We start from the raw sequence: 57453 nt of genomic DNA, 5'->3' as shown, positions 1-57453 counted from the left end.
GGGTCGATCAGCGGATGGTCGGCCGGGTCGCCGCTCTTCAGCCGCACCGTGCCGCGCGAGCGCGGCCGCAGGAACGCCGAATTCAAGGTGACGCCCGGATTATTCAACTTCTCCACGCCGGCTTCGATGCCGGAACCGAGGCCGAGATGGAACTGGATGTCGGGCGAGGCAGCTGTCGGGTCGGCGTACCAGAAGCCGCCGGTCTCGAACAGGCTGGAGGCGACCGGCCCCTTTTTCAGCAGCAGATACTGCAGGCCAGCCCACGCCGTGCGGTGCAGCTTGGCGTAGTTGTCGTAGGTGTGGTCGCCAGTGCATTCGGCGATGACGAACAGGTCGAGATGGTCCTGCATGTTGGAGCCGACGCCGGGCAGATCGTGCACCGGCGTCACGCCGACAGACTTCAGATGATCGGCCGGGCCGATGCCGGACTGCATCAGGAGCTTCGGCGAGCCGATGGCGCCGGACGAGACGATCACCTCGCGCTCGGCGCGCAGGATCGACTTCTGGCCGCCCGGTCTGTCGACGATTTCGACGCCGATGGCGCGTCCTTTCTCGACGACGACGCGGGTCACCAGCATATCGGTCCTGACGGTCAGGTTCTTGCGCGCACGGACCGGCTTGAGATAGGCGACGGAGGCGGATGACCGCCTCGCGTCCTTCTGGGTCAGTTGATAGTAGCCGACGCCTTCCTGGCTGGCGCCGTTGAAATCCGGATTGAAGGGAATGCCCATTTCCTGGCCGGCGCGGAAATAGGCCTCGCAGATCGGCAGCGGCGAAATCGGGTTGGACACGCCGAGCGGCCCCTGGTCGCCATGAAAATCGTTGGCGTAGCGCTGGTTGTTCTCGGCGCGCTTGAAATAGGGCAGCACGTCGCGGTAGCCCCAGCCGGCGAGACCTTCTTCCTTCTCCCAGGCGTCGTAGTCACGGGCATTGCCGCGCGTGTAGATCTGGGCGTTGATCGAGGAGCCGCCGCCGATCACCTTGGCCTGCGTGTACCAGAAGACGCGGTCCTTCATGTGCTTCTGCGGCACGGTCGACCAGCCCCAGGAAGCGATGCCCTTGGTCATCTTGGCGAAGCCGGCCGGCATGTGGATATAGGGATGCCAGTCCTTGCCGCCGGCCTCCAGAAGAAGGACCGAATTCGCCGGATCCTCGCTCAGCCGGTTGGCCAGAACACAACCGGCCGGGCCGGCGCCCACGATGATATAGTCGGTCATGACACTATCCACTTACAGTCGCGGCACGGAGAGCGCGCCGTCGACATTGATGATCGAGCCGGTCGAGAAGCCGAGCTTGCCGCCAGCCAGGGTCGCCACCACGGCGCCGATGTCGGCGGCCACGCCCCAGCGCTTTGCCGGCACCAGTCCACCGTCGATCAATGCGTCGTATTTGGCGGCCACGCCTGCCGTCATTTCGGTGCGGATGATGCCCGGCCGCAGTTCGAAGACGCCGATATTCTCGGCGGCTAGCCTGAGAGCCAGGTTCTTCACCCACATCGAAAGGCCAGCCTTCGAGATGCAGTAGTCCGATCGTTCCGGCGAGGCCATTTCGGCGCTGACCGAGGTGATGGTGATGATCGATCTCGGCGAGTCGGCAGGTGCCGCCAGCATGGCATTGGCCACCGCCTGGCTGAGGAAGATGGTGCCGCGCAGGTTGATACTGATTGCGCGATCGAAATTCTCAGGCTTGAGCTCCAGCAGGTCGCCACGCACGACGGCGCCGACGCCGGCATTGTTGACCAGGCAGTCGATGCGGCCGAAGGCGCGCATCGCCGCGTCGATAAGTGTGGCGTGAGCGGAGAGATCGGCGATGTCACACCGATGGTAGGCGAATGCCGCGCCGCGCGCGGTGATGATGGCGGCGAGTTCATCGGCAGCTCTTTCAGCAAGGTCGGCAACGAGAATGTCGAAGCCGGCATCGGCGAGTGCTTCGGCGCAGGCAAGGCCAATGCCACGCGCGCCGCCGGTGACAATTGCTGCAGGGCGGCTCATGCCGTCAGCTCCGTCTTGCGGATGTGGTCGGCGACGCGCAGCGCTTGCGCGGCGATCGACAGTGCCGGATTGACGGCTGCCGAGTTCGGCAGGAAGCCGCCGTCGACGACGAACAGGTTCTGGTGATCGAACGAGCGGCAGAAGGGATCAAGCGGCGCGGTGGCGGGATCGTCGCCCATCCTCACCGTGCCGCACTGGTGGGAAGGGGTGCGCTTGTCGAAGGGGCGCGACAGCACGATGGGATAACCGCAGGCGCGAAAATTCTCGCGCATCACCTTGGTCAGGCCGTCGAGCGACTGCATGTTGGAGCGCCGCCATTGCATGACGATGTCCTTGCCATCGACCATGATGCGGCTTTCGGGATCGGGCAGGTCCTCGCACATCAGGTACCAGTCGATGGCGTGGCCGGCCATGAAGTCGAGCGCGAATTTCGGCGCGAATTTCACATTGGCCCTGAGCATGTTGCCGTCGATCTTGCCGAGCAGCTGGACGTTGCCGAGCGGCTTGCCGCCCTTGCCGTCGGACAGATAATAGTCATTCAGCATCAGCGTCTTCTGGTAGACGGCATCGTTCCGGCGGCGCGGATCGATCGCCAGCATGGCGCTCGAATTGTGATTCATGAAATTGCGGCCGACCTGGTCGGAGCGGTTGGCAAGACCACCTGCCTTGCTGTTGCCGGGCGAGGGCGAACGCAGCAGGATTACGGCGGAATTGACCGCGCCGGCAGAGAGGATGACCAGCTTCGGTGTCACCTTTTTCAACTCGCCATTCTGGCGATAGTGGATGGCTGATATGGTTTTGCCGTCAGGCGACGCCTCGAGATATTCGACATAGGCGCCGGTCTCGAGCTTGATGTTCTGGTCGTTCAGTGCCGTCGTCAGCGGCCCCGTTTGCGCATCGACCTTGCCCTGGCCTGTGTTCGGGAAAGCGTCCCAGCCGGTCTTGCCCTCCTTCAGCCAGGTGTCGATGTCGACGCCGAGCGGCAGTGAGGCTGGGTGCAGGCCGAGTCCCCTAAGCTCGGCGCGGGCGCGCGCGATCGGCGCTTCGTCGGGCACTGGCTTGAACGCGTAAGGGATCGAGTGGAATGGCTCGGTCGGATCCTCGCCCAGCGTGCCGCGCACGCGAAACAGTTGCTCGGCCTTCGAATACCAGGGCTCGAACGTGTCATAGGAAAAGGGCCAGGCTGGCGAGACGCCGCCGAAATGCTCCATGGAAGAGAAATCTTCCTTGCGGTAGCGGATCAGCACCGCGCCGTAGAATTTCGAATTGCCGCCGACATAGTAATAGTTGCCGGGATTGAAGGCGGCACCACCACCGGCTTCGCGCCACATCTCCTTCGGCCGGTAATGGCCGTCGACGAAGATGGAACGCGTGTCACGCGCATGCGGCGTTGCCGGCAACGGCTCACCGCGTTCCAGCATCAGGATCGAAGCGCCGCTGCCGGCAAGTCCGGAGGCGATCGTGGCGCCGCCGATGCCGGAGCCGATGATGACGATGTCCGGATGTGTCATAGCCGTCAGCGAATGCGGTTCTCGGTCGCCGGATCGAAGAACACCGCCTTGGTCAGGTTGAAAGCGAGCGGCGTGTTGGTGCCCGGCTGGATGTTGGCATCGGCGCGCAGCCGCGCCACCACGCCCTTGCCGCCGAGATTGGTGACGGCGAAGGTGTCGGAGCCGGCCGGCTCCACCACTTCGATATGGCAGTCGGCGGTGGCGATGTTGGAGGCGTTGCGCTCGGCGCCTTCCGGATCGGTCAGGGCTTCCGGGCGAACGCCGAAGATGATGGGCTTGCCCTGGAAAGCCGACAGGCCCGCCGGTGCATTTGCCATCGGCAGCGAGATCGGCTCGCGCGCCTCGCGCTGCAGCACGACGGACAGCGCATTGCCGTTGGTGCCGATTGTCGCCGGGATGAGGTTCATCGCCGGCGAGCCCATGAAGTCGGCGACGAAGAGATTGGTGGGGTTGTTGTAGATTTCGGCCGGCGTGCCGAACTGCTGCACCTCGCCATCGCGCATCACGGCGATCTTGGTCGCCAGCGTCATCGCCTCGATCTGGTCGTGGGTGACGTAGACGATGGTCGTGCCGGTGGTGGCATGCAGGCGCTTGATCTCGATGCGCATGTCGACGCGCAGCTTGGCGTCGAGGTTGGACAGAGGCTCGTCGAACAGGAACAGTTTGGGGTCGCGCACCAGCGCCCGGCCCATGGCGACGCGCTGGCGCTGGCCGCCCGAAAGCTGGCTCGGCTTGCGCTGCAGGAGATGGCCGATCTGCAGCACCTTGGCCACCTTGTCGATCGCCTTCTGCCGCTCTGCCGCCGGCACGCCGCGCATCTCCATGCCGAAGGAGATGTTTCCGGCCACCGTCATGTTCGGGTAGAGGGCGTAGCTCTGGAACACCATGGCGATGTCGCGCTTCGACGGATGCAGATCGTTGATCGTGCGGCCGTCGACACGGATTTCGCCGGAGGTGATCGTCTCCAGTCCGGCAATGGTGTTGAGCAGCGTGGACTTGCCGCAGCCGGACGGGCCGACCAGCACCAGGAAGCCGCCCTTCTCCAGATCGAGGTCGATCCCCTTGAGGATCTCGACCTGGCCGAAGCGCTTCCTCAGACCATCAATTTCAAGAAAAGCCATCGGGTTATCCTTTGACGGCGCCGGCCATGAGACCGCGCACGAAGTAGCGGCCGGCGAGCACATAAACGAGAAGGGTGGGGAGTGCGGCGATCATCGCGGCGGCCATGTTGACGTTGTATTCGACGACACCGGTCGAGGTGTTGACGACGTTGTTGAGCGCCACCGTCATCGGCATCGCGTCGCCGGTGCCGGCGTAAGCCGAGGCGAACAGGAAGTCGTTCCAGATGTTGGTGAACTGGTAGATCACGGTGACGACGAAGATCGGCATCGAATTCGGCAGCATGATGCGCCGAAAAATTTGGAAGAAGGAGGCGCCGTCGACCTGAGCCGCCTTGACCAGTTCGGTCGGGAACGCCTCGTAATAATTGCGGAAGAACAAAGTCGTGAAGCCGATGCCGTAGACGACGTGAACGAAGACAAGATTGACCGTCGAATTGCCGAGGCCGAAGCTCGTTCCGATCGAGTTCTGCAGCGTCACGCCGAAGCGGCCGACGCTGCCGAGGATGGTCGCCATCGGCAACAGCACCGACTGGAACGGGATGAAGCAGGCGAACAGCATCAGCCCGAACACCAGCGTTGCGCCACGGAAGCGCCATTTGGTCAGCACGTAGCCGTTGAGGGCGCCGAGCATGGTCGAGATCAGCACGGCCGGAACCACCATCTTGATGGAGTTCCAGAAATAGCCCTTGATGCCGGCGCAGGTGAGGCCGACGCAGGTTTCGCCCCAGGCCTTCAGCCACGGGTCGAAGGTCGGCGCCCTGGGCAATGCCAGCATGTTGCCGTTCTGGATCTCGTCCATGGTCTTGAACGAGGTCACCAGCATGACGAACAGCGGCATCAGGTAGAACACCGCAAACAACGCCAGCAGCCCGTAGATGACGATGCGGTTGACCGTCTTGACGTTGACGCCGCCAGAGGCCTGACGGGCGGGAGTGGTGACAGCGCTCATCGCGGCTTCTCCCTCAGTTCGGAATAGAGATAGGGCACGATGATGGCGACGATGGTCATCAGCATGATCACGGCGCTGGCCGAGCCGACGGCCATTTCGTTGCGCTTGAAGGTGTACTCATACATGAAGTTGGACGGCAGCCAGGCCGAGCCACCCGGCCCGCCGCTGGTCAGCGCCACGACAAGGTCGTAGGACTTGATGGCGAGGTGCGCGAGCACGATGAAGGCCGACAGGAAGATCGGCCGCAGCAGCGGGATGACGATGCGGCGATAGAGCTGGAAGGTGGTGGCGCCATCGATCTGCGCCGCCTTCATGATCTCGCCGTCGATGCCACGCAGGCCGGCCAGGAACATCGCCATGATGAAGCCGGAGGCCTGCCAGACGCCGGCGATGACCACCGTGTAGATGACGAAATCCTTGTTCTTGATCCAGTCGAAATGGAAGCTCGTCCAGCCCCACTGATGCAGGGTCTGCTCGAGGCCAAGACCGGGGTCGAGGAACCATTTCCAGGCGACGCCGGTGACGATGAAAGACAGCGCCATTGGGTAGAGATAGATCGGCCGCAGCATCCCTTCGCCGCGGATCTTCTGGTCGAGCAGGATGGCCAGGAACAGGCCGAGCGCCAGGCAGATCAGGATATAGAGAAAGCCGAAAATGCCCATGTTGGTGATCGACGTGTACCAGCTCGATGGCGGGTCGGTGTCGAAGGTCCAGCCCCACAGCCGCTGATAGGCGCGCGAGCCGGTGATGACATAGGACGGGAAGGTCTTGGAATTGGTGAAGGACAGGTAGATCGTCCACAGGATGAAGCCGTAGACGAAGACGATGGTGATGGCGAAGCTCGGCGCCAGCACGATCTTCGGCAGGGCGTCCTGCAGGCGCGAGCGCACCGAGGCGCGTGGCCGGGCGTGCTCCGGCGTCAGCTTGATCTGGCTTGTCGCTACCGTACTCATGAGGCTCCTCCCGTTGCGGGTCGTCCGTCCCTTGCCGTCATGTGGCAAGCCGGCCCCCGTGCAGGCGGGGTCTGGCCGGCATGTTGTCGAGCATCGGATTTCCCGATGCTCAAAGCCAACCAACTGCGAGGCGGAACCTTCCCCGCCGGAGCGGGGAAGGTCTTTCATGCGTTGCGCTTACTTGGCGTCGTCGATCGCCTTGACCAGCTCGGTCACGGCCTCGTCCGAGGTCTTGATCTGACCATGGACGAACTTCGAGACGACATCCTTGTAGGCATTGGCGACCGCCGGAGGCGCGCCATAACCCTGGGCCAGCGAGCCGAACAGCGTGCCGCCATCATTGGCTGCCTTCAGGTCGGCGATGCCCTTCTTGCCGCAAGCGTCGAAGTCGGTGTCCGGAACGTCGGTACGGGCCGGAACCGAACCCTTGACGACGTTAAAGGCCGACTGGAAGCTCTTCGACAGGGTGGCGGTGGCAAGTGCGACCTGGGCGGCCTTGCGGTCGTCCGGAACGTTGAACATGCCGAACATGTCGGAGTTGTAGATCACCGAGCCGTCCGTGCCCGGGAAGCGATAGCACAGGAAGTCCGTGCCCGGGGTTTTCTTGGCGGCGTGGAACTCACCCTTGGCCCAGTCGCCCATGACCTGCACCAGGGCATCGCCCTTGATGACCATGGCAGTGGCAAGGTTCCAGTCGCGGCCCGAGAAGTTCGGGTCGACATAGGTGACGAGCTTGGCGAGGTTGTCGAACGACTTCTTCATCGTGTCGGACTTGAGCGAAGCATCGTCGAGATCGTTGAAGGCCTTCTTGTAGAACTCAGGTCCGCCGGTCGACAGCACGACCGAGTCGAACATGGTGGCTTCCTGCCAGTTCTGGCCGCCGAGAGCGAGCGGGATCACGCCTGCCGCCTTGGCCTTGTCGAGCAGGGCAATGAAGTCGTCGAAGGTCTTCGGCTCGGTGCCGCCGATCTTGTCCATGACGGCCTTGTTGATCCACAGCCAGTTGACCGAGTGGACGTTGACCGGAGCCGCGACCCACTTGCCTTCATAGACCGAGAACTTCTGCAGGGCTGCCGGAACCGACTTGTCCCAGCCTTCCTTCTTGGCCGTCTCGGTCAGGTCCCCCATGACGCCGGCCGCTGCATAGTCGAGCACGGTGTAGCCGAGCATCTGCGAGGCGGTCGGGTAGTTGCCGGCCGCGACCATCGCCTTCAGCGCGGTCATGGCAGCGTCGCCGCCACCGCCGGCCACCGGCACGTCCTTCCAGGCATAGCCTTCCTTGGCCAGGTCGCCCTTGAGGACGTTGAGAGCAGCCGCTTCGCCGCCCGACGTCCACCAATGCAGCATCTGCACTTCCTTGACGTCCGCGGCATGCGCCGAGAACGCAAAGCTCGTCGCAAGAGCCGTTCCGATAAGCAGTTTGCGCAACATGTACTTCCTCCCTTGTTGCATTACACGACCGGTGGAGCCCACCGGGTTCTTCCCAACTCAGCCGACCCACCAACCGGTGCGCTGGCCGCGATGAAACTGGATTGTCTTTTCCTCGGTATAATCCTCGACGGCGCGTTTGCCGAGTTCGCGTCCGAGACCGGACTGCTTGTAGCCTCCGAAAGGCAGCTCGGGATAACCTTCCATGAATGTATTCACCCAAACGGTCCCCGAACGCACCCCACGCGCAACCGACATGCAGGTGTCGATGCTGGCACTCCACACGCCCGCCGACAAACCATAAGGCGTGTTGTTGGCGATGTGCAACGCCTTTTCAATCGATTCAAAAGTCAGCACGGAAAGCACCGGGCCGAACACTTCCTCACGCGCGATGGCCATGTCCTCGGTGACGCCACGGATGATGGTCGGATCGAGGTACTGGCCGGCGCTCGAGGCCAACTGCTTGCCGCCGCTGTAAACCTGGCTGCCATCGACCGCCGCCGCCGCGACATAGCCGGCTACCTTTGCCAGATGGTCGGAGGAAATCATAGCGCCGACCTTGGTGCGGTCGTCGAGCGGGTCACCAACAACCACCTTGGAGGTAAGTGCCTTCACCGTGCTGAGAAAATCGTCGGCGATCGCCTCGTGCACGATCAGCCGGCTGCCGGCGTTGCAGCACTCGCCGGCATTGAAGAAACCGCCGAACACCGCCGCGTCGGCGGCGGCCTCAAGGTCGGCGTCGGGGAAGACGATCTGGCCGTTCTTGCCGCCGAGCTCCATCGAGACTTTCTTCAGCGACTGCGCGGCCGATGCCATGGTCATCTTGCCGACGCGGGTGGAGCCGGTGAACGACACCATCTCGACCAGGGGATGGCTGACCATCGGCGCACCGACATCCGCGCCCAGACCGGCAAGGATGTTGACGACGCCGGCCGGCAGGCCGGCCTGCATCAGGATGTCGCCGAGGACGAAGGTCGATGCCGAGGTCATTTCGCTGGGCTTGACGACAGCCGCGCAGCCGGCGGCGAGTGCAAACGGCAGTTTCTGGCTGACGATCAGGAAAGGGAAATTCCACGGCGTGATGATCGAGACGACGCCGATCGGCTCGCGCAGCACGACGCCCAGCATGGCGTCGCCGAGATTGGCGTAGGATTCGCCATGCAGCGTGCGGGCCAGCGAGGCGGCATAGCGCCAGATGTCGACGGCGCCGCCGATCTCGCCGCGCGCCTGGGTGATCGGCTTGCCGGATTCCAGCGCGTCGAGCCGAGCGATCTCTTCCAGCCGTGCCTCGATCAGGTCGGCCGCCTTGAGCAGGATCGCGGCGCGTTCGGCCGCTTTCATGCGCGGCCACGGGCCGGTCTCGAACGCCTTGTGCGCGGCCTGCACAGCAGCTTCCACGTCAGCCTCGCCGGCCTGCGCATAGCGCGAAACGGCGAAGCCGTGGCCGGGACTCTTGCGCTCCAGCATGCGGCCGTCGCGAGCATCGACATGCTTGCCGTCGATCAGCAGCCGATAGGTTTTTGGCGCTGCGGATGCCTCGGCGGGCATGGCGATGTTGAGGGGAGCGTTCATCGGGGTTATTTTCTCTAGGTTCTTGAAAATGCTGGTTTCTGCTTGGCCTTGAAGGCGCCGACGCCGGCCTTGAGGTCGCCGGTCAGGGCGATGAAGCTGCTGGCCAGCGCTTCGACGGCGGCGGCACTTTCCTCGCCTTCGGCGACCGCGATCATCAGCTTGGCGGCTTCCGTCGCCAGCGGTCCGCGCTCGGCGATCTTTTCGGCCCAGGCCTTGGCCTCCGCATGACCCTTGCCGGTTTCGACCACCCGGTCGACCACACTCAGGGCCAGCGCTTCAGGAGCGAGGAGAACCTCGCCGCCGAGCGCCATGCGCCGCACCGTCTGCGCGCCGAAGCGGCGCACCGCGCGCTGTGTGCCGGACCAGCCGGGCACCACGCCGATCGAGGTTTCGGGGAAGCCCAATTTCACCTGTGTTTCCGCCACGCGGAAATCACAAGCGGCGGCCAGTTCCAGCCCGCCGCCCAGCGCATGGCCCGACAGCACGGCGATCGTCGGTTGCCGCAGTCGCGCCAGCCGGTCGAAGACACGATGTCCGTAGCGCACCCATTGCACCTGGAAATCGGCGGCGCTCATGGCGGCCCACGCCTCGACATCGCCGCCGGCACAAAAGCCCTTGCCCTCGCCGCGCAGCAGCACGACACGCACGTCGGTTGCCGTCTCTGCTTCGTCGAGTGCGGCCTCCAGCGCGCGCAGCATCGGAATGTCCAGCGCGTTGAATTTCTCCGGCCGGCGCAAGGTGATGGTGCCGATGGCGCCGTCCTGCCCGAAGGTGACGAGAGGCTCAGCCATACGCGCCTCCAAGTGACGCGCCGCCATTCAGCGACAGGCCGATCGGCGGGTCGCGATAGAGCGCTTCCGGAGTGGTCTTGAGGTCCTTGGCGACGGCCAACGGAATTTCCGACTGCGCCAGCACGTCGCGCTGCAGGTCAATACCTGGCGCGAGTTCGGTGACCACCAGACCTCCCGGGGTCAGCTTCATGACACAGCGCTCGGTGACGTAGGTGATGTCCTGGCCCTGCGCGACCGCGCGCTTGCCGGAGAAGGAGATGTGCTCAACCTCCGCGACCACCTTCTTGACCTTGCCTTCCTGGTCGATGCTGATGCCGCCATCGGCAAGCGACAGCTTGGCGCCGGCGTTGAAGAAGCCGGAGAACACGATCTTCTTCGCCCGCGCGGTGATGTCGACGAAGCCGCCGGCGCCAGCGGTGACATGCGGGCGCGCCGAGAGCTTCGACACGTTGACGGAGCCGTGGCGGTCGATCTGCAGGAAGGACAGCAGCGACGCGTCGAAGCCGCCGGCCTGGAAATAGATGAACTGGTGCGGCGAAGGCATGATCGCCTCGGCGTTCGAGGCGCAGCCGAACTTGAAGTCGAGCAGCGGCACGCCGCCGACCGCGCCCTGTTCGATCACCCAGGTGACCTTGCCGTGCTGGCCTTCTTCGAGAAGGATGCGCGGCACATTGGCCGAGATGCCGAAGCCGATATTGACGGCCATGCCGTCCCGAAGCTCCATGGCGACGCGGCGCGCGATCACCTTCTGCACGTTCATCTCGGCGTTGCGGAAGCTCGAAAGCGGCCGGAAGATCTCGCCGGAGATCGCCGGGTCGTAGGGCGTCAGCGTTGTCTGCAACTGGTCGGGTGCGACGACGATATGGTCGACCAGCACGCCCGGCACGCGCACGTCATGCGGCTTCAGCGTGCCGTTCTCGACGACGCGCTTGACCTGCGCGATGACGACGCCGCCATTGTTGCGGGCGGCCAGCGCCTGCTCGAGACCGCCGAGATAGGCGCCCTCATGCTCGTAGGTGAGGTTACCGCGCTCGTCCGCCGTGGTGGCGCGGATGATCGAGACCTGTGGCACGATCGAGCGGAAATAGAGCCACTCCTCGCCGTCGAATTGCTGCACCGAAACGATCGGCTCGCTGGCGGCCGCGTTCATGGCGCAGCCCTGATGGCGTGGGTCGGCGAAGGTGTCGAGACCGACCTTGGTCAGCACGCCCGGGCGCTTGGCGGCGGCCTCGCGGTGCATGTCGAACAGGATGCCGGACGGGACGTTGTAGGCGGCGACCGAATTGTCACCGATCATCTTCCAGATCTGCGGCGGCTCGGAAGAGGAGGGGCCGGACGGATAGGAGCCGCACAGTGTTCGCTTCAACAGGCCCGGCTTGGCCAGATGGTCAATGCCCTTGATGCCATACATGTCACCGGCGGCGATCGGGTGCAGCGTGGTGATGTCCTTCGGATGGCCTTCACTGTCGAAGCGCTCACCGATCGCGGCAAGCACGGCGTCCGGGCAGCCAAGACCACTCGACGAGGACACGGAAACGACCATGCCGTCCTTGATGAGGCCCGCTGCCCGCGCTGCCGAAACCACCTTGCTCAATTCATGCTCCCGAGTTTCGGGTCAATCTTGACGACCTTGCCGGAATTGGCCGACTGAAGCGCTGCCTCGGCAGCGGTAAGCGACCAGATGCCGTCCTCGCCAGTGGCGGAGGGCTGGCCCTCGCCACGGATCGCGGCATGGAACTGGCGCAGCGACCGGGAGTAGAGGTCCTCGCGGTCGAAGCTCAGTTGTTCCTCGCCCTTGGCGGTGCGCAGCATTACCGAGCCGACCGGCTTCTGCGTCATCACATTGCTGGCGATCAAGGAGCCATCCGAGCCATGCACCTCGAAGCCGGTGTCGGCGAATTTGGTGGTGAAGCCTTCGTGCGACTGCGCGATGACGCCCGACTTGAAGCGCCAGATGCACATGGCGCCGTCCTCCAGCCCGCTGCCAGCCATTCCCGCCGATTGGGTGAGGGCCGAAACCTCGAGGGGATCGTCGCCAAGCACGAAGCGCAGCGTGTCGGCATCATGCACGGTGATGTCAAGCACCACGCCGCCGCCTGCTTCCGGTTTGGTGATGCGCCAGCCCTGCAGGTTTTCCGGCAGATAGACGGAATGGAAGACACGCGCCGCGATCGGCTTGCCGATGCGGCCGGCGGCGATCGCCTCGCGCATGGCGCGATGCGCGCCGGCATTGCGCAGATGGTGGTTGGTGCCGAGTACGATGCCGGCAGCCCTGGCGGCGGCAACCATTGTGCGCGCATCGGCGCTGGTCAGCGCGAGCGGCTTCTCGCACAGCACATGCTTGCCCGCCCTGGCGGCGGCGAGCGCCTGTTCGAGATGCAATTCGTTGGTGGTCGAGATGTAGACCGCGTCGATGTCGGATTTGAGCAGGGCATCAAGCGTCGAAACGGCGGCGGGAATGCCATTTTCCCTGGCATAGGCCGTGGCGCGCTCCGGGCTGGAACTCATCACCGCCGCGATCTCGCCATCGGACTGCGCCCGGATGGCGTTGATCATGAACTGCCTGGCAATCGTGCTGGCGCCGACCAGTCCCCATCTGACGCTCATGCCGCGTCTCCCATTCCCAGGTCCGCGGATCGATTTGGGCCGCAGCTTTCCCTGACGACCAGATTGACGGCGCCGATATGGTCCTCGGCGCGGGTGGTGCGCGACTGGATCATCTTCAGCATGACGTGAGCGGCGCGTTCGCCGAGACCTGCCGTATCCACCGAGACGCTGGTCAGCGCCGGCATGTAGTGCTCGGCCTCGACCACATCGTCGAAACCGACGACGGCGAAATCCGTTCCAGGCTCGAGCCCACGCTTGCGCAATGCCAGCATGACGCCAAAGGCGACGGCGTCGTTGAAGCAGAGGGCCGCGGTCGGCGGCTCAGCCATCGCGAGAGCGGTCTCCAGGCAAGCGATGCCACCTCTGCGGCTGGTCTCGCCCTGGACGACAAGCGTGTCGCGGGCGGCGATACCCAGCGTCTCGCAGGCTTCGCGGAAACCGCCCAACCGTTCCTGATAGACCACCAGGTCCGAAGTGCCGCCGAAGAAGACCAGCCGGCGATGCCCCTTGCCGATCAGATGAGCGGTGGCGAGATAGGCGCCGCGATGATTGTCGGGTGCGATCACCGGGATGCGGCTTTCAGGCAGCCGGCGCATGGCGAAGACGACCGGCACGCCCGCCGTTTCCAGGCGCCGGAAGGCGCCTGGCGTGGTGCCGCGCGCCGGTGACACGATGAGGCCGGCGACGCCTTGCTCCATCAGCGATTTCAGCACCTCTTCCTGACGCACGGGGTTCTCCGCCGTGTTGGCGATGAAAGGCACGATGCCGGCCGACTGAAAGACGCGCTCCATGCCGACCGCCAGTTCCGCGAAGAAAGGATTGGTGAGATCATTGATGACCATGCCGATGACGTTGGAATGGGCCTTGCGCAGATTGGCGGCGCCGCGGTTGTAGACGTAACCGACGTCCTCGATCGCCTTGCGCACCTTGACCGCGGTTTCAGGCCGGATCAGCCCGCTGCCCTGGAGCACGAGCGATACCGTCGATTTGGACACGCCAGCCTCGCGGGCAATGTCGAATATCGTCGCCTTGGCCCGGCTGGCCATCCCGATGCGTCCTCCCGGTTGTTTCTCGGTCAAATCTATTGGAACGTTCTAATCACTGCTCCAAGGTTGAGTCAATCGAGATTCTTTTCCCCATCCAGAAAATTGATCGTTGGGTGCTGGATGCCGTGCGCCATAACGGTTATTGTGCTGCATTGCAGCATTTTCCTCGGGATCGACGATGAATCGTAAAGGTCCTTGATTTATTGGAACGTTCCATTTATAGGCGCGAAAAAGGGAGAGTTCGATGGACATTGCCTTGCCTGGTCAGGAGGGCCGCAGCGCCCGCTACCGTCTGGTCGGCCAGCCGGCGCGGCCGGTGATCGGCGCGCGGTTTTCCCGCATCGCCTATGCCGCCGCGCACGTCGTTGCCGATCCGCTTGCGATGACCGATCCGTGGTCGCGGCCGGTGGTCGACTGGGAACGGACCATGGCCTTCCGTCATCATTTGTGGCGGCTCGGCTTCCGTATCGCCGAAGCCATGGACACGTCGCAGCGCGGCATGGGTTTCGACTGGGCAAGCGCACAGGAACTGATCCGGCGTTCGATTGCAGAGGCGCGTACGGTCGACGGCGCCGCCCTTGCGTCGGGCGCAGGGACGGATCATCTGGCGCCGGCCGCCGCCAGGACGCTCGACGATGTGATCAGGGCCTATGAGGAGCAATTCGCTTTCATCGAGGGGCTGGGCGGCAAGGCGATCATGATGGCCAGCCGGGCGCTGGCGGCTGTCGCCAAGGGCCCGGAAGACTATGCCGGTGTCTATGACCGCATTCTGAGTCAGGCCTCCGGCAAGGTCATCCTGCATTGGCTGGGCGACATGTTCGATCCGGCGCTGAAAGGTTATTGGGGCAGCAGCGATTTCGAAACCGCGCTGGACACGGTCGTCGCCATCATCGAACGCCACGCCGGGAAGGTCGAAGGGATAAAGATCTCCCTGCTCGACACCGGCAAGGAGGTCGCGCTGAGAAACCGGCTGCCAGAAGGGGTCGTCATGTTCACCGGCGACGATTTCAACTATCCCGAACTGATCGCCGGCGACGGCAAGAAACACTCGCACGCTCTGCTCGGCATCTTCGATGCGATTGCGCCGGTCGCCAACGCCGCGCTGGCGAAACTGGCGGACGGCGATCGCGCCGGCTATGACGCGCTGATAGCGCCGACCGTGCCGCTGTCGCGCAAGATCTTCGAGGCGCCGACCGAGTACTACAAGGCCGGCATTGTCTTCATGGCGTGGCTGAACGGCCACCAGGATCATTTCTCGATGATCGGCGGCATGCAGTCGGCACGCGGCATCCGCCACTACGCCGATGTCTTTCGCCTTGCCGACCAGGCGGGATTGCTGGCCGACCCGGAACTGGCCATCACCAGGATGAAGAGCCTCTGCGCCGTCGCGGGCGTCTGAGCGACAGGAAGTTGGGCCAAAAAGAATCACCCGCGCGGGGATTTGCGTCGTTGGTTTGAATCTGTATTGCGGGAGTGCAGATCAGGGACCAACAGAGCGATGGCAGACAAAGTGGCGCTCATCACCGGTGTAACCGGCCAGGACGGGGCTTATCTGGCACAGCTGCTTTTGCAGAAGGGCTATGTCGTCCATGGCGTCAAGCGCCGTTCGTCCTCGTTCAACACCGAGCGCGTCGACGGCATCTATATCGATCCGCATGAGCGCGATGCCCGTTTCTTCCTGCATTATGGCGACCTCACGGACGCCACCAACCTGATCCGTCTGGTGCAGGAGACACAGCCGGACGAAATCTACAATCTTGGCGCCCAGAGCCACGTCCAGGTGAGTTTCGAGACGCCTGAATACACAGGCAATGCCGATGCGTTGGGGGCGCTCAGGCTGCTGGAGGCGATCCGCATCCTGCGGCTGGAAAAAACGGTGCGTTTCTACCAGGCGTCGACGTCGGAACTCTATGGCAGAGCACGGGAAGTTCCGCAGCGCGAGACGACGCCCTTCCAGCCGCGCTCGCCCTATGCCGCCGCCAAGCTCTATGCCTACTGGATCACGGTCAATTATCGCGAGGCCTATGGCATGTTTGCCGCCAATGGCATCCTGTTCAACCATGAGAGCCCGACCCGTGGCGAAACCTTCGTGACCCGCAAGATCACGCGCGCCGTCGCCTCGATTCATCGTGGCCTGCAGGAGACACTCTATCTCGGCAATATCGATGCCAAGCGCGACTGGGGCCATGCGCGCGACTATGTCGAGGGCATGTGGCGCATCCTGCAGCATGACGAGGCTGATGATTTCGTGCTGGCGACGGGCGAGGCGCATTCGGTGCGCGAATTCGTCGAACTGGCCTTTGCTGAAACCGGGCGGACCATTCGCTGGCAGGGCACGGGCGTGGACGAGATCGGCATCGATGCCGATTCCGGCGCCGTGGTGGTGCGCATCGACCCGCGCTATTTCAGGCCGACCGAGGTCGACCTGCTTGTCGGCGACGCATCCAAGGCCAAAGCGATGCTCGGCTGGTCGCATGTGACCGGTTTCAAGGACCTGGTGGCGGAGATGGTGCAGACTGATCTGGCGCGCGTCGCCGCTGATGCCAGGCACGGCCATTCCTGATAAGGGCAGTGCGATGAACGAGGCCTTCGACCTCAGGGGCAAGCGGGTTTTCGTGGCCGGACATCGCGGCATGGTCGGCTCGGCCATCGTGCGCAGGCTGGCAGCCGAGGATTGCGAGATCCTCACGGTTGCGCGAAGTGAGCTCGACCTTCTCGACCAGGCCGGCGTGCGGCGCTGGATGGCAGATCATCGGCCGGATGCCGTGGTGATGGCGGCCGCCAAGGTCGGCGGCATCCTGGCCAATGACAGGCTGCCGGTCGACTTTCTTCACGAGAACCTTGTCGTGCAGACCAATGTCATGGAGAGCGCCTTTCGCAGCGAGGTGCAGAAGCTCCTGTTCCTCGGCTCGTCCTGTATCTACCCGAAATTCGCGCCGCAGCCGATCCCGGAGGATGCGCTGCTGACCGGGCCGCTGGAGCCGACCAATGAATGGTACGCGATCGCCAAGATCGCCGGACTGAAGCTGTGCCAGGCTTACCGGCGCCAGCACGGCGTCGACTACATCTCGGCGATGCCGACCAATCTCTACGGGCAGGGTGACAATTTCGACCTCGATTCCAGCCACGTCATACCCGCATTGATGCGCAAGGCGCATGAGGCAAAACAGGCTGGTCGTAAGAGCCTGCAGGTATGGGGATCGGGCAAACCGATGCGGGAATTCCTCTATGTCGACGATGCCGCCGATGCGCTGGTGTTTCTGTTGAAAAATTATTCCGGCGACAGCCACGTCAATGTCGGAACGGGAGAGGACATCACCATTGCCGAGCTTGCAGCCACGGTTGCATCCGTCGTCGGCAGCGATGCCACAATCACATTCGATCCGACCAAGCCGGATGGCACGCCGCGCAAGCTGCTGGACGTCTCGCGGCTGTTTGCCACCGGCTGGCGCCCTCGGTACTCGCTGCGTAGCGGGCTGGAGCAGACATATGCATGGTTCCTCCGGCATATCGAAGCCGGCCAGGTCCGGCTGTCAGCGCCCGAAAGTTGATGCCGCTTGAGCGATTTCTCCACGATGACATTGGCGGCGACCAGGGCAGACGGCCTTGGAGGGCGCCTGCTCGCCATGGTCAATGCAAAATGTCTCGCCGACAAACTGGGGTGCCGTTTCGGCTTCACCTGGAGCCGCCTCGACGACATGCAATTCCACATTGTCGATTCCGTCGACAAGGTTTTTGCCACCGGCTTTATCGAAAGACACTGGCTGGGCGAGAAGATCGACGCTGCCCGGTACGGTGTCCTCGACGGTACGCGATTCACGCGGTCCAGCCTGGCAGCCGATGCCCGTCGGAACGGTTTCCAAGGATGGATCTGCGATGATTTCCGCATCCTGAAATCGTTCCGGCAGGGCTGGTTCAGGGCGATGCTGCCGGCCAACAGGTCGGCCCGATCGAGGCATCGGACGTTTGGCACGCTTGGCTTTTCCGAACCCGTGAGAGCAATCATCGCCGCCGCCGACGGGCATCGGTTTTCCCGGCCGATGGCCGCGCTGCATCTGCGCAGCGGCGACATCATCCACGGCAACTACCGCTCGCGGTTGGAGTTTTGCGAGAAGGTCATTCCCGCGCCGCTAGCCAAGGCGATCGTATCGAAACTGGCGTCAAAAGGCTTGGCGACGCTGGTGATCGGCCAGGATCGGGCAACGCTCGACTATCTGAAATCGGAGACCGGAGCCTTCGTCTCCGACGATTTCGGAGCGGGCCAGTTCGAAGACGAGACACTCAGGGCGTTTTTCGAAATGGCATTGATGGCTCGGTGTCGGCAAATCTATGCGGGAAGCAGCGTGTTCGCGACAATGTCCTCGGTGATGGGTGGTATCCGGGTCCTCCGACCAAAAGCCTTGTTCGGCGATCGTGGAACAGCGACAGCCATCCTGGACGAATTGAAGGTTCGGCAATCCGATTACCATCCGCTGGAGGCGGCCTTTGGTTATCAGTCGGCCTTCCTGCTTATGGAAGACAGCATTAACCCGGCGCAGGCGAGGGGAATCCTCGAAAGGGCGGCCGCGCTCGATCCGCAAAACCCCGCCTATGCGCTGAAGATGGCGGCTGGTTATTTTCGAGAACAGAATTATCGAGGCGGCGAGGCAATTCTGAAAGCGTTCATGCTCAGGGAAATCGATGCCGGCGCTGAAAATTCCATGCAGATCATGCAGGTTTTGACCGGCGCCTCGTGGCGCGGCCATGTCATGGCCGGTGACTTCGAACTCTACCTTGTCGCGGCCAAGGCCGGCTGTCCCTACGCCGCGGCATGCACTGCCCATATCCTTCACACGGTTCTGGGCAGAACCGAGGCCGCCCTGGCGATGGCTGCGCTATCACTCGAGGCGGAACCCGCCAACCGGCTTTTCCGGGACATCGAATTGGCGGTCCGGACAGCCGCGACGGCAAATGACAGCTCGCCCTTGCGCGTTTAACCGCCGGTTGGCGCCTTCGAACTTCGCAGTGGACTGGAACAGACATATGCATGGTTTCTCCACCACATTGAAAAGGGCGATGTCCGGCTCGGGAACGCACGACAGGTCGATGTTGATCGCCGTCAACAGGGATGACGGGCTCGGCGGCCGCCTGCTGGCCATGGCCAACGCAAAGTCACTCGCCGACAGGCTCGGCTACCGTTTCGGCTTCACCTGGAACAGTAGGGATATCTCCAACCAGGAATCCCATACCGTCGACGTGGTCGGGAAGATCTTTTCCACCGACTTCATCGAGAAGCACTGGCTGGGCGAGAAGATCAAAGCCTCCGATTTCGGCGTTCTTGGCGGCGCCGCGTTCACGCCGTCGGACCTTGACGCGGTTGCAAGACAGGGAAGGCAGCGCGGCTGGATCTGCGACGACTTCGACGTCCTCGATTTCTTCCGTGACGATGATGCCGAACCGGTGCGAAGGTCCGAAACGCTGCGAGCCTTCGGGTTCTCGCCGGCCGTGCGGCAGGCGCTCGACGCGGCCGGCAAATGCCGCTTTCCCGGCCCGATGGCAGCATTGCATCTTCGCAGCGGCGACATCGTCCATGGCCATCATCGGAGACGGTTGGTTTTCGCCGACAAGGTCATTCCCTCGACTTTGGCCAAGGCGATCGTGTCGGACCTTTCATCGAGGGGCCTGACAACCCTGCTGATCGGCCAGGATCATGCCACGCTCGACTACCTCAAGGCCGAAACCGGGGCGCTGCGGACCGACGATTTCGGCGCCGGAGACTTCAAGGGGGAGGAAGCCCTCAGCGCATTCTTCGAGATGGCGCTGATGGCAAGGTGCCAGCAGATCCATGCCGGAGGCAGCATCTATGCGGCGGTAGCATCGGTGATGGGCGATGTCCCTTGTGTCGGCGCCAGCGCGCTGTTCAGCAAGTCGCGCGCGGCGGAAATCATCCTGGAAGAGTTGCGGGCGCACCAATCAGACTATCACCCGCTTGAGGCTGCCTTTGGCTATCAATGGACCCTTCTGACCCTGGAAGACGAGATCAGCCCGGCGCGAGCAAGGGAGCTTCTGGCGAAAGCCCAGATGCTGGACCCGCGAAACGACGCCTATGACCTGAAAATGGCGGCTGCCTGTTTTCGTGATGGCGATCCTGCCTCGGGCGAGGCGATCCTGAAATCGCTGATGACCAGCCAGTCCAGAACGCGCTCCAAGATTCCCTTGCCGATGATGGACATCCTGACCGATCGGCTCGGTGGTCGCCTGACGATAGAAAAGGACTTCGAGGTTTTCTTCGCGGCGGCGAAGGCTGGCCATCCCTACGCCATGGCTTGCTCGGCCTATATCCTTCTTGAAGTGCTGGGGAACAGGAAGTCGGCGGTGGAGATGGCGGCAAGGCTGGTGAAGATGGAGCCTGGAAACCCTATCTTCAGGAGGATCAGGCGGCGCGTGGGGTTGGGCAAGAAGCCGAAATCCGGACGAATGGCGAGAGCCATGTGGCGGCTCGGCCGGCTGAGGACCTCCTGGCTCTAAGCTGCGATCGAGCACAGGTCTCGAGGCTTCGCGGCGTGATTGCCGCAGCAATCAACATGATGTGCGGCTGGCGGTGCGGAGGTCATCAGGACCGTCCGCTCATGCAAGCATGGAAAATTCGCCGGCATCGGCATTTTTCTTTTGAACCATTTCTCCCGGGATCGCGACCAAGCGGCGTGTCCAAACACGATCCATCAAGGAGAACGTCTTATGATTACTGTTTCAAGAAACGTCCTTTTGGCCGCCCTCGCCGTTTCGGTGCTGGCCGGCTGCAAGACAACCAGCCCCAGGGAATGCGACAAGCTGAAGCCGAGCGTCACTTACAACGGCAAATGCTGCGGTGTCGGGGATGCGCCTTGCCGCGAAAGCAAGGGCGGCAGCGACAGGCCCGGTAACACGCCAGATCCTACACCGCAATGATCTGATCGGCAGTGCCGTCCTGGCTTGGGCCAGGGCGGTTCCGCCACAGGAACTTGCCCCGCGGTTCGATGAACCTGCGGCTCAGTCGGTGAAAACCGGACTGTCTGGGTTGGATGGTGGGCGTGACAGGGATTGAACCTGTGACCCCTGCAATGTCAATGCAGTGCTCTCCCGCTGAGCTACACGCCCATCCGAAGCCGCGCATACACCATTTTTGATCCGGCGCGTCAATAGCAGGAAAAAGGAAAGAAGGCGTCGTCTCGCCGCAGCGGCGAACGGGCGCCGATGGCTAAAGCGCGTCGAGTCTGAACGGAGTCATGCGGCGCACTTTAAGTCTTTGTTTTCATGCATGTCGTTCTCCCAAACCGGGACCACTCTTGGGCGACATGCATTGGCCGGGAAAGCGGCTCAGGCCGCCTGCAGCATCTTTTCGACCTCGTTGACGAGATCGCGCAGGTGGAATGGTTTCGACAGCACCTTGGCGTCTTTCGGCGCCTTGGAATCAGGGTTCAGCGCGACGGCGGCGAAACCGGTGATGAACATCACCTTGAGGTCGGGATCGATCTCGGTGGCGCGCCGCGCGAGCTCTATGCCGTCCATCTCCGGCATGACGATGTCGGTCAAGAGCAGCGAGAACGGTTCTTCACGAAGCCGCTCATAGGCGCTGGCGCCGTTGTCGAAATCGCTGACCTGATAGCCGGCGCGCTCCAGCGCCTTGACGAGGAACCGACGCATATCGTCGTCGTCTTCCGCCAGAAGAATGCGTGCCATGATATCCCGTCCGAATCACCCGCCCGAGATTGCCGTTGGGCAAGCCCGTTAACCATCCTGTATATGAGGAGGTGAGGGTAAACATCAAGTGAACGAAGACGGCGATGAGCCATATTTGCCCGGCGGCGCGGCCGCTGAAATGCTGGACACGCGGCCGGCAAGGTGGCACTTTCATACGATGATGCACTGGTGTTTTCGGGTTCGTTCAAATTGAAGACGGCAGCCGAGGATTTTTCGGTCGTTCCACCCTTCGAGATCCGTTCGGGCGCCGAGCAGCGCGTCCCCTTCCTCTTCAACTCGCCACACAGCGGCCGCTACTACCCGGAGCGCTTCCTTGCCATGGCTAGGCTGGACCGCAACGCCATCCGCCGGTCGGAGGATTGCTATGTCGATGAGCTGTTCGGCGGCGCCGTGGCACTCGGCGCGCCGATGCTGGCGGCGAATTTCCCGCGCGCCTATCTCGACGTCAACCGCGAGCCCTGGGAACTCGATCCGCGCATGTTCGCCGAGCCGGTGCCGTCCTTCTGCAACATCCGGTCGGCGCGGGTGGCTGGCGGGCTTGGCACCGTGCCCAAGCTGGTGGGCGAGGGGCTGGACATCTATTCCGGCCGCTTGCCGCTGGCCGAAGCGGTCGCCCGCATCGAGGCAGTCTACAAGCCCTATCACGAGACGCTGAAACGGCTTTTGACCAGAACCCATGCCCGCTTCGGCTTTGCCGTGCTGATCGACTGTCATTCGATGCCGGCGAGCATCCGTGTCGGCGACAACGGTTTGCGGCCCGATTTCATCATCGGTGACCGTTTCGGCATCTCGGCCACAGCGGCATTGACCGAGACCGCCATCGGTCTGCTCACCGCCATGGGCTATACCGTCGCCCACAACAAGCCCTATGCCGGCGGCTTCATCACCGAACACTACGGTCGCCCGGCGCGCCATCTGCATGCGCTGCAGATCGAGGTCAATCGTGGGCTCTACATGAACGAGCGGACCTTCGAGAAGGCCGCCGGCTTCGACGCGCTGGCCGACGATCTGACGCGATTCTCGGCCGATCTGATGGCGATGCCCGACCATCATTTCGTTGACCTGCCGCTGGCCGCTGAGTGAAATCGAGGCTTGTTTTTATACAGGTCGTTGTCCCAGAACCGCCGCGCACTTTCGGGCGACATGCATCGGGAATTGCGGCATAAAAAAAGACCGCATCGTTTGCACGATACGGTCGAAGTCTAGGGAGGAAACGCCCAAGGAGGGCATGGACAGGAAAACCTGTCCGAGGCTGAGGGTATTGTGCGCTGCACAAATGTCAAGCGATCTTCAGGCTTTTTTAATTCATAGTGATGTGGAAATTGCGTTTCGATGATATCGGCGTGACATTTCGGCAACGGTTGTCGCAGCGGAAAAAGTCGTAGAGCACCCTTGTCTTGGCTGGAAAGTAGCGGCAGAGCATGGCTTGGCCATGCTGCAATGCGGGAGAATCAGTTGGACATCAGCATCGATTTCATGCGTCGCATTGCGCAGGCGGCAGCGGCGGAAACCTTGCCGCGTTTTCGCAGCCAGGGCGCGGTCGCCAACAAGGAAAAGGGCAGTTTCGATCCGGTCACCGAAGCCGACCGCGAGGCCGAACGCGCCATCCGGGCGCTGATATCGGCGGAGTATCCAGACCATGGCATCCTCGGCGAGGAGCATGGCAGCGAGAATACCACCAGCAGGAATGTCTGGGTGATCGATCCGATCGACGGCACGCGCGCCTTCATCTCCGGCCTGCCGGTGTGGGGGACGCTGGTCGGGCTGACAGTCGATGGCGACGCGGTCGCCGGCATGATGTCGCAGCCCTTCACCGGCGAGCTCTTCTACGCCAATGCCTCGGGCTCGCACTATGAGGGACCGGGCGGCCCACGCAAGCTGACAACTCGCAAGACGACGAAGCTTGCCGATGCGACGTTCTTCACCACGACGCCGGCGCTCTACAAGGGCGAGGCGCGCAAGCGCTACGATCAGTTCGAAAAGCAGGTCCAGCTCGCCCGCTACGGCACCGATTGCTATGCCTTCGCCATGGTCGCGTCAGGAAGCGTCGACATTGTCGCCGATCCCGGATTGAAGCCTTACGACATCGTGGCGCTGATACCGATCATCGAGAAGGCGGGCGGCGTCGTCACCACCTTCGACGGCGGGCCGGCGGAAAAGGGTGGCGACGTGCTGGCGGCGGCGACGCCGGAGCTGCATGCGGCCGCCATGGCGGCCTTGCGCGGTTGAGACCGGGCAATCCTCCTGACAGACAGGTGTCAGTATCCTTCCGCTATAGAAGGATCTCACCAGAGGGAGGACTACACATGCCGACGCAAGCAACAGCCCGAAGCGCCAATGACATTGCGGCGGACGGACGCGGCGATTTCGATTTCTTCTTCGGCAACTGGGACGTCAGCCATCGAAGGCTGCAAAGGCGCCTGGCGGGCGACAGCCATTGGGACGTTTTTGGCGGCACATGCGAGGTGCGTCCGCTGCTTGGCGGGCTCGGCAATGTCGACGACAATGTGATCGAGCTGCCGGGCGGCGCCTATCGTGCGGCCACGGTGCGAACCTTCGATCCGGCGACGAGGCAATGGTCGATCTGGTGGCTCGACGGTCGCAATCCTCTGACCATCGACGTGCCGATGCGCGGCACGTTCACCGACGGCGTCGGTACCTTCCTGTGCGAGGATGTCTTCGACAACAGGCCGATCCGGGTTCGCTTCCTCTGGTCGGGGATCACGCGCGATACGGCGCGCTGGGAGCAGGCCTTCTCAGCCGATGGCGGCGCGAGCTGGGAGACCAACTGGATAATGGACTTCGCCCGCCGGGGATGAGTCGGCGAACCGACGGTACCTTGTGCTCCTGGATCAGAGCGTCGGGTCGTCGCTGCCTGGAATGAAGGCGTCGAAGGCAGCCAGCAGCTGCTCACGGTAAATATCGGCTTCCTGCAGGATCTCGTGGCGCGCGCCGTCGATCATCAGCAGTGAGCCGAGCCGCAGATGCCGGGCGTAGGCCTCCACGGCCTTGGTCGAGACGACCTGGTCGGCGCCGGCGGCAATTATCAGCAGGGGAACCTGAATCCTGGCCATGAAGTCGGGGTCGCTGACGGCCTCGGATGCCTTCGCGGCCGCCTGCAGCCAGCGGATCGTCGGGCCGCCAAGCGCCAGTTGCGGATACTCTTCGTAGATCCGCGTGTTGCGTCGATAGCGCACGGGATCGGACGTCAGCTTGTTGGTGTCGAAAGGGGCCGTCACCTTCGGCCGCGGACCCCAGGCGGCATAGAGCCGGCCAAGGCCGAGCGCGCAGAACAGTGAACAGACGCGGCGAACCGTCCTGATCGAAACCGGCAGATCGGGCAAGGTGAAGAACGGCGCGATCAGCACCATGCGCCGCACGCGGTTCACCATCGACGGCGCGGCAAGCAGCGTGATCAATGCACCGGCCGAATGGGCGAGGATATAATACGGTCCACGGCAGTCAGGCAGCACGATCTCCTCGAAGAACTGCTCCAGATCCGCGGTGTAGTCGCGGAAGCTTCTGACATAGCCGCGCTGGCGGTCGCGAACCAGCCGGGAGGAATCGCCCTGGCCGCGCCAGTCGAGGGTGGCGACGCCAAAGCCGCGATCGGCAAGGTTGCGGATGGTTTCGAAATATTTCTCGATGCACTCGTTGCGGCCGGACAGGACGACCACGGTGCCCTTCAACGGGCGCGCGACCGCTGCAAACAGGCCGTAGCGGATCTTCTTTCCGTCACGAGTGGTGAAGAAGCCGCCAGTGGCGTTTTTCGGTCGCGGATTGCCCTCGATTTCGTGAAAAAGGGGGATGTCGTGGACAAGATCCGTCATTCGGCGCTTCGTGCTTGGCGTCTGGCGTGCCGCCGGTGCTGGCTGGCTCCGACAAGGTGATAGACGCCCATGCGCCAAAAGCAAAGGAATTCCGGGTGACGGGGCCCTGCAACGGGAAGGCCGGAAGCCGCTTCACGCGTGCCTCCGGCCCCTGTCGATCCGGGAGGAAGGGACGTTAACACCCGGTTCGGCCTCGTCGCGGCGCCTGCCTTGTGAAATCCGGCGCCGCCTGTCCTTGATCCTGGGGACATCCTAGCGCCGGCAGTCTGAACGGACGCAGAAGCGGCGGTTCATCTGCCGTTCATCGAGCACGTCGCCGGTCGTTTCTTTGCGAGCAGGCGAAATCTTGAAATGCTTTCGAGCGCTCCCCAAATGTTGGATGCGGTCGCCAATGTCGGGGCCGCTGGTCCATCCGAAACGCCGATCGTGGGTTTCGCAGCGGCCATACGCAAACCATGTTGCTCAACAGGAGAACACCTCATGCGTCACGTTGATTTTTCCCCGCTTTATCGTTCGACCGTCGGCTTCGACCGTCTGTTCACCATGCTCGATTCGCTCGCGCAGCCTGACGGCGCGCAGACTTATCCACCCTACAACATCGAGCGCACCGGCGAGGATTCCTACCGGATCTCAATGGCGGTTGCCGGCTTCTCGGACGACGAAATCTCGATCGAAGCCCACCGCAACGTGCTGACCGTGAAAGGCGAGCGCAAGGACGAGGGCACAGGTGAAGGTTCCGAGCTGCTCTATCGCGGCATTGCCTCCAGGGCCTTCGAGCGCCGCTTCCAGCTTGCCGACCATGTCGACGTCGTCGGCGCCACACTGAAGAACGGCCTGCTCTTCGTCGACCTCAAGCGCAACATTCCCGAAGAGCTGAAGCCGCGCAAGATCGCGATCAGCTCGGCTCCGTCCAAGGCCAAGCAGATCGAGGCTAAGACCGCTGCTTAATGCTCAAGTCTCCTCCCGAGACGGAAGCGGCGCCGAAAGGCGCCGCTTTTTTATTGGCCGGTGGCGATAACGGCTTCGACGTTTTGCCGGTGAACGGCTTCGTATGGCGCGAAATACTCCACCGCACCGGTGGCGAACATGTCGGCGCCGAACGTTCTCAGATCCTGCCTTGCCAGATCAGGCTCGCGCCGGCAGGCAAGCAGCTTGCCGACATAGGCTTGCGTCGCTGCAATGAAGCTTGTGTCGTAGCCGCCCGTCGCGATTGCTTCCAGGGAGCCGTGGTTGGGCAGGATTCGGTTTATTTTCCAGCCGGCCATGCGTTCGAGATCGATCAAATGTTCGGCCAGCCGCTCCGGTTCGGCAACATAGGTGATCGGGTCCTCCAGCGTGTCGCCCGCCAGCAGCAGACCGGTGTCGGGCATGAGCAGTACACTGCCGTCATGGCTGTGGATTTCGACCTGATGAAGCTCCACGGCCACCGACCCAACCATAAGGCTGAGCTTGCCGGCATAGGTCCTGTTGGGCAGCACGAGCGGCATGATCGGCGGATTGCCACCTTCTATCTCAGCGCGGTTGCGCGCCAGAGCCGAGACGGTGAGATCATTGGCGATCATCTCGCAATCCTGGAACACCTCGTTGCCGGCAATATGGTCGTCATGCCAGTGGCTGAGGACGACGCGGATCGAGGTTACCCCCATGGCTTCGAGCGTCCGCCGGATGAAGCGGGCATGGGGCAGCGAAATATGCGTGTCATAGACAAGCGCCTGCGACCCGTCGACGATCGCATAGGTGCAGATGCCCAGCGCATAGGCGCCGTCGTCGAGCCAGTTCGGCGCATCCGACCAGGCACGAGTTCCGTCGATGCGGCCATCGTAGAAGCCAAGAACGTTTGGCGCCGGACGGACCAGCCGCATGGTTGAGCCGAGAGGCGGTCTGGTCGTCTGTTTGCTCGCCATTCCGGGAACTCAGGCGATCAACTGGCCAAAGCGGTCGACCTCATCGGCCGTCGTGGCAAAGCTGGTGACGAAGCGATAAAGCGCCTCGTTCTCGCCTATGTGGCCGTCGAAACCATGCGGCTTGTGCCAGTCGTAGAAGGCAGCGCCCGCGGCCTGCAGCTTTTCAGCTTCGGCTTTCTTCATCACCGCGAACACCTCATTCGCCTGCGGCAGCCATGCCAGCTTCGCCGAGGCCGAGTCCTCGATCGCCGCCGCAAGGCGGGCGGCCATGGCGTTGGCATGCCTGGCTGTTTCGAGCCACAGCCCATCCTGAAAATAGGCTTCGAACTGCGCCGCGACGAAGCGCGATTTCGAAAACAGCTGGGCGGCACGCTTACGCAGGAAGGCCAGTTCCCTGGCACGACCGAGATCGAACAGCACGATTGCTTCCGCGCACCAGCAGCCATTCTTGGTGCCGCCGAAGGACAGGATGTCGACGCCGCGTTTCCATGTCATTTCGGCCGGCGTCGTGTCGAGCGCGACCAGCGCGTTGGCAAAGCGGGCGCCGTCCATGTGCAGCGGCACGGAATGCCTTTTGGCGATCGCTGAAATCGTCTCGATCTCATCCAGGCCGTAGATGGTGCCGACCTCCGTCGATTGCGTGATCGAAACGGCCATCGGTCGCCCCCAATGGACGATTTCGGGCGCGAAGCGGCCAATGGCCCTTTCCAGATTGTGCGGGTCAATCTTGCCCAGCGCGCCGTCGACGGCATGCAGCCGCGAGCCGCCGGAAAAATACTCCGGCGCGCCGCATTCGTCTTCGATGACATGCGATTCGCGGTGGGCGAAGGAAATACCGCCGGGCTTGTTGAAGGTGGTCAGAGACAGTGAGTTGGCGGCTGTACCGGTCGCTACGAAGAACACCGCGACCTCGCGTTCGAAAATCTCGCTGAAGCGCCGGTAGACGGCCTGGTCGAGTGCACCGTCGCCATAGGCGGTGGAAAAGCCGGCGGCATTGGCCGACAGGCCGGCTGCGATGTTGGGATGGGCGCCTGCCCAATTGTCGGAAGCGAAGAACATGCATCTGCCTGTGTTGGGGAAAGTCGCTGTGACCTTGGCCGGTTTCATGGCTTCCTCGCAAGGGCCAGGCGCCAGAAAACCATTAAAGCCAGCCAATCTGGCGGGCGGAGGCCAGCGACCGAAGCTTACGTTTCTGCCCAGATCCACGTAATTTTCTGTCGTCGCCGGCCCAAGTTTTTTGTGAATCGGTCTTGTGTGCGTCCAGGATTTCTGTCATAAAAATTTAGGACAGTAGTGCTGTCTTATTTTGTCGCACAAAACTGGCTGGATTGGCGTATCATTTGGGCCTCTCCGGCTATTGCCGCGAGCGACAGGTGGACGGCCCCAATCTGGCCTGTACGAATACGAGCCATGCGGAAAGCGGCCTGGTTCGGCAAGGATTTCGCAAGACGTGCCGCAAGGATCAAGGGTGAGCCAAGCGCTTGCCGAGGCAAACCAGCGCCCGAAGGGCTGGGAACGGAGGACAGGACGATGACGGACATGACGCTCTCTGCGACGAACGGCCCGGCCGCGCAGACGAAAGCGGCAACCGTCAAAAATACCTTCCGATCCAATATTGGCCGAACCACCACCGGTTTTTCCGCCCAAGGCCTCTATGACCCGCGCAACGAGCATGACGCCTGCGGCGTCGGCTTCATCGTCAACATGAAGGGCGTGAAGTCGCATCAGATCGTCAAGGACGGGCTTGCCGTGCTTGAAAACCTGACGCATCGCGGCGCCGTCGGCGCCGATCCGCTGGTCGGCGATGGCGCCGGCGTGCTTGTGCAGCTTCCAGACCGTTTCTTCCGTGAGCAGATGGCGGCCCAGGGCATCGAACTGCCGCCGGTGGGTCAGTACGGCGTCGGACACTGGTTCATGCCGCAGGACGCAGCACTGCGTGGCCATATCGAGGACATCATTGCCGAGTCGGCGCAGTCCGAGGGGCTTCCGCTCATCGGTTTCCGTGACGTGCCCGTCGACAATTCCTCCCTGTCGAAGGCTCCGGACATCGCCGCGTCCGAGCCGTTCCATCGGCAGATCTTCATCGGCCGCACAGCCGACATCACCGACGACGAGGAATACGAGGCCAGGCTCTATCTGCTGCGCAAGGTCATATCGGGCCGCATCTACGCCGAGAATGACAACAAGGACATCGGTGCCTACTGCGTGTCGCTGTCGGCGCGCACCATTGTCTACAAGGGCATGTTCCTGGCCTATCAGGTCGGCGCCTATTACAAGGACCTGACCGATCCGCGTTTTGAGACCGCGCTGATTCTCGTCCACCAGCGTTTCTCGACCAACACCTTCCCGTCGTGGAAGCTGGCGCATCCCTATCGCATGGTCGCGCACAATGGCGAGATCAACACCGTGCGCGGCAACAACAACTGGATGGCGGCGCGCCAGGCGTCGGTCGATTCCGAGCTATTCGGCAACAACATCTCGAAGCTTTGGCCGATTTCCTATGACGGCCAGTCCGACACCGCATGCTTCGACAACGCGCTCGAGTTCCTGTTCCAGGGTGGGTACAAGCTAAGCCACGCCATGATGATGCTGATCCCGGAAGCCTGGGCCGGCAACAAGCTCATGGATGCCGACCGCAAAGCTTTCTACGAATACCATGCCGCGCTGATGGAGCCGTGGGACGGCCCGGCGGCGGTCGTCTTCACCGATGGTCGCCAGATCGGCGCAACGCTCGACCGCAACGGACTGCGCCCGGCGCGCTACATCGTCACCGACGATGACCGCGTCATCATGGCCTCGGAGGCCGGCGTGCTGCCGGTGCCGGAGGAGAGGATCGTCAAGAAGTGGCGGCTGCAGCCTGGCCGCATGCTTTTGATCGACCTTGAGAAGGGGCGCATCGTCTCCGACGAGGAGCTCAAGTCGGAGATCGCGACCAAGCATCCCTACAAGACCTGGCTCGCCAACACGCAGCTGATCCTGGAAGACCTGAAGCCGGTCGAGCCGCGCGCACTGCGCAAGGATGTCAGCCTGCTCGACCGTCAGCAGGCGTTCGGCTACACCCAGGAAGACACCAAGCTTTTGATGTCGCCGATGGCGACCACCGGTCAGGAAGCGGTCGGCTCGATGGGCACCGACACGCCGATCTCGGCCATGTCGGACAAGTCGAAGCTGCTCTACACCTATTTCAAGCAGAACTTCGCCCAGGTCACCAACCCGCCGATCGATCCGATCCGCGAGGAACTGGTGATGAGCCTGGTCTCCTTCATCGGACCACGTCCCAACATCTTCGACCTGGTCGGCAATTCGCGCCGCAAGCGGCTCGAAGTGCGCCAGCCGATCCTGACCAATGGCGATCTCGAGAAGATCCGTTCCATCGGCCACACCGAGGACCGTTTCGACACCAAGACGATCGACATCACCTATGCCTCGAATGAAGGGGCCGCGGGCATGCAGGGCGCCATCGACCGCTTGTGCGAGCGAGCGGAGGCGGCGGTCGCCGGCGGCTACAACATCATCATCCTGTCCGACCGCCAGGTCGGGCCGGACCGTATCGCCATACCGGCGCTGCTGGCGACGGCCGCGGTCCATCATCACCTGATCCGCAAGGGCCTGCGCACCTCTGTCGGCCTTGTCGTGGAATCCGGCGAGCCGCGCGAAGTGCATCATTTCTGCTGCCTTGCCGGCTACGGTGCCGAGGCGATCAATCCCTATCTCGCCTTCGACACGCTCACCGACATGCACAAGCGTGGCGAGTTGCCGGCGGAAGTCGACGCCTACGAGGTCGTCTCCCGCTACATCAAATCGATCGGCAAGGGCATCCTCAAGGTGATGTCCAAGATGGGCATTTCGACCTACCAGTCCTATTGCGGTGCGCAGATCTTCGACGCCATCGGGCTGAAGTCGGATTTCGTGCAGAAGTATTTCACCGGCACCGCCACGCTGATCGAGGGCGTCGGACTGGACGAGATCGCGGCCGAGACGCTCAGCCGCCACACCGACGGCTTCGGCAACGATCCGGTGCTGCGCAACAGCCTCGAAGTCGGCGGCGAATACATGTTCCGCATGCGTGGCGAGGCGCACATATGGTCGCCCGACGCGGTCGCCACCTTGCAGCATGCCGTGCGGCAGGGATCGTGGGAGACGTTCAAGGACTATTCCGCCCAGATCGACAGCGAGACGGCGCGGGCCCAGACCATTCGCGGCCTGTTCAGGATCAAGCTCGCGGACGAGACTGGCCGCAAGAAGGTCGCGCTCGACGAGGTGATGCCGGCGGCTGACATCGTCAAGCGGTTTTCGACCGGAGCGATGTCCTTCGGCTCGATCTCGCGGGAGGCGCACACCACGTTGGCGCGCGCCATGAACGCCATCGGCGGCAAGTCCAACACCGGCGAGGGCGGCGAAGAGGCCGACCGTTATTTGCCGCTGCCTGGCGGTGGCAAGAATCCCGAACGTTCGGCGATCAAGCAGGTCGCCTCGGGTCGGTTCGGCGTGACGGCGGAGTATCTCGTCAACTCCGACATGATGCAGATCAAGGTGGCGCAGGGCGCCAAGCCCGGCGAGGGCGGCCAGTTGCCCGGCCACAAGGTCGACGCCACCATCGCCAAGGTCCGGCATTCGACCCCGGGCGTCGGCCTGATCTCGCCGCCGCCGCATCATGACATCTATTCAATCGAGGATCTGGCACAGCTGATCTATGATCTGAAGAACGTCAATCCGGCAGCCGATGTCTCGGTCAAGCTTGTGTCGGAAGTCGGCGTCGGCACGGTCGCGGCAGGCGTCGCCAAGGCGCGCGCCGACCATATCACCATCTCGGGCTATGATGGCGGCACTGGAGCCTCGCCGCTGACCTCGCTCAAGCACGCCGGCAGCCCGTGGGAAATGGGCCTAGCCGAGACGCACCAGACGCTGGTGCTGAACGGCCTGCGGTCGCGCGTCGCGCTGCAGGTCGATGGCGGGTTGCGCACTGGCCGCGACGTCATCATCGGCGCGTTGCTCGGCGCCGACGAGTTCGGCTTCTCGACCGCGCCGCTGATCGCGGCCGGCTGCATCATGATGCGCAAGTGCCATCTCAACACCTGTCCGGTCGGCGTCGCGACGCAGGATCCGGTGCTGCGCAAGCGCTTCAAGGGCACGCCCGAACACGTCATCAACTTCTTCTTCTATGTGGCGGAAGAGGTGAGGGCGCTGCTGGCCGAGATGGGCTACACCCATATCGACCAGATCATCGGCGATACCGACCTTCTGGAAAAGCGCGACCTGATCGTGCACTGGAAGGCGCGCGGGCTCGACTTCAGCAAGATGTTCTTCAAGCCGGATGCGCCGCATGAAGCCGTGCACTGGACCGAACGCCAGAAGCATCCGATCGACGACGTGCTCGACCGCAAGCTGATCGAACTGGCAAAGCCGGCGCTCGAGAGCAAGCAGCCGGTCAGCATCGAGGTCGACATCCGCAATGTCGACCGTTCGACGGGCGCCATGCTGTCGGGCGAAGTGGCCAAGCGCTTCAAGCACAAGGGCCTCCGCGAGGACACGATCCAGGTGAAGCTGACCGGCACCGCCGGCCAGTCCTTCGGTGCCTTCCTGGCACGCGGCATCTCATTCGACCTCGTCGGCGCCGGCAATGACTATGTCGGCAAGGGCCTGTCAGGCGGACGCATCGTCATCCGGCCACCGCAAGAGGCCAAGATCGTCGCGGCGGAATCCATCATCGTCGGCAATACGGTGCTCTATGGCGCGACCGAGGGCGAGGCCTATTTCGCGGGTGTCGCCGGCGAGCGTTTCGCGGTGCGCAATTCGGGCGTGGCCGCCGTCGTCGAAGGTGTCGGCGATCATGGCTGCGAGTACATGACCGGCGGCATCGTCGTCGTCATCGGCCAGACCGGCCGCAACTTCGCCGCCGGCATGTCTGGTGGCGTCGCCTACGTGCTCGACGAGGCGGGCGATTTCGCCGAACGCTGCAACATGGCGATGGTCGAACTGGAACCGGTGCCGGAAGAAGACGACCTGATGGAAAGATTGCTGCATCATGGCGGCGACCTCGACCACAAGGGTCGCGTCGACGTATCGGGCGACATGACCAGCCATGACGAGGAGCGGCTCTACCAGCTCATCTCCAACCATGTGCACTACACCGGCTCGGTGCGCGGTCGTGAGATCCTCGACGACTGGGCGACGTTCCGGCCCAAATTCCGCAAGATCATGCCGGTCGAATACCGACGTGCGCTGATCGAGATGGAACGCATGCGCATGGGCGTGGCGGCCGAATAGACTTTTGGAATTGCCGGGAAGCCCAGGTTTCCCGGCCCCAACTTTCAACGACAGTTTGACCTCGTGCGGAAGGTTGCCATGGCTGCCTCAAGAGGTTAACGGGTGCGGCGAAAACCGCACCATCTGGACAGCAGGAACTGGACTATGGGCAAGGTAACAGGCTTTCTCGAAATCGACCGGCAGGTGCACAAGTACCAGCCGGCCTCCGACCGCATCCGGCATTTCCGTGAGTTCACGCTGCCGATGTCGGACAAGGAGGTCGAGAAACAGGCCGCGCGCTGCATGGATTGCGGCATTCCGTTCTGCCACGGGCCGACGGGCTGCCCGATCCACAACCAGATCCCCGACTGGAACGACCTCGTCTACAATGGCGACTGGGACAACGCGATCCGCAACCTGCATTCGACCAACAACTTCCCGGAATTCACCGGCCGCATCTGCCCCGCACCCTGCGAGGAAGCCTGCACGTTGAACCTCGAGGACATTCCCGTCGCCATCAAGACGGTGGAGCAGGCGATCGCCGACAAGGCCTACGAGATCGGCCACATCAGGCCCTATCCGCCGGAAAGGAAGACCGGCAAGCGTGTCGCCATCATCGGCTCGGGTCCAGCCGGCATGGCTGCCGCCCAACAGCTTGGCCGCGCCGGCCATGATGTTCATGTCTACGAGCGCGAGAGCCGGCCCGGCGGGCTGATGCGCTACGGCATCCCCGACTTCAAGATCGAGAAGCACTATATCGACCGGCGCATCGAGCAGATGCAAGGTGAAGGCGTGACCTTCCACTGCGACGTCAATGTCGGTGTCGACAAGCCCGTTGCCGAACTGCTGGCCGAACATGATGCCGTGTTGTACTGCGGCGGTTCCGAGACCCCACGCGCGGCCGGCATTCCGGGCGATGATCTCGGCGGCGTGCATGACGCCATGCCCTATCTGGTGCAGCAGAACAGGCGCGTCGGCGGCGAGCCGATCCAGTCGGTGGCATGGCCGTCGCATCCAATCATTGCCGGTGGCCAGCATGTCGTCGTCGTTGGCGGTGGCGATACCGCGTCCGACTGTGTCGGCACAGCTTTCCGCCAGGGTGCGGTGCGCGTCACTCAGCTCGATATCCGCCCGCAGCCGCCGGAGAAGGAAGACAAGCTTTCGGTCTGGCCCTACTGGGCGACCAAGATGCGCACCTCGTCCTCGCAAGCGGAAGGGGCGGAGCGCGAATTCCAGGTGGCGACGCTCGAGTTCATTGGCGAAGAAGGCCAACTGACCGGCGTCAAATGCTGCGAGGTCGACGACAAGCGCAAGCCGATCCCCGGCACCGAATTCGTCATCCGTGCCGATCTCGCCTTCATCGCCATCGGCTTTGCCGGGCCGGTCGCCGCCGGAGTGGTGTCGGAACTGGACGGGCAGATGAAGATCGCCACCGACAGCCGCCGTTCGCGCAACGTCGAGGCCAATGATCGCGACTACAGGACCAGCGTCGACAGGCTCTACGCAGCGGGAGACGTGCGTCGTGGCCAGTCGCTGGTCGTCTGGGCGATCCGCGAGGGCCGCCAGGCGGCGCGTTCGATCGACGAGGCGCTGATGGGTTCGAGCGTCCTACCCCGCTGAGCCCGTTGGAGACTCTGCTCCCGCGGTCACATGACTGCAGGGGGCGAGTTTCGAAACCGCCTCCGAGGGGTCCGCAGTTCCTAAGGACTGACCGCCGTCGTCGTGTCAGCGGCGGCGGTGGCCGCCGGATTTGCCTTGGGCGGCCACGAGAAGTCGTCGGCGCGGCCGGGCGAAGCCTGCGATGCCTTGCCCTCGACCACCAGTTTTTCGCCGGGCAGGTTCGGATTGGCCTTTGCCGGCGGTGCCGCGCCCAGCAATTCGGAACCGCCGTCGAGCGCCGGATCGCTGAGCAGCATTGGCGCGGTGCGGTCGATGACGATGGGCGCCGCGGCAGGCGCCGGCGCCTCGACGGGAGCGCCCGCCGGAGCGGCCGTGACCGGGCTTCCCGGCGCGGTCAGGCCCAGGATCTTCAACAGCGGTTTTTCAGTGTAGAAGGCGAGCTTGCGCTTGCCGGCCTTCGACACGTTGATGCCGTCATCGGCGCGCAGCCGCACGGGCTGGCCGTTCATGTCGGGGCCGCTGGTGACGAAGGCGCCGTTCTCGTCGACGAACCCATCCCAGACGTCGACGAATTCGCCGCCATGGGCTTCGGCCGCCTGACGGTAGATGTCGTTGAAGGCCAGCATGTCGGAGGTCATCTTCGGCACCCGGAACGCCGGCATGCCGACCCACAGGAAAGGCACCTTGGCCTCCGCAATGGCTTTGCCGAGCGCGTCGGTTCGGTGCTCATACTCCTTGGTCCAGTTCTCGGACCGAGGCTGTTCACGCACGTCGCCTACCTTCATTTGCTGGCGATCGTTGGATCCCAGCATGACGACCACGGCGGCGGGCTTTTCAGTCTCGATCAGCGACTTGATCTGTTCGGGCCAGTTGTAGAAATCGTCGCGCACGAAGCCGGACGAGCCATTGGAGCGAGCGACGATCCTGATGCCGGCGTTTTCGCCAAAGGCGGTGTCGAGGCCTTCGGCAAGGCCGGCTGCCATGAAGTCGCCGACCACCAGGACGGTGCGGGCATCAGGCGCCTTCTCGACGATCGGCGTCTCTGGCTCGGCCGGCGCACGCGGGACGCGGGGCTTGCGCGGCTTTGGCTTCGCCTTCTGGAGGTCGAGCGGCGGCTCGATCCGCTCGCTGCGGCGCGGAAACAAGAGATCGCGCAACGACCAGCCACGGCTTTGCTGCTGTTCCTGCGCCACGGCCGGGCTGTGGAGAGCCGCCGCAACACCGACGGTGAGCAGGACGACGGCCAGAATCAGCACCGGCACGCGACGAACAAGTCTTGCGATGCGCGCAGCCGAAGCCAATCGTTTCCTCCATCCCTTGGCGCGCTTCTCTCGAAAAATCGTATCGACTTTCAGGAGAACCTTGCGCCAATCAGATTGCTACAGTGTCCTTTGCGCGTCCGAAAGGCCGCGCGGCACCGCGGGTGGCTCTATTTCTGCCGGAGCCACTTCAGCACTTCCATGCTCGGATAGCCGTCCTGGGTCAAGCCGGCCTTGGCCTGGAAGGCCATGATGGCGGTTTTCGAGCCATCGCCGATCTTGCCGTCGAACTTGCCGTCGTAAAGGCCGTGCTGGGAAAGCCGCTTCTGCAGCTCCTGCCTTTCCTCGAAAGTGAGCTTCGTAAAGGGCCGCTTCCAGTCCTGCACAAGACCGCTGGAACCGGCGATTTCGTCGGCGAGCAGACCGACGGCAAGCGCATATTTGTCGGCGTTGTTATAGGCCTTGATGACCGAGAAATTCTTGATCATCAGGAAGGCTGGTCCACCGCGGCCGTCCGGCACTTTCAGCGTCGCCTTGTCGGTGCCGTTCTTGAACGGCTTGCCGTTGGCCCTGACAACGCCGAGCGCCTGCCATTGCGCCAGCGTTTTCGATCCGGCGGGAAGTTTGCCTGCCGGCAGGGTGACTTCATAGCCCCAGGTCTTGCCGGCCTGCCAGCCATTCTTCTTCAAGAGGTTGGCGGCGGTCGCCAGCGCATCGGGGATCGAATTCCAGATGTCGCGCTTGCCATTGCCGTCCATGTCGACGGCATAGTGCTGATAGCTGGTCGGGATGAACTGGGTGTGGCCCATGGCGCCGGCCCAGGACCCGCTCAGATGGCTTTCGTCGATATCGCCGGTCTGCAGGATCTTCAGTGCGGCGATCAGCTGCGTGCGGGCGAATTTCGCGCGTTTCGGATCGGCATAAGCCAAAGTCGCCAGCGAGCGCACGACATTGCGCATGATGTCATCACGCTTGAGGATCTCGCCATAGTTCGATTCCATCGACCAGATGGCGAGCAGAATATAGCGGTCGACGCCGAACCTTGCCTCGATCCTGTCCAGCCATGGCTTCCACTTCTTGGCCATCTGCTGGCCGACGGCGACAGATTGGTCGTGGACGCGGTTGTCGAAATAGTCCCAGGCAGGTGCGGTGAATTCGGGTTGCGTGCGCGCTTTTTCCAGCACCACCGGGTCAATGTCCTTGATGTCCCTGAAGGCCTGGTCGTAAAGGGCGCCCGAAACACCGCTCTGCACGGCAGTAGCGCGGAACCCGGCGACCCATTGGCGGAAACCGGCATCGGCGAAGGCAGGCCCGGCAGGCATCAGCAGAGCGAGCGAGAGGCTGGCGGCCGTCATGACGCTGGTCAAACGTTTTGCGGCATTGCGAACGGACATGTTTTCCTCCTTCTCTGTCTCAGGAAAGACCATTCATCGCCGAACCGGGTTAGGAATTAGTTTACCATAGGTGTCGCCTGGAACGAAAAGACACCTCGATGCTTTAACCGGTGCAAGTTTCCCTTACCCGCCCCAGTAATCTTCAATTCCGGCGTGAAAATGTCGCGAGACAGGGATTGCGGAGCCGGCCAGCAAACGGATAATTGAAAGCATGAAGAGAGTTCGCAAGGCAGTTTTCCCGGTCGCCGGCCTCGGCACGCGGTTTCTCCCGGCCACCAAGGCTGTTCCCAAGGAAATGCTGACCGTCGTCGACAGGCCGGTCATCCAGTATGTCGTCGACGAGGCGCGCGAGGCGGGCATCGAGCATTTCATCTTCGTGACCGGCCGCAACAAGGCAGTCATAGAAGATCATTTCGATATCCAGTTCGAGCTCTATGACACGCTGGCACAGCGCGGCAAGGACGAGCAGCTTGCCCGCCTGCAGCGGCTGCAGCCGGCGCCGGGCCAAACCAGCTTTACCCGCCAGCAGGTGCCGATGGGCCTCGGCCATGCCGTCTGGTGCGCGCGAGAGCTGGTTGGCGACGAGCCCTTCGCGCTGTTGTTGCCCGACATGATCATGCAGTCGGAAAAGAGTTGTATGAAGTCTATGGTCGAGCTCTACGAGGAAACCGGCAACAACATCATTGCCGTGCAGGAGTGCGACCCGGCAGAGGCCCATAAATACGGCATCGTCGGACGCGGCGAGGATACGCATAACGGCTTCCGCATCACCGAGATGGTGGAGAAGCCGAAGACCGGCACAGCACCGTCCAACCTTTACATCAATGGGCGCTACATCCTGCAGCCCGAGATCTTCAAGATCCTCGAAGACCAGGAAAAAGGTGCTGGCAACGAGATCCAGCTCACCGACGCTATGCTGAAGCTGGAAAAGCAGCAGCCTTTCTATGGCTACCACTATCAGGGCCGCACCTTCGACTGCGGATCGCCGGAGGGTTTTGTCGAGGCCAATGTCGCCTTCGCGCTTTGGCGCAGCGACATGAACGAGAACATGGCTGGCGTCATCCGCACGCTGCTCAATGAGATAAAACCATCGGAGCGGCGCGGGGCCGCCTTCTAGCGCTAGTCAGGCAATGCCGGCCTGTGAACGGCCGGCTCGAAATCTCGACATACCATTGGTGCGCAAGCAGCTTAGCGCTGCACTTTCACGCCCAAGTAGATGCTGTTGGCGGTGTAGTCGCGGCCGGGCAGGTTGCTGGTCAGCTTTTCGGTTCTCACCCGGCTGGTGAGGCCGGCATAGCGGTTCAGCCACCAGGTCAGCCCGGCTTCGGCGCTCAAGGTCATGTCGTGGCCGTCGATGCCGATATAGTCGCGCCAGTCCAGGCCCAGAGCCGCATTTCCGGTGAGGTTGGCGCGAATCTGCCGTTCGCCCGTCAAGCGACCTGAATAGAGGATGTCGCCGCTTTGCCCGGCGGTGGTCGTGCCTTCGACGGTGGTCTTCCCGGTCAGGCCGATCGTGGTGCCGCGTTCCGGCGACCATTTGAGGTCGGCGTTCATGGTCGCGCCCGAGATCGCCTCCAGCCGGTCGTCGTCGATCGCTTCCCTCAGCCAGCCGGCCGAGAATTCGCCGGAAAGCTTCTCGCCCATGTCCAACTGCAGGCCGGCGCGCGCGCCGAGCCGTGTCGAGGAGCGTTCGAAGCCATCGGTGTCGAAGCGGAGATCATAGGTCCGGCGACCGACCTCGATCTCGGTGAAGGGGGTGATGGCGGGGGAGATTTCGTAGCCGGTCCGCAAGGTCGCTGTATAGAGCGTGGAGTCGCGATCCTTCTGCGACAACGAGGTGCCGTCCGAAAGCTTGGCGTCGCCATAGAAGTCGTGCTCGACCGCGCCGGTCAACGCATAGCGCATCTTGCCGACATCCTTCTCGATGCCGAGGCTGCCGTTCACGGTCTGCCGCAGCGGCTGTGAGGAGACACCGGCAATGGCGTCCGGCGACGAGGCCGATTCCGGTACGGCCTCGTAGCCGAGCTTGGCGATGGCGCGCAACTCATTGTCGAGGTCGACGTTGAGCTGGCCTTCAATGCGGCCCTGCGCATTATGAACCGGGTAACCCGATACGGTCTCACGGAAGAGGCCGTAGCCGTTGATCGTCGCCGAGTTCTCGCGCCAGTCCGAGGCGGCGGAAAAGCGCAGCGCCGTCTCGGACAGCAGCGCCGACTTGCCGGCATTGCTCGAATCGCCATTCGACGTGGCGGTGAGGCCCTGTTCGATCGTCGGCCGTATGACGAAGGAGCCCCACTTGATGCCCGTGGCGGCAAAGGGATCGTCCTCGACCTTCTTGTTCTGGCCTTCAATGGACGCGGTGCGTTCGGCGCCGGGGTCGAGCTTCTGCCTGTCGGCGCTGTCGACGGTGAGGGCACGGCGATTGGCCGCCTGATCCGTGTCGGTATTGTCAGCGTTGTCCGCCGCGGCCGCGATGGCGCCTGTCGTCGTGGTGGCGTCCGTGGCCGTGGTCGTCGACTTCTTCTTCGTCGATTTGTCAGCGGCCTTGGCCTTGTCCGCCGCCTTTTGCCTGGCAGTCGATGGGCGGCGAGGCTTCGACGGCGCCGCGGTGTCGGTGGACGTGTCGTCGGTGGCAGCCGGAGGATCGAAAACGCTGCCGGTCGCGGTCGCGTCGTTGGTGTTTGTCTCGTCAGGCACGGCGCCGGCGCTGGCCGGCAGGTAGGTTCGCGCCGGTGCGTTGTCCTGCGCCGCGTTGGCCGATGCCTGCTGGGCCTGCTTGGCAAGAGCCAGTTTTCTCGCCTTGCGCTGCTGATCGGACAGGATCGCCGATTCCGAGACCTCGCCGCGCAGTTCCGTTTCCTGGGCATGGAGGGGCGCCGGGCGCAGCAAGGCAAGCATGCTGGTCGCCAGCAACAAGGCGCAAGCCGCCTTGCCCTTTCGTCTTCCTGATTTTTCTGGCTGGGCCCCGGACATCGCCACCACTGCTTGCGCGGCGCACGCGCGCCATACTTACCGAACCGTAAATGGGGATGGTTAACGGAGGGTTGAGGCAGCGGCCCGCCGGCAGCCTCAGCCGCCGATTTCCAACGCGATGCGGCGAGCCTCAGGCGTTTTGTTTTCATGGGTGCCGTTATCCCAAACCACCGCACCGTCTTGGGCGATACGCATCGGCGGCATTTCCGTTGGACAGGCGGGCGGCAAAGCGCTAATCGCATCACCCATGCATGCGGGATCCCTCGATAAGAAGCCTTTGGACGGGCAAGCGTCGATCGCTTCGGCGCTGAGAACGGTGGCAACCGAACAGGCCGGTGTCGCGGCACTTGCCGAGGCGCTCGAGAACGGACTGGCCGGGCCTTTCGCCCAGGCCGTCGACATCGTGTCAAAAATCGAAGGCCGGGTCATCGTCACCGGCGTCGGCAAAAGCGGCCATATCGGCTCGAAGATCGCGGCGACGCTGGCTTCGACCGGCACGCCGGCTTTCTTTGTGCATCCTTCCGAAGCCAATCATGGCGATCTCGGCATGATTGCCAGGGACGACGCCATCATCGCCATGTCGTGGTCGGGCGAGAGCAAGGAACTCAACGGCATCGTCGCCTACTCCAGGCGTTTCTCCATTCCGCTGATTGCGATCACTGCCGGAGAGACGTCAGCCTTGGCGCGTGCGGCGGATGTGGTGCTGCTGTTGCCACGGGCCCAGGAAGCCTGTCCGCACGGCCTCGCGCCGACGACGTCGACACTGCTGCAACTGGTGATGGGCGACGCGCTGGCGATCGCCTTGCTCGAGGCGCGCGGCTTCACACCGGACCATTTCCGCACCTTTCACCCGGGCGGCCAGCTCGGCGCCAACCTGACGCAGATCCGCGAGATCATGCATGTCGGCGACAGGCTGCCGCTGGTGGTCTCGGGCACTGGCATGCAGGACGCGATCCTGGAACTGTCGCGCAAGGGGTTTGGCTGCGTGGCGATCACCGACGCTGACGGCGCGCTGGTCGGCATCATCACCGATGGTGACATAAGGCGTCACATTGGCAGCAACCTGCTGGCGATGACGGTGGATCAGGTGATGACAAGAGGGCCGAAGACGGCGGCACCGGACACGCTGGTGGCAACGGCGCTACAGACGATCAACAATTCGGCCATCACCAGCCTGATGGTGGTGGAGGGCAAGCAACCGGTCGGCCTGGTCCACCTGCACGATCTCTTGCGCATCGGCGCGGCCTGAAAGTTCAGACCGCCTCCACTGTCAGTTCCAGATCCGTGTCGGCCGCGGCCGTCACCCGCACCTGCGTGCCTGCCGGCAGGTCCGGGCCGGAGACACGCCACAGCGTATCGCCCAGCTTGATGCGGCCGCGCCCGTTGGCGATCGGCTCGGCAAGCGTCGCCGTCTTGCCAACCATCTGCGCGCCGCGCCTGTTGAGCAGCGGCTGATCGGTCGGTTCGTTGCGCCCGCCCACCAGTCTCTTGCCGACATAGGCCGAGACCAGCGACAGCGCCAGGAAGGCGAGGACCTGAACCTGCCAGGTCCAAAAGCCCGCATCCCAGAGCAACAGCGACACGGCGCCGATCAGAATTGCGGCGATGCCGATCCACAGCATGAAGATGCCCGGCGCGATGATTTCCATCACCAGCAGGACGAAGCCGAGAACCATCCAGTTCCACGGGCCGAGTTCGGAAATGACACGATCGATCATGGCGTTCTCCTATGTTGGAGACATCAGTTGTCGGTTGGGCGCACGACCGGCGGGCGCGCGGCCTGCCGTTGCGCACCGGTCGTGCCTTCGCTGCGGAAGACCTCCTTGGCGATCTCGCCGATGCCGCCGAGCGAACCGATCAGCGACGACGCCTCGAAGGGCATCAGCACGATCTTGCTGTTGGTGGCCGTGCCGATCTTGCCCAGCGCCTCGGTGTACTTCTGCGCGACGAAGTAATTCAGCGCCTGCACGTCGCCCTTGGAAATCGCTTCCGACACCACCTGCGTGGCACGGGCCTCCGCTTCGGCCGAGCGCTCGCGCGCCTCGGCGTCGCGGAAGGCTGCTTCCTTGCGGCCCTCGGCCTCGAGGATCTGCGACTGCTTGAGACCCTCGGCCGCGAGGATCTGCGCGCGCTTGTTGCGTTCCGCGGTCATCTGCCGGCCCATCGATTCGATCAGATTGGCCGGCGGGTTGATGTCCTTGATCTCGACGCGGGTGATCTTGATGCCCCACGGATGCGCGGCTTCGTCGACGACGCGCAGCAGCCGCTCGTTGATGGCGTCGCGGTTGGACAACAGCTCGTCGAGGTCCATCGAGCCCATGACGGTACGGATGTTGGTCATCGTCAGGTTGAGGATGGCGTTCTGCAAGCCGGCAACCTGGTAGGCGGCCTGTGCCGCATTGAGAATCTGGTAGAAGGCGATGCCGTCGACACCGACGATGGCGTTGTCGCGGGTGATGATCTCCTGGCTCGGAACGTCGAGCACCTGCTCCATCATGTTCATCTTGGCGCCGACGCGGTCGACGAAGGGCATGATGAGATTGAGGCCTGGGCTCAGTGTCTTGGTGTAACGGCCAAAACGTTCAACGGTATAGTTGTAGCCTTGCGGAATTGTCTTGATGCCCTTGAACAGCACCAGCACGACAAGCGCGACCAGAACAATGACCGCGATATCAAAACCACTGAAATCCATTTGGCTCTCCCTCAGACATCGGCCGCGCGAGCCATTCTCGCGCGGCCGACTTCACCAAAGACTTAAGTGTGTTTCAGGAACGTTACAATCAGGTGATGAGGGATTGTTTGTAGGCTTGCGATCAGCGGTTGAACGCAAACAGCCTTGCATCCGTGTCTTCCAGCCCGTTGATCGAGGCTGAGACAATCTCCGACGCGATTTGTGAAAAGGTGATGCCGTTGCCGCCGTAGCCCATGACGGCATGGATGCGGGGGTGCCTGGGAATGGCACCGATATAGGGCAGGCCGGTGGTGGTGGTGCCGAAAGAACCGGTCCAGGCGAATTCGGGCCTGACATCGAGATGCGGAAACAGCCGGCCAAGCTTCTCGGATATCCGCGCGCTCTTGTCGGCGATCAGTCGATCTCGCCGTGTCTCGTCGACAAAATCCTCGTCCTCGCCGCCGCAGATGACCCTGCCGTCGGCTGTCGCGCGCATATAGAGGTACGGGTCGGAAGCCTCCCAGATGAACGCCGCCTGGGACCAGATCTTTCGCGATTGCGAGCGCGTCGCCATCGCCCATGTCGAGATGATCTGGTGGGCCGCGGCCGGCACGACGTCGACCAGTTCGTAACCGGTGGCCAGGACAACATGCCGTACGGTGATGGTCTGGCCATCCCTGGTCGCGACGACCACCTCGTCGGCGCTGTCCTCGATCGTCGTCGCTTCGACGGGGGCGTAGAAGCGTGCCTTGCGCTCGAGTGCCTTGAGCAACAGACCGGCCGTCAGTTTGCGCGGGTCGAGCGCGATGTTGCCATGGCTGAGGATGGCACCGTCGCGCTCGATGCCGAATGTCTCGGCCAGCGGTGCCGGCGTGAGATAGGTCGCGGCGATGCCTGCTTGCCGACGCGCGTCGGCTTCATCACGCAGTTCCGATGGGCCGAGCATCGTGCCGGCTAGATAGAGTGACTGGGTGCGGCTCGGGCCGCAGTTGATGCCGAGTTCGGCAATGCGGGCGGCGAGGTTGGAAACGGCGAGCCGCGAGCGGCGCCAGGCCTGCTCCGCCGGGCCCTTGCCGATCATCTTCGAGAGCGTCGAAAGCGGCTGGTCGATTTCGAACTGCACCAGTGCTGTGGTCGCGGGCGTCGAGCCTTTCAGCGGGCCGCGGCGGTCGATACAGATTACCGAATGGCCGTCGGCCGTCAGCGCCTCGGCGATCATGGCGCCGCTGATGCCCATGCCGACGACCAGCACGTCGGTCTTCACGTCTCTTGTCAGACTATCCGTCGGCACAGCAGGCGCGCGATAGGCGGACCAGACGGGCCGGCCGGTTCTTAGGTCGAGTTTACGAGACATTGAATTCTCCGGAGGTGCGGCTCAACGCTCCGAAGCATGTGTGGTTCCGGTGTCAGAGCGGCGAGCCGCTCTAACTCTTTGTTTGAGGCAATTCCGGACGGAAAACCGTTTCACACTTTTCCTGGAATTGCCTTATGCCCAGCCGGACAATTCGCGCCGCACCATCGCCTCGATCACCGCCATGCCCTCGGCACTGTCGTTGAGGCAAGGGATGTGGGCGAAGTTCTTGCCGCCGGCATGGTGGAAGGTCTCGGCCGCCTCGCGGCCGATTTCGTCCAGCGTCTCGATGCAGTCGACCGAAAAGCCGGGATTGACGATGGCGATCGACTTCACGCCATCCTTGGCCAGTTTCTCCACCGTCTTGTCGGTATACGGTTGCAGCCATTCCTGTGCGCCGAAGCGCGACTGGAAGGTGATGATCAGCTTCTTCTCGCTCCAACCGAGCCGTTCGCGCAACAGCCGCGTCGTCTTCTGGCAGTGGCAATGGTAGGGATCGCCCTTCTCGAAATAGGGTTTTGGGATGCCGTGATAGGAGGCGATGACCACCTCCGGTTCGAAATCCAGCGTCGCCAGATGCCGTTCGATCGAACGGGCGAGCGCTTCGATATAGACGGGCTCGTCATGGTAAGGCGGCACGCTGCGGATGGCCGGCGCTGCCCGCATCTTCATCAAGGCACGAAAAAGCTGGTCATTGGCGGTGGCGGTGGTGGTCGCCGAGTATTGCGGATAGAGCGGGAACGACAGGATGCGGTCGCAGCCTTTTTCGACCAGTCCCTGGGCGACGCTCGCGGTCGAAGGATTGCCATAGCGCATCGCCCAGTCGACGACGACATTGGGCAGGTCGGCGAGCGCCCCGGCCAGCTTTTCGCCCTGGGCACGGGTGTAGGTGCGCAGCGGCGACTCGTTCCTCTCCTGGTTCCAGATCCGGGCATAGTTGGCACCGGACTTCTTCGGTCGCGCGGTGAGCACCAGGCCATAGAGGATCGGATACCAGATCGCCCTGTTCAGTTCGATGACGCGCGGGTCGGACAGGAATTCCCGGAGATAACGCCACATCGACTTGAAATCGGTGCCGTCGGGCGTGCCGAGATTGATCAGCATGACGCCGATCTTGCCAGCCTTGACCGGCGGATGTCCGGCCGGCAACGGGCCGACGGCCTTGGCGGCTTTGGGATCGACAGGGGTGGAAAGCGTCATAAGGGTTCTCCAGGAGACGCGAACCTAATCATCTCGCGCGCGCTTTCAATACCGCGTCTGGCCGCACCCCGGGCTCAAGACAGAAAACCCGCCCGAATTCCCGGGCGGGTTTCCGTTGAAAGGGGCGAAGCGACTACTTCGCCGGGATGGTCAGCGTCGCGCCAAGCTTAAGCTGGTGGGGCCTTTGGCCCTTGTTGGCCTCATAAATCTGTTTCCACTTCGTCGCGTCGCCATAGGCCTTCTTGGCCAGATCCCAATAGGTGTCGCCGGCGACGATGACATGGCTGCTTTCGGCAGGAGCGGCCTCGGCCGGCTTTGCCGGCTCGGCAGCGGGCGCCGGGGTCGCTGGCGCAGGTGCCGTCTCGGCTGGTTTGGCCGGTTCGGCGGGCGCCGGCGTCGACGGTGCGGTTTCGGCCGGTACGGTCGGCGGCGTGGCGGCGATATCGCCCGAATTGGCCGGCAGCGCGGGCATCGCCGGTTCGGCGGGTGCCGGCGCGGCTTCAGCTGGCTTTGCCGGTTCTGCAGCCGGAGCTGCTGGAGCCGCCTCCGCAGGTTTGGCGGGCTCGGCCGGCTTTACTGGTTCGGCGGCAGGCGCTGCCGCGACGGTCGCGGCGATCTCGGTGATGCGGCCGTCGAGCTTCGGCGTATACGGCCGGTGTGCGCCGAGATAGTCGGCGACGACCTGTTCGAGGCCCGGACCGTAGTCATAGGCGTTCTTGGCCTTGTCGGCGAAGACCTTGTAGCCGTCGCCGCCCTGGCGGACATAATTGTTGGTGGCGACGAGATAGTCCTTGTCCGGATTGATCGGCGTCCAGACGCCGCCCTCCATGACTTCCACCGACTTGACGCGGCCGGCATTGGGGGCGACCGACTTGTCGAAGGAGTATTTCAGGCCGGCGACCTGCGGGAAACGGCCGGCGCCGTCCTCGATCTGGCTGAGACCGCTTTCGAGCCCCGCCACCAGGTCCTTGCCGGAAATCTGGAAGGTTGCCAGCGTGTTCTGGAACGGCAGCACGGTCAGCACCTCGCCCATGGTCACGGTGCCCTTGTCGATCGAGGCGCGCAGGCCGCCGCCATTGGAGATGACGATCTCGACGCCCTGTCCCTTGACGCGGTCGAGGATGGCGTCGGAGACGAGGTTGCCCATCGCGCATTCACGGGTGCGGCAGCTCTCGCGGCTGCCGTCAATGACGTCGGTGGTCTCGGCCACTTCCTTGTTCTTCAGCGCCTCGATCGGCGCGCCAAGTTCCTTGATGCGGGCGAGCACGGCAGGGTCAGGCGTGATCGACTTGTCGAGATAGATCGGGTCGCCGCTCGCCGATTTGACGACGCCGTTGTCGTCGAACACCACCTTGAACTCGCCGAGATATTTCGAATACGAGGCCGCCTGCACCACCGGCACCTTGTAGCCGTCCGGATTGTCGACCATCGTCGGGTAGGGGCCTTCAGCCTTCGGGTCGGTGTTCGACAGCAGCGAATGGCTGTGGCCGCCGACGACGACGTCGATGCCCGGAATCTTGGCGATGACATCGCGCTCGCGCCTGTAGCCGATATGGGTGACCGCGATGATCTTGTTGACGCCCTGTGCCTTCAGCTTCTCGACCTCGGCGGTGATCGACTTGACGTCGTCCTCAATGGTGATGTTGGGGCCGGGCGAGGCGAGTTCCGGCGTGTCGTTGGTGACGGCGCCGACGATGCCGATCTTCTGGCCACCGACCTCGATGACGATCGACGGCTTGACGCGGTCGCCGAGCTTGGACTGCGCGTTGGCCTTCACATTGGCGCCGAGCACCGGAAACTTGATCATGTCGAGGAACGGCGCCAGCGCCGTTTCGCCGTCATCGAACTCATGGTTGCCGAGTTCCATGGCGTCGAACTTCATCTCGTTGAGGAACTCGCCTTCGACCTTGCCCTTGTAGGTCGTATAGAACAGCGAGCCCTGGAAATTGTCGCCGGCGCTGAGCAGCAGCACGTTCTGGCCTTCCAGCTTCTTGCGCTCGTGGGCGATCGCGGTGATCAGCCGGCCCGCGCCGCCGATGCATTCGCCCTTGGTCTCCTCCTCGGCCGAGCAGGTCGACTCGTATTTGTTGTTGCCTTCGATGCGGCTGTGCCAGTCGTTGATGTGCAGGATGTTCAGCGTGTAGTCGGCAAAGGATGCGCCAGCCGACAGGCCGAGCGCGGAGGCGGAAAGGGCGGCAATGGCGGCAAGTTTCTTCATCTTCGTCTCCCGGAAAGCTGATCAGAGGCGTTTAACGCTCTTGCTAGACTGGAACATGACAGTCGGCGTTTTGGCCATGTTCCCATCGCGTTCCGGATGACGCAAGCGGAAATCCGGGTGCGCTTTGCCGGCATAAAAAAGGACGGCGGCCATTGGCCGCCGTCCTGCAGGAATGGGTGCGCTGGTTCAGGTGCGCCGTGTCAGCACGAAATTCTGGCCTGAGGCGCTGGTGCAGTTGAGCTGGCTTGTCGAAACCATAAGGCAGTTGAAGCTGACCGGCGTCTGGCGGATCAGCGAGGTGCCGTTGATCTGCACCGAAGTGGCACCGGTCATCGTGTAGCTGCCGTCGGCAAGCTTCTGGCCTGTGTCGGTGGCGACTGTCGTAAAGGTACCGCCGGCGAAGGTCGAAAGGCCGGTGCCCTTGGCATCGATCCATGAGCCTTCGACGCCTTTCGGCGAGGCCGCCATCGGCGGCTGATCAGGGCCGCTGGTGGCGCAAGCGGCAAGCATCGTCGCAAGGGCGCCAGCCATGCTCATCGAAAGAACTTTACGCGCAATGGTCATATGAAAATCCTCTCTCTCGCATCGGCCCGAAAACCGGAATCGATTTTCGGAAAGCACGATGCGTGCATCCAAGTTTCGAGAGCGCACTTTGTGCGTCCAAATGGACGCAGGTCGATCTCGTCCGCATCCCTTCAATCGCCCGATTTCCGGGCGATTGCAAGGCAGGGAGATATGCTCCGCAGGGTGCTATCGAACGAGGATGTTGCGGAATTGCCACGGGTCGTTCCGGTCGAGGTCTTCCGGGAACAGGCCGGGGCGGTTATCGAGCGGCGTCCAGTCGGTGTAGTGGCCCTCGACCGGCCCGAGATACTGGGACTGCACTTCCAGGCAGCGCCTGTAGTCCATCTCGTCGGCTTCGACGATGCCGGCCTGCGGGTTTTCCAATGCCCAGACCATGCCGGCGAGAACCGCCGAGGTGACCTGCAGGCCGGTGGCGTTCTGATAGGGGGCCAGCTTGCGCGCCTCGGCGAGCGAGAGATGCGAGCCGTACCAGTAGGCGTTCCTGTCGTGGCCGTAGAGCAGCACGCCGAGTTCGTCGACGCCGTCGACCAGTTCATTCTCGTCGAGCACATGGTGTACCGGCTGAGACTTGCCGGCGGCGCCGAACATCTCGTGCAGCGACAGCACCGCGTCGTTGCAGGGATGGTAGGCATAGTGACAGGTCGGGCGGTAATGCACCTTGCCCTTCTTGCCGCGCACGGTGAAGAAATCGGCGATCGAGATCGCCTCGTTGTGCGTGACCAGGAAGCCGTATTGCGGGCCGGGCGTCGGGCACCATGAGCGCACCCGCGTGTTGGCGCCGGGCTGCTCCAGATAGATCGCGGCCTTGGAGCCATTCTTGTGCTTCTTGGCGTTCTTCGGCATCCACTTCTCATGCGTGCCCCAGCCGAGCTCGGCGGGCTGCAGGCCTTCGGAGATGAAGCCCTCGACCGACCATGTGTTCCAGAACACATTCATCGGCTTCGGCTTCTTGGCGCGCTGGGTGTCGCGCTCGGCGATGTGGATGCCCTTGACGCCGGCCTTCTTCATCAGCTTGGCCCAGCCCTCGCGATCTTCCTGTGCGGGTTCGGAAAACTCGAGGCCAAGATCGGTGGCGAGGTTGACCAGCGCCTGCTTGACGAACCACGAGACCATGCCGGGGTTGGCGCCGCAGGTGGAGACCGCCGTCGCGCCGCCGGGCTTGTCGTGCTTTTCCTTGATCAGCGCCTCGCGCAGCGCATAGTTGGTGCGGCTGGCATTGTCGGCATTGGCATCGAAGTAGAAACCAAGCCATGGCTCGACGACGGTGTCGATGTAGAGCACACCGAGCTTGCGGCAGAGCCGCATCAGATCCACCGAGCCGGTATCGACCGACAGGTTGATGCAAAAGCCCTGGCCGCCACCGTTGGTCAGAAGTGGCGTCAAGAGCTTCTTGTAGTTCTTCTCGGTCACGGCTTCCTGAACGAAGGCGATGCCGCGCTCGTCGAGCAGCTTGCGGTCGGTGTCGCGCGGGTCGATGACCGTCATGCGCGACTTGTCGAACTTGAAATGGCGTTCGATCAGCGGCAGCGTTCCCCGGCCGATCGAACCAAAGCCGACCATCACGACAGGGCCGGTGATCTCACCGTAAACGGGCCAGTTTTCAGTCGCCATTTTATCGAACACTCCTTCAAAACTTAGGAAACCGTGGAAAACACGCGCAAAAACTGGGCATTTTTGCCCGGCGGCCATGCGCTACATCACAGATCATTGTCACAAACCAGCGAAAAGCGCCAACCAGCGGCTACGCGTCATTGGCCATGTGGTTAAGGACGACGACCAGCCGGTCGCGATCTGATGTCAGGCCCTTGTAGTCGAGCTGGGCGAGATCGAGGGCTTCGAGCTGGGCGGCGAAAGACATCGCGAGCTTCCCCCGATCCGGATGCCGCGCCAGCACCGCCAGGGGATCGAGGTGGATGCGGATGGTGAACAGGATGTCGCGCGATACCGGCAGCTTCCTCAGCGTCTGCCGCTCGACGCGGATGAAGGCATGCGCGTCGATGTCGCCATCCGGAAACCGCGACGGGCGGTTGGTGGCGCGGTCGATGCGCTGCAGGTCGGAGAGCGGATGATAGAGTGCGTCGCCCGACTGGATCGACCAGTTGTAGCGCTCGACGGCCTGGCCCTGGAGGCCGTCGAACATGCGGTTGATCAGCTCGGCGGGCCTTGTGCCCGGACCGAAACCCGGCACCGGCGCATGGATATCCTGCAGCGGCCGGCCGAATTTCTCGACCAGCGACCAGGACGAGGGAAAGCACAGCGAGCCGGCGACAAGCCGCCAGCCATTGTCGTCGCGGCGCATCAGTATCAGATCTTCCTGGATGAGCAGCGAGGCCGCGACAAGCGGGGCGCCATCGAGACCGGAAGGAGCTGTGAGACGGCTCGCCGCGCCCACTGCCTCGACGCCCAAACCGGTCCTCCGATAGGTGTCGGGAAACTTCTCCAGCAAATGCGTGCCGAGCAGGTCGAGCACTTCCTGCTGGGCGTCTCGCGTGTCGTCCTCCTCGACGAAAACCCGCTCGGGGATTTCGGCATAGAGCCGGCGCTTCTCGGCGAGATATGGCAGCAGATGGTCGTCGACCTCGATCCAGTCCGCCGGATCGAGCGGCTTCAGCCCGATGGTGAAGAGTTTCGACGAGCCGTCATAGGGCGTATGGGTGGGCAGGACCTTGGCCAAGCTCATGCTTCCCTGAAAGTGTCGAGCCCGGCCGCGGTCATCCTCGCCACGAATTCGGTGACATCGTAATCGGCCGCGCCTGCCTTGGCGAAAGGGTCGGCGGTCAACCTGGCGTCAAGCACGTCGCGAGAGCCGCGCGCGATGATGATGCCGCCGGTCCGCGGTTTCTTCGGCCCGGAGGCGACGAAGATACCTTCCGCATAGCAGGCCTTCAGCCATTCGACATGCGCCGCCTGCAAGCGGTCGATCTCGGTCAGCGGCACCTTGTAGTTCAGCGAAACGATGAACATGGCATTCTCTCGGATAAGTTTGGCTCTCAGGCGAGTCTCGCAGGGATCAGTCCGCGCAGCGAGTTGCCAACGAACAGCGCCTTGGCGGATTGCAGATCAGCCAAGCTGTATATCGCCTCGTGTGCGCGGCCTTCATCCAGAAGCTCCGCGCGCAATACACCAGGCAGCAGGCCGCAGTCGAGCCGGGGCGTCGCCAGCATGCCGTCGCCAAGATCGGCGAAGACGTTGGTGATGGTGCCTTCGCAGATTTCGCCGCGCTCATTGGCCAGCAGCACCTCGTCGGCCTGGGTGATGAGATATTCGGCGCGGGCGTGGCTGTAGACCTGCCGCCGGCTGGTCTTGTGACGCAGCAGCATGTCGTGCGAATCGAGCCTTGTCCGCGCCAGCCGCAGCACCCAGACCTTGTTGGCGGCGAGGGGTTCATAGGGCTGCGCGGAGGCGGACACCTCGCCGTCGCGCGACAGGACGAGGCGCGTGCGCAATGCAATGCCGGACCGGTTTACCGCGCTGCTCAGGGCCTCGCCGACCTTGCCCGGATCATGGCGGAAGCCCAGTTCCGCCGCCGACCCGTAGAGACGCGCCAGATGGCGCTCGAACCGCAGAAAGCCCGAGCCGGGTTCCCACCGCATGGTCTCGATCAGGTCGAAATTGGCGGCGTTCCCGTCGCGAAGCGCGCTTTCAAGAGACACTCCTGATACTCCTCCTGCGCCGTCGAATCGAAGACGATGCCGCCACCGACATTGTAGACTGCCTCGCCGCCGGAAAAGAGCGAGATGGTGCGGATCGCCACGGAAAAGCGCATCGTGCCGCCGGGCGCGATCCAGCCGATGGCACCGCAATAGACGTCGCGCGGCGTTGCCTCCAGGTCGTGCAGGATCTCCATGGCGCGAATCTTTGGCGCACCGGTGATCGAACCGCAAGGAAACAGCGCCGCGAAGATCTGGCGGATGGTGAGGCCGGGCAGTAGTCTTGCCCTGACGTCGCTCACCATCTGGTGGACGGTCGGATAGGTCTCGATGCGGAACAGCGCCGGCACCTCCAGCGTGCCGACCTCGCTAATCAGCGATATATCGTTGCGCAGGAGATCGACGATCATCCGGTTTTCGGCCTGGTTCTTCTCGTCGTTGCGCAGGAAGATCTTCTGCCGTTCGTCCTGCGCCTTGGTCGCGCCACGCGGCGCCGTGCCTTTCATCGGATGCGTCTCGATCATGCCTTTGGCGTCGATCTCGAAGAACAGCTCCGGCGAACGCGACAGCACGATGGGCTCGCCGAGCGCGACCAGCGCGCCATACTTGACCGGCTGGCGTTCGGTCAGCGCGTCGAAGGCGGCCAGCGGGTCGCCCGACCATTGCGCATGCACCGGGAAGGTCAGGTTGCCCTGGTAGCAATCGCCTTGCCTGATGTGCCGGTGCAGCCGCGCGAAGCGCTTTTCGTAGTCCTCGAACGACCAGGTTGCGCGAGCATCGAAGATCGGGCCGTTGGTCGCCGCGGCATTGCGGGGCGGCACCGCCTGTTCGACAGGCGCATCGAAGACACCCAGGCAGACAAGAGGGGTGCGGCGTCCGTCCGGCAGCAGGGGAACGAGCTTTGGTTCGAGCAGGTAGCCCGCCTCGTAGGAAAAATAGCCGGCCAGCCATTTGCCGGCATCGTGCGCGGCCTGGGCCGCCGCCAGCGCCGGTCCGAAATCCTTTGCCTCATGCGCCACGATGATTTCGGCCGGCCGGTCGAAAACGAGCTCGCGCGCGCTTTCGTCGTTGCGGAAAATTGCGGCGGGCAGGGACATGGGACTCGGATGCTGCGGTCTATGAAGCCATCGACCGCTCTATATGGGGGGCCGCTCACGCGCAATCGAGGGAACGGCAGCCTCTCCCTCAAAGCCGACCTTTGGGCCGACCTTTTGGGCCGACCTTCGGGAAGGCTTCTGAGCCGACCTCGCGGCCAAAAGCAAACCGGCGGCGCCCTGGTTGCGCCGCCGGTTGCAATCGTTGGAGCTTGCCAACCGCTCAGGTGTTGCTGGCGGTTCCCGCCGTCGGAAACTGCTTGGCGAATTCCTTCTCGTTGCCGGCGGCGAGCAGCTTGGCCTGCTCGATCCAGCGTTCGCGCGCGATGCGGCCGTCGAAGTTCATGACATCCTCGATCCGTTTGATGTCGGCGGCGGTCCAGGCTGCGATCTGGGCGAAGCTGGTGACACCCTGCGCCTTGAGCAGCTTCTCGTTGGCCGGGCCAATGCCGATCAACCGGCGTAGATTATCGGGCTTTCCGGATGCTGGCTTGGCTGTCGCCGGCGCCGCTTTCTTGGCGGCCGCCGCCTTTGGCGCGGCCGAACTCTTGGCTGCCGAGGCCGTGGCGGCCGGCTTGCTCGCCACGGATTTGGCTGGCGCCGTTACCTTGGCCGCGGGTTTCGCCGCGGCTGGCTTTGGCGCCGCCGATTTTGCAGGGGCGACCTTCGCGGCGGCCGGCTTGGCGGGTGCAGGCTTTGCGGGAGCGGATTTGGCTGGCGCTGGTGTCGACATCAAAGCCGCGGGCGCCTGGCTGGCCGGCTTTGCCGCGCTGGTCCCGGCAGCGGGCGTTGCCTGCGCTTCGCGCAGCCGGCGCTCGAGGTCGGCGCGGGTCTTGCCGCATGCATCCAGTTCGCCGGTCAGGCGGTCGCTGTCGGCGCGCAGCCTGTCGCGTTCGCTGCGTGTGCGGTCGAGGTCGCCGCGCACGCTGTCGAGCTCACCACGCAGACGCCCCCAGATGAACCAGCCAACCAACAAACCCACAAGGAACGCCAGGAGCATGTAGAAAAAAGTGCCCATTGTCTCTTTCTCCAGTCAGGTCCGTCTGCCGTGGCATGAGGCCATGACTTTCGGCTAAGGACTACTCGATGGTGGTTCCGCGGGTTCGCAGAACAGCCGGCTTCGGTCGAGCTGTCGGCGATGGCTTTGCTTGCCCATGGCCAACGGCCGTTGTCGCGTTCGCCTGAGCGCCACGTCCGGCTGAGACTTCTCCTCGCCGATCCGCATGGGCTCCGGCTGAGCTTGGAGCGAAGCTACCATAGAGCTTGTGGAAAGCTATCGGAAAACTTCCGTGGAGAGTACTTCAAGAACGGATATTTAGGCCAAGAATAGAGCCGTTCCCCATATGCATTCCGGCTAAACTGCTTTGCGAACAGATGAGATCTACGAGATGCGTTTCATGCGTCGAGCGCTTCGAGTTCGTCGATCAGGCCGCTGATCACGCCCAAGCCGATTTGCCAGAAGGCGGGATCGGTGGCGTCGAGGCCGAAGGGGGCCAGAAGCTCGGAATGATGCTTGGTGCCGCCGGCGCGCAGCATCTCGAAATACTTGTCCTGGAAGCCGCGCTCGGCGTTCTGGTAGACCGCGTAGAGCGAGTTCACCAGGCAGTCGCCGAAAGCATAGGCATAGACGTAGAAGGGCGAATGGATGAAGTGCGGGATGTAGGTCCAGAACACCTCGTAGCCTTCGCGCAGCTTGATCGCCGGCCCGAGACTTTCAGCCTGCACCTCCAGCCAGAACTGGCCCAGCCTGTCGGAGGTCAGTTCGCCATTCTTGCGCTCGGCATGCACCTTGCGCTCGAATTCGTAGAAGGCGATCTGACGCACGACCGTGTTGATCATGTCCTCGACCTTCTGGGCGAGCATGGCCTTGCGCTCGCGCCTGTCGGAGGTCTGGTCGAGCAGCGAGCGGAAGGTCAGCATCTCGCCGAAGACCGACGCCGTTTCGGCCAGCGTCAGCGGCGTCGAGGCCATCAGCGCGCCCTGGCCGCCGGCCAGCACCTGATGCACGCCATGGCCAAGCTCGTGCGCCAGCGTCATCACATCGCGCGGCTTGCCCATGTAGTTGAGCAGGACATAGGGATGCGCCGACGGCACGGTCGGATGCGCGAAGGCGCCGGGCGACTTGCCCGGCCGCACCGGCGCGTCGATCCAGTTGCGGTCGAAGAAGGTTCGCGCGATCTCGGCCATGTCGGGCGAAAAACGTTGATAGGCGGAAAGCACGGTGTTCCTGGCCTCGTCCCAGCCGATGATCGCCTGCGGCGTATCCGGCAACGGCGCGTTGCGGTCCCAGTGGTTCATCACCTCCATACCCAGCCAGCGTGCCTTCATCGCGTAGTAGCGGTGCGACAGGCGCGGATACGCCTCGCGCACCGCGGTGTCGAGCGCATCGACCACGCCGCGCTCGACACGGTTGGCGAGATGACGTGAATCGGCGATGTCCTCGAAGCCGCGCCAGCGGTCGGATATTTCCTTGTCCTTGGCCAAGGTGTTGGTGATCAGCGTGAAGGTGCGCAGGCTCTTGCGGAAGGTCGCGGCCAGCGCCTCGGAGGCCCGCCGGCGCACCTCGCCATCGGCATCCTGCAGGCGGTTGAGCGCCGGTTCCAACGTCAGCTCCTCGCCATCGATGTCGAAACGAAGGTCGGTCATCGTCTCGTCGAACAGGCGGTTCCAGGCACCGCGCCCGGTGATCGATTTCTCGTGGAAGAGCTGTTCGACGCGATCCTCGAGCTGGTAGGGCTTGTCCTTGCGCAGATCGAGCACCCATGGCCGGTAGTGGCCGAACGCGGGATCGGCGGCCAGCGCGCCTTCGATCGCCGCGTCGTCGATCAGGTTGAGTTCGAGCGTGAAGAAGAGAAGATGGGCGCTGGCGTCGGTCATCTTCTCCTGGATGTCGCCATAGAGCTTGGCGCGCTGCGGATCGGCGGTGTTCCCGGCGTAGATCAATCCCGCATAGGAGACGATGCGGCCGATCAGTTCCTCCAGCGCCTCGTAGGCGACAAGCGCCTCGCCCAGCCTGCCGGCGCTGCCGCGCCCGGCCTCGGCGGCCAGCGTGCCCTTCCAGCGGCTCTCGAAGCTGATCGCGTCAGTGGCGGCCTTGGCGATGTCGCGCTTCAGTTCCGGCGCCTCCATGCCGGCATAGAGATCGGCAAGGTTCCACTCCGGCAGGTCGCCAAGCTCTGCCGCGCCCTGACTGGACGTTGGCGCCGCAAGCTGACGACCAGAAACCATGCGCATTGCCAACACCTTCCGTGACCAAGGTTCAAGGAGAAACGTGAAGCCGGTCAAATCCTAAGGAATTCGTTCACCGGGTTTTTTGAAACCTTATTTAGAACCCTGTGCCAAGATGGTCCACAGGGCAGAATTCCTCGGGCGGGCATAGTCGTACTAGTCATGACAGGTTCCATACTCATAGTCGATGACGATCCCGTGCAGCGCCGGCTGCTGGAGGCCGCCGTGACGCGGTTCGGCCATACGGCAATCGTCGTCGACGGCGGCGCGGCCGCGCTCGATGTCCTTGATGGGCCCGGCGCCCGCGACGTCTCGGTGGTCATCCTCGATCTGGTCATGCCCGGTCTCGACGGCATCGGCGTGCTGAAGGCGATGCGCGAGCGCGACATAAATGTCCCAACGATCGTGCAGACCGCCCAGGGCGGCATCGAGACCGTGGTCTCGGCGATGCGCCACGGCGCTTTCGATTTCGTCGTCAAGCCAGCGTCTCCCGACAGGCTGCAGGCGTCGATCGGCAATGCGCTCAAGGTCGAGGCCGTCGA

The 57453-nt window shown here is 63.2% G+C and carries 51 protein-coding genes and 1 tRNA gene (2 of these 52 running past the window's edge); 15 read left to right on the top strand and 37 right to left on the bottom strand.

What is annotated here, in order from left to right:
- From BLS48_RS12210 to BLS48_RS34920, 13 genes are all read right to left on the bottom strand, one after another.
- Positions 1-1217 carry the 5' portion of a GMC family oxidoreductase gene (locus BLS48_RS12210; protein ID WP_091577895.1) on the bottom strand. It extends 412 nt beyond the left edge of the window, so the window shows 1217 of its 1629 coding nt (coding positions 1-1217); its start codon is at positions 1215-1217; its stop codon lies beyond the left edge, outside the window.
- Positions 1218-1229: 12 nt separating this feature from the next.
- On the bottom strand, positions 1230-1991 hold the full coding sequence (locus tag BLS48_RS12205; RefSeq protein WP_091577893.1) for a 3-ketoacyl-ACP reductase: 762 nt from the start codon (positions 1989-1991) through the stop codon (positions 1230-1232).
- On the bottom strand, positions 1988-3502 hold the full coding sequence (locus BLS48_RS12200; RefSeq protein WP_091577891.1) for a GMC oxidoreductase: 1515 nt from the start codon (positions 3500-3502) through the stop codon (positions 1988-1990). Before BLS48_RS12200 ends, BLS48_RS12205 begins: the two co-directional genes overlap by 4 nt.
- A 5-nt stretch (positions 3503-3507) precedes the next feature.
- Positions 3508-4623 carry an ABC transporter ATP-binding protein gene (locus BLS48_RS12195; protein ID WP_091577889.1) on the bottom strand — a complete coding sequence of 372 codons (1116 nt, stop codon included), beginning with the start codon at positions 4621-4623 and terminating at the stop codon, positions 3508-3510.
- Between the two features lie 4 nt (positions 4624-4627).
- Positions 4628-5572, bottom strand: a complete 945-nt coding sequence (locus BLS48_RS12190; protein WP_091577887.1) for a carbohydrate ABC transporter permease — start codon at positions 5570-5572, stop codon at positions 4628-4630.
- The gene (locus BLS48_RS12185; RefSeq protein WP_091577885.1) at positions 5569-6525 is read right to left on the bottom strand and encodes a carbohydrate ABC transporter permease; all 957 of its coding nucleotides are present in this window, start codon (positions 6523-6525) and stop codon (positions 5569-5571) included. The genes BLS48_RS12190 and BLS48_RS12185 overlap by 4 nt, the downstream gene beginning before the upstream one ends.
- Before the next feature lie 177 nt (positions 6526-6702).
- Complete coding sequence (locus tag BLS48_RS12180; protein ID WP_091577884.1) at positions 6703-7956, bottom strand: ABC transporter substrate-binding protein; 1254 nt, start codon at positions 7954-7956, stop codon at positions 6703-6705.
- Positions 7957-8013: 57 nt separating this feature from the next.
- Positions 8014-9525: an aldehyde dehydrogenase family protein gene (locus tag BLS48_RS12175; RefSeq protein ID WP_091577882.1), complete on the bottom strand. Its 1512-nt coding sequence runs from the start codon at positions 9523-9525 to the stop codon at positions 8014-8016.
- Between the two features lie 14 nt (positions 9526-9539).
- A complete protein-coding gene (locus BLS48_RS12170; RefSeq protein ID WP_091577880.1) occupies positions 9540-10316 on the bottom strand; it encodes an enoyl-CoA hydratase/isomerase family protein in 777 nt (258 codons plus the stop codon).
- Complete coding sequence (locus BLS48_RS12165) at positions 10309-11910, bottom strand: acyl CoA:acetate/3-ketoacid CoA transferase (RefSeq protein ID WP_091577878.1); 1602 nt, start codon at positions 11908-11910, stop codon at positions 10309-10311. The genes BLS48_RS12170 and BLS48_RS12165 overlap by 8 nt, the downstream gene beginning before the upstream one ends.
- Positions 11907-12923 (bottom strand): Gfo/Idh/MocA family protein, encoded by a 1017-nt coding sequence (locus BLS48_RS12160; RefSeq protein ID WP_091577876.1) that lies wholly within the window; start codon positions 12921-12923, stop codon positions 11907-11909. Before BLS48_RS12160 ends, BLS48_RS12165 begins: the two co-directional genes overlap by 4 nt.
- Positions 12920-13969 (bottom strand): LacI family DNA-binding transcriptional regulator, encoded by a 1050-nt coding sequence (locus BLS48_RS12155; RefSeq protein WP_091577875.1) that lies wholly within the window; start codon positions 13967-13969, stop codon positions 12920-12922. The genes BLS48_RS12160 and BLS48_RS12155 overlap by 4 nt, the downstream gene beginning before the upstream one ends.
- A 48-nt stretch (positions 13970-14017) precedes the next feature.
- Complete coding sequence (locus tag BLS48_RS34920; RefSeq protein ID WP_143019417.1) at positions 14018-14221, bottom strand: hypothetical protein; 204 nt, start codon at positions 14219-14221, stop codon at positions 14018-14020.
- On the opposite strand from BLS48_RS34920, the gene BLS48_RS12150 reads away from it, so the two are divergent.
- The 3 genes from BLS48_RS12150 (at position 14214) to fcl (ending at position 17520) form a co-directional block, all read left to right on the top strand.
- Entirely contained in the window at positions 14214-15368 is a 1155-nt protein-coding gene (locus tag BLS48_RS12150; RefSeq protein WP_091577873.1) for a dihydrodipicolinate synthase family protein, read from the top strand. The two genes, BLS48_RS34920 and BLS48_RS12150, sit on opposite strands and share 8 nt — an antisense overlap.
- A gap of 99 nt (positions 15369-15467) precedes the next feature.
- Complete coding sequence (gene gmd, locus BLS48_RS12145; protein WP_091577871.1) at positions 15468-16532, top strand: GDP-mannose 4,6-dehydratase; 1065 nt, start codon at positions 15468-15470, stop codon at positions 16530-16532.
- A gap of 13 nt (positions 16533-16545) precedes the next feature.
- A complete protein-coding gene (gene fcl / locus BLS48_RS12140) occupies positions 16546-17520 on the top strand; it encodes a GDP-L-fucose synthase (protein ID WP_091577869.1) in 975 nt (324 codons plus the stop codon).
- Here fcl and BLS48_RS34915 read toward each other — a convergent pair.
- A complete protein-coding gene (locus tag BLS48_RS34915; protein WP_143019416.1) occupies positions 17503-18048 on the bottom strand; it encodes a hypothetical protein in 546 nt (181 codons plus the stop codon). The two genes, fcl and BLS48_RS34915, sit on opposite strands and share 18 nt — an antisense overlap.
- 90 nt (positions 18049-18138) lie before the next feature.
- On the opposite strand from BLS48_RS34915, the gene BLS48_RS34910 reads away from it, so the two are divergent.
- The 3 genes from BLS48_RS34910 (at position 18139) to BLS48_RS12125 (ending at position 20896) form a co-directional block, all read left to right on the top strand.
- Positions 18139-18945: a hypothetical protein gene (locus BLS48_RS34910; protein WP_143019415.1), complete on the top strand. Its 807-nt coding sequence runs from the start codon at positions 18139-18141 to the stop codon at positions 18943-18945.
- A gap of 46 nt (positions 18946-18991) precedes the next feature.
- Positions 18992-20476: an O-fucosyltransferase family protein gene (locus tag BLS48_RS12130; protein ID WP_244529566.1), complete on the top strand. Its 1485-nt coding sequence runs from the start codon at positions 18992-18994 to the stop codon at positions 20474-20476.
- A 210-nt stretch (positions 20477-20686) separates the two neighbouring features.
- The gene (locus BLS48_RS12125; protein WP_091577866.1) at positions 20687-20896 is read left to right on the top strand and encodes a hypothetical protein; all 210 of its coding nucleotides are present in this window, start codon (positions 20687-20689) and stop codon (positions 20894-20896) included.
- A gap of 114 nt (positions 20897-21010) precedes the next feature.
- Here BLS48_RS12125 and BLS48_RS12120 read toward each other — a convergent pair.
- Positions 21011-21085, bottom strand: a tRNA-Val gene (locus BLS48_RS12120).
- A gap of 219 nt (positions 21086-21304) precedes the next feature.
- Positions 21305-21667 (bottom strand): cell cycle two-component system response regulator CpdR, encoded by a 363-nt coding sequence (gene cpdR, locus BLS48_RS12115; RefSeq protein WP_006199474.1) that lies wholly within the window; start codon positions 21665-21667, stop codon positions 21305-21307.
- A gap of 162 nt (positions 21668-21829) precedes the next feature.
- Between cpdR and BLS48_RS12110 the strand changes: the two genes are divergently transcribed.
- The 3 genes from BLS48_RS12110 (at position 21830) to BLS48_RS12100 (ending at position 24507) form a co-directional block, all read left to right on the top strand.
- On the top strand, positions 21830-22771 hold the full coding sequence (locus tag BLS48_RS12110; RefSeq protein WP_091577864.1) for an N-formylglutamate amidohydrolase: 942 nt from the start codon (positions 21830-21832) through the stop codon (positions 22769-22771).
- A gap of 372 nt (positions 22772-23143) precedes the next feature.
- Positions 23144-23917, top strand: coding sequence for a histidinol-phosphatase (gene hisN, locus BLS48_RS12105; RefSeq protein WP_091578072.1), 774 nt, complete (start codon positions 23144-23146; stop codon positions 23915-23917).
- A gap of 77 nt (positions 23918-23994) precedes the next feature.
- Positions 23995-24507, top strand: coding sequence for a DUF1579 domain-containing protein (locus BLS48_RS12100; RefSeq protein ID WP_091577862.1), 513 nt, complete (start codon positions 23995-23997; stop codon positions 24505-24507).
- Positions 24508-24540: 33 nt separating this feature from the next.
- On the opposite strand, the gene BLS48_RS12095 is transcribed toward BLS48_RS12100, so the two are convergent.
- Positions 24541-25518, bottom strand: a complete 978-nt coding sequence (locus BLS48_RS12095) for an alpha/beta fold hydrolase (RefSeq protein ID WP_091577861.1) — start codon at positions 25516-25518, stop codon at positions 24541-24543.
- A gap of 480 nt (positions 25519-25998) precedes the next feature.
- On the opposite strand from BLS48_RS12095, the gene BLS48_RS12090 reads away from it, so the two are divergent.
- Positions 25999-26466, top strand: coding sequence for an Hsp20 family protein (locus BLS48_RS12090; protein ID WP_091578071.1), 468 nt, complete (start codon positions 25999-26001; stop codon positions 26464-26466).
- Positions 26467-26516: 50 nt separating this feature from the next.
- On the opposite strand, the gene BLS48_RS12085 is transcribed toward BLS48_RS12090, so the two are convergent.
- Together BLS48_RS12085 and BLS48_RS12080 are read right to left on the bottom strand one after the other, a co-directional pair.
- A complete protein-coding gene (locus tag BLS48_RS12085; RefSeq protein WP_091577859.1) occupies positions 26517-27422 on the bottom strand; it encodes an MBL fold metallo-hydrolase in 906 nt (301 codons plus the stop codon).
- A gap of 9 nt (positions 27423-27431) precedes the next feature.
- Positions 27432-28481, bottom strand: a complete 1050-nt coding sequence (locus BLS48_RS12080; RefSeq protein WP_091577858.1) for a threonine aldolase family protein — start codon at positions 28479-28481, stop codon at positions 27432-27434.
- A 471-nt stretch (positions 28482-28952) separates the two neighbouring features.
- On the opposite strand from BLS48_RS12080, the gene gltB reads away from it, so the two are divergent.
- Together gltB and BLS48_RS12070 are read left to right on the top strand one after the other, a co-directional pair.
- On the top strand, positions 28953-33689 hold the full coding sequence (gltB, locus tag BLS48_RS12075; protein ID WP_091578069.1) for a glutamate synthase large subunit: 4737 nt from the start codon (positions 28953-28955) through the stop codon (positions 33687-33689).
- Between the two features lie 144 nt (positions 33690-33833).
- Positions 33834-35288, top strand: a complete 1455-nt coding sequence (locus BLS48_RS12070; protein WP_091577856.1) for a glutamate synthase subunit beta — start codon at positions 33834-33836, stop codon at positions 35286-35288.
- An 80-nt stretch (positions 35289-35368) separates the two neighbouring features.
- Here the strand turns inward: BLS48_RS12070 and BLS48_RS12065 are convergent, their stop codons facing one another.
- Entirely contained in the window at positions 35369-36589 is a 1221-nt protein-coding gene (locus tag BLS48_RS12065) for an SGNH/GDSL hydrolase family protein (RefSeq protein WP_091577854.1), read from the bottom strand.
- 128 nt (positions 36590-36717) lie between these two features.
- Positions 36718-37941 carry a lytic murein transglycosylase gene (locus BLS48_RS12060; RefSeq protein WP_091578067.1) on the bottom strand — a complete coding sequence of 408 codons (1224 nt, stop codon included), beginning with the start codon at positions 37939-37941 and terminating at the stop codon, positions 36718-36720.
- Positions 37942-38152: 211 nt separating this feature from the next.
- On the opposite strand from BLS48_RS12060, the gene galU reads away from it, so the two are divergent.
- On the top strand, positions 38153-39058 hold the full coding sequence (galU, locus tag BLS48_RS12055) for a UTP--glucose-1-phosphate uridylyltransferase GalU (protein WP_091577852.1): 906 nt from the start codon (positions 38153-38155) through the stop codon (positions 39056-39058).
- Between the two features lie 71 nt (positions 39059-39129).
- Here galU and BLS48_RS12050 read toward each other — a convergent pair whose 3' ends face one another.
- Together BLS48_RS12050 and BLS48_RS35645 are read right to left on the bottom strand one after the other, a co-directional pair.
- Positions 39130-40914 (bottom strand): outer membrane beta-barrel protein, encoded by a 1785-nt coding sequence (locus BLS48_RS12050; RefSeq protein WP_167365059.1) that lies wholly within the window; start codon positions 40912-40914, stop codon positions 39130-39132.
- A 96-nt stretch (positions 40915-41010) separates the two neighbouring features.
- Positions 41011-41163 (bottom strand): hypothetical protein, encoded by a 153-nt coding sequence (locus BLS48_RS35645; protein WP_167365058.1) that lies wholly within the window; start codon positions 41161-41163, stop codon positions 41011-41013.
- Between BLS48_RS35645 and BLS48_RS12045 the strand changes: the two genes are divergently transcribed.
- Positions 41162-42163, top strand: coding sequence for a KpsF/GutQ family sugar-phosphate isomerase (locus BLS48_RS12045; protein ID WP_091577849.1), 1002 nt, complete (start codon positions 41162-41164; stop codon positions 42161-42163). The two genes, BLS48_RS35645 and BLS48_RS12045, sit on opposite strands and share 2 nt — an antisense overlap.
- 4 nt (positions 42164-42167) lie before the next feature.
- On the opposite strand, the gene BLS48_RS12040 is transcribed toward BLS48_RS12045, so the two are convergent.
- The 14 genes from BLS48_RS12040 to BLS48_RS11980 all read right to left on the bottom strand — a co-directional run bounded on the left by BLS48_RS12040 (position 42168) and on the right by BLS48_RS11980 (position 56917).
- Complete coding sequence (locus BLS48_RS12040; RefSeq protein WP_091577848.1) at positions 42168-42632, bottom strand: NfeD family protein; 465 nt, start codon at positions 42630-42632, stop codon at positions 42168-42170.
- A 23-nt stretch (positions 42633-42655) separates the two neighbouring features.
- The gene (locus BLS48_RS12035) at positions 42656-43606 is read right to left on the bottom strand and encodes an SPFH domain-containing protein (RefSeq protein ID WP_091577846.1); all 951 of its coding nucleotides are present in this window, start codon (positions 43604-43606) and stop codon (positions 42656-42658) included.
- A gap of 121 nt (positions 43607-43727) precedes the next feature.
- A complete protein-coding gene (locus BLS48_RS12030) occupies positions 43728-44939 on the bottom strand; it encodes an NAD(P)/FAD-dependent oxidoreductase (RefSeq protein WP_091577844.1) in 1212 nt (403 codons plus the stop codon).
- 132 nt (positions 44940-45071) lie between these two features.
- A complete protein-coding gene (gene hemH, locus BLS48_RS12025) occupies positions 45072-46136 on the bottom strand; it encodes a ferrochelatase (protein ID WP_091577842.1) in 1065 nt (354 codons plus the stop codon).
- A 133-nt stretch (positions 46137-46269) separates the two neighbouring features.
- Positions 46270-48354, bottom strand: coding sequence for a bifunctional metallophosphatase/5'-nucleotidase (locus tag BLS48_RS12020; protein ID WP_091577841.1), 2085 nt, complete (start codon positions 48352-48354; stop codon positions 46270-46272).
- A gap of 21 nt (positions 48355-48375) precedes the next feature.
- Entirely contained in the window at positions 48376-48507 is a 132-nt protein-coding gene (locus BLS48_RS36560; protein ID WP_280142525.1) for a hypothetical protein, read from the bottom strand.
- Positions 48508-48540: 33 nt separating this feature from the next.
- Positions 48541-48918 carry an outer membrane lipoprotein Omp10 gene (omp10, locus tag BLS48_RS12015; RefSeq protein WP_091577839.1) on the bottom strand — a complete coding sequence of 126 codons (378 nt, stop codon included), beginning with the start codon at positions 48916-48918 and terminating at the stop codon, positions 48541-48543.
- Between the two features lie 186 nt (positions 48919-49104).
- On the bottom strand, positions 49105-50550 hold the full coding sequence (locus BLS48_RS12010; RefSeq protein ID WP_091577838.1) for a homospermidine synthase: 1446 nt from the start codon (positions 50548-50550) through the stop codon (positions 49105-49107).
- A 130-nt stretch (positions 50551-50680) separates the two neighbouring features.
- Positions 50681-51619, bottom strand: a complete 939-nt coding sequence (locus BLS48_RS12005; protein WP_091577836.1) for a heme-dependent oxidative N-demethylase family protein — start codon at positions 51617-51619, stop codon at positions 50681-50683.
- A complete protein-coding gene (locus tag BLS48_RS12000; RefSeq protein ID WP_091577835.1) occupies positions 51616-51903 on the bottom strand; it encodes a YciI family protein in 288 nt (95 codons plus the stop codon). Before BLS48_RS12000 ends, BLS48_RS12005 begins: the two co-directional genes overlap by 4 nt.
- 26 nt (positions 51904-51929) lie before the next feature.
- Positions 51930-52592: an aminotransferase class IV family protein gene (locus tag BLS48_RS11995; RefSeq protein ID WP_091578066.1), complete on the bottom strand. Its 663-nt coding sequence runs from the start codon at positions 52590-52592 to the stop codon at positions 51930-51932.
- Positions 52541-53686, bottom strand: coding sequence for an aminodeoxychorismate synthase component I (locus BLS48_RS11990; protein WP_091577833.1), 1146 nt, complete (start codon positions 53684-53686; stop codon positions 52541-52543). The genes BLS48_RS11995 and BLS48_RS11990 overlap by 52 nt, the downstream gene beginning before the upstream one ends.
- 220 nt (positions 53687-53906) lie before the next feature.
- Positions 53907-54701, bottom strand: coding sequence for a proton-conducting membrane transporter (locus tag BLS48_RS11985; RefSeq protein WP_091577831.1), 795 nt, complete (start codon positions 54699-54701; stop codon positions 53907-53909).
- A 377-nt stretch (positions 54702-55078) separates the two neighbouring features.
- Positions 55079-56917, bottom strand: a complete 1839-nt coding sequence (locus BLS48_RS11980; protein WP_167365057.1) for a M3 family oligoendopeptidase — start codon at positions 56915-56917, stop codon at positions 55079-55081.
- Positions 56918-57073: 156 nt separating this feature from the next.
- Between BLS48_RS11980 and BLS48_RS11975 the strand changes: the two genes are divergently transcribed.
- Positions 57074-57453, top strand: the start of a protein-coding gene (locus BLS48_RS11975) for a sigma-54-dependent transcriptional regulator (RefSeq protein WP_091577830.1). The gene runs 1162 nt beyond the window's last position; 380 of the gene's 1542 nt are visible here — the first part of the coding sequence; it begins with the start codon at positions 57074-57076; the stop codon falls past the right edge of the window.

This window comes from Mesorhizobium qingshengii (assembly GCF_900103325.1).
In the GTDB taxonomy this organism is placed as follows: domain Bacteria; phylum Pseudomonadota; class Alphaproteobacteria; order Rhizobiales; family Rhizobiaceae; genus Mesorhizobium; species Mesorhizobium qingshengii.
Note: the sequence above shows the minus strand (reverse complement) of the source record. Positions and strands in the feature narration are given on the sequence as shown.

Bases quoted from the DNA above. Each gene is read 5' to 3' on its own strand.
- BLS48_RS12205 (WP_091577893.1), bottom strand. From the start codon at position 1,991: ATGAGCCGCCCTGCAGCAATTGTCACCGGCGGCGCGCGTGGCATTGGC.
- BLS48_RS12200 (WP_091577891.1), bottom strand. From the start codon at position 3,502: ATGACACATCCGGACATCGTCATCATCGGCTCCGGCATCGGCGGCGCC.
- BLS48_RS12195 (WP_091577889.1), bottom strand. From the start codon at position 4,623: ATGGCTTTTCTTGAAATTGATGGTCTGAGGAAGCGCTTCGGCCAGGTC.
- BLS48_RS12190 (WP_091577887.1), bottom strand. From the start codon at position 5,572: ATGAGCGCTGTCACCACTCCCGCCCGTCAGGCCTCTGGCGGCGTCAAC.
- BLS48_RS12185 (WP_091577885.1), bottom strand. From the start codon at position 6,525: ATGAGTACGGTAGCGACAAGCCAGATCAAGCTGACGCCGGAGCACGCC.
- BLS48_RS12180 (WP_091577884.1), bottom strand. From the start codon at position 7,956: ATGTTGCGCAAACTGCTTATCGGAACGGCTCTTGCGACGAGCTTTGCG.
- BLS48_RS12175 (WP_091577882.1), bottom strand. From the start codon at position 9,525: ATGAACGCTCCCCTCAACATCGCCATGCCCGCCGAGGCATCCGCAGCG.
- BLS48_RS12170 (WP_091577880.1), bottom strand. From the start codon at position 10,316: ATGGCTGAGCCTCTCGTCACCTTCGGGCAGGACGGCGCCATCGGCACC.
- BLS48_RS12160 (WP_091577876.1), bottom strand. From the start codon at position 12,923: ATGAGCGTCAGATGGGGACTGGTCGGCGCCAGCACGATTGCCAGGCAG.
- BLS48_RS12155 (WP_091577875.1), bottom strand. From the start codon at position 13,969: ATGGCCAGCCGGGCCAAGGCGACGATATTCGACATTGCCCGCGAGGCT.
- BLS48_RS12150 (WP_091577873.1), top strand. From the start codon at position 14,214: ATGGACATTGCCTTGCCTGGTCAGGAGGGCCGCAGCGCCCGCTACCGT.
- BLS48_RS34920 (WP_143019417.1), bottom strand. From the start codon at position 14,221: ATGTCCATCGAACTCTCCCTTTTTCGCGCCTATAAATGGAACGTTCCA.
- gmd (WP_091577871.1), top strand. From the start codon at position 15,468: ATGGCAGACAAAGTGGCGCTCATCACCGGTGTAACCGGCCAGGACGGG.
- fcl (WP_091577869.1), top strand. From the start codon at position 16,546: ATGAACGAGGCCTTCGACCTCAGGGGCAAGCGGGTTTTCGTGGCCGGA.
- BLS48_RS12130 (WP_244529566.1), top strand. From the start codon at position 18,992: ATGCATGGTTTCTCCACCACATTGAAAAGGGCGATGTCCGGCTCGGGA.
- BLS48_RS12125 (WP_091577866.1), top strand. From the start codon at position 20,687: ATGATTACTGTTTCAAGAAACGTCCTTTTGGCCGCCCTCGCCGTTTCG.
- cpdR (WP_006199474.1), bottom strand. From the start codon at position 21,667: ATGGCACGCATTCTTCTGGCGGAAGACGACGACGATATGCGTCGGTTC.
- BLS48_RS12100 (WP_091577862.1), top strand. From the start codon at position 23,995: ATGCCGACGCAAGCAACAGCCCGAAGCGCCAATGACATTGCGGCGGAC.
- BLS48_RS12095 (WP_091577861.1), bottom strand. From the start codon at position 25,518: ATGACGGATCTTGTCCACGACATCCCCCTTTTTCACGAAATCGAGGGC.
- BLS48_RS12090 (WP_091578071.1), top strand. From the start codon at position 25,999: ATGCGTCACGTTGATTTTTCCCCGCTTTATCGTTCGACCGTCGGCTTC.
- BLS48_RS12085 (WP_091577859.1), bottom strand. From the start codon at position 27,422: ATGGCGAGCAAACAGACGACCAGACCGCCTCTCGGCTCAACCATGCGG.
- BLS48_RS12080 (WP_091577858.1), bottom strand. From the start codon at position 28,481: ATGTTCTTCGCTTCCGACAATTGGGCAGGCGCCCATCCCAACATCGCA.
- gltB (WP_091578069.1), top strand. From the start codon at position 28,953: ATGACGGACATGACGCTCTCTGCGACGAACGGCCCGGCCGCGCAGACG.
- BLS48_RS12070 (WP_091577856.1), top strand. From the start codon at position 33,834: ATGGGCAAGGTAACAGGCTTTCTCGAAATCGACCGGCAGGTGCACAAG.
- BLS48_RS12060 (WP_091578067.1), bottom strand. From the start codon at position 37,941: ATGTCCGTTCGCAATGCCGCAAAACGTTTGACCAGCGTCATGACGGCC.
- galU (WP_091577852.1), top strand. From the start codon at position 38,153: ATGAAGAGAGTTCGCAAGGCAGTTTTCCCGGTCGCCGGCCTCGGCACG.
- BLS48_RS12050 (WP_167365059.1), bottom strand. From the start codon at position 40,914: ATGTCCGGGGCCCAGCCAGAAAAATCAGGAAGACGAAAGGGCAAGGCG.
- BLS48_RS12045 (WP_091577849.1), top strand. From the start codon at position 41,162: ATGCATGCGGGATCCCTCGATAAGAAGCCTTTGGACGGGCAAGCGTCG.
- BLS48_RS35645 (WP_167365058.1), bottom strand. From the start codon at position 41,163: ATGGGTGATGCGATTAGCGCTTTGCCGCCCGCCTGTCCAACGGAAATG.
- BLS48_RS12040 (WP_091577848.1), bottom strand. From the start codon at position 42,632: ATGATCGATCGTGTCATTTCCGAACTCGGCCCGTGGAACTGGATGGTT.
- BLS48_RS12035 (WP_091577846.1), bottom strand. From the start codon at position 43,606: ATGGATTTCAGTGGTTTTGATATCGCGGTCATTGTTCTGGTCGCGCTT.
- BLS48_RS12030 (WP_091577844.1), bottom strand. From the start codon at position 44,939: ATGTCTCGTAAACTCGACCTAAGAACCGGCCGGCCCGTCTGGTCCGCC.
- hemH (WP_091577842.1), bottom strand. From the start codon at position 46,136: ATGACGCTTTCCACCCCTGTCGATCCCAAAGCCGCCAAGGCCGTCGGC.
- BLS48_RS12020 (WP_091577841.1), bottom strand. From the start codon at position 48,354: ATGAAGAAACTTGCCGCCATTGCCGCCCTTTCCGCCTCCGCGCTCGGC.
- BLS48_RS36560 (WP_280142525.1), bottom strand. From the start codon at position 48,507: ATGGCCGCCGTCCTTTTTTATGCCGGCAAAGCGCACCCGGATTTCCGC.
- omp10 (WP_091577839.1), bottom strand. From the start codon at position 48,918: ATGACCATTGCGCGTAAAGTTCTTTCGATGAGCATGGCTGGCGCCCTT.
- BLS48_RS12010 (WP_091577838.1), bottom strand. From the start codon at position 50,550: ATGGCGACTGAAAACTGGCCCGTTTACGGTGAGATCACCGGCCCTGTC.
- BLS48_RS12005 (WP_091577836.1), bottom strand. From the start codon at position 51,619: ATGAGCTTGGCCAAGGTCCTGCCCACCCATACGCCCTATGACGGCTCG.
- BLS48_RS12000 (WP_091577835.1), bottom strand. From the start codon at position 51,903: ATGTTCATCGTTTCGCTGAACTACAAGGTGCCGCTGACCGAGATCGAC.
- BLS48_RS11990 (WP_091577833.1), bottom strand. From the start codon at position 53,686: ATGTCCCTGCCCGCCGCAATTTTCCGCAACGACGAAAGCGCGCGCGAG.
- BLS48_RS11985 (WP_091577831.1), bottom strand. From the start codon at position 54,701: ATGGGCACTTTTTTCTACATGCTCCTGGCGTTCCTTGTGGGTTTGTTG.
- BLS48_RS11980 (WP_167365057.1), bottom strand. From the start codon at position 56,917: ATGCGCATGGTTTCTGGTCGTCAGCTTGCGGCGCCAACGTCCAGTCAG.